Below are 54811 nucleotides of genomic sequence, written 5' to 3'. Positions count from 1 at the left end.
AAGCTGGACCCATCCAAGGATGCCCTGGTGATCGAAGGCAGCGATTCGCCTTACGTGAACATCCTGGTGACCCGCGAAGACAACAAGGATGCGGACGCGGTGAAGAAGCTGGTTGCAGCTCTGCACACGCCTGAAGTGAAGAAGTTCATCGAAGAGAAGTACAAAGGCGCGATCAAGCCGGCGTTCTGATTTCTCCTGATCTGATCGTTCCCACGCTCCGCGTGGGAACGCCTCTCGTGACGCTCTGCGTCACGCTTGGGGACGCAGAGCGTCCCTAACTGCATTCCCACGCAGAGCGTGGGAACGATCATCAGGTGCTCACTTGCGCTGTAGCAACCCCGGCAACTGCGCCACCAGCTTCTGGTTGTTCAACGGCGCACGAATAAACCCACGCTGCGTCCCATCCGGGCCAATCAGTGCCAGGTTGCCGCTGTGGTCGACGGTGTAGTTCGGCTTAGTGGTATCCGCCGGAATGAAGGGAATGCTCACCGCATTCGAAACCTTCTGCACATCCTCCACATTCGCGCCAGTCAGGCCTTGGAACTGCGGATCAAAGTAACCCAGGTACTGCTTGAGCTGCGCCGGAGTATCGCGGTGCGGATCGACGCTGACCAGGATCACCTGCAACTTATCCACAGCCTCTTGGGGCAGCTCGCTCTTGATCTGGCGAAGCTGGGCGAGGGTGGTTGGGCAGATATCCGGGCAGAAGGTGTAGCCAAAAAACAGCAGGCTCCACTTGCCCTTCAACTCGTTGACCACCACCGGCTGGCCTTCCTGATTGGTCATGGTCACCGCTGGCAACTGGCGGCTTTGCGGCAACAGAATGATGCCCGCGTCGATCAGCGCGGTAGGGTCGCCCTGGCCTTTGCCCGAGAGCACTTTGTTGACGGTCAGGCCCATGATCAACGCCACCAGGGCCACGAGGATGAAGACGGTTTTTTGAGTTCGAGTCATAGGTTCAACAATAAGTAGTGGTCTACGAGCAGGGCGATAAACAGCAGCAGCAAGTACCAGATAGAGTACTTGAACGTGTTGATCGCCGCGTGCGGCTGGCTGCCACGGTACAACACCCAGGCCCATTGCAGAAAGCGCGCACCCAACACCAGCGCACAGGCCAGGTAGAGCAGCCCGCTCATGTGGATAACGTAGGGCATCAGGCTCACCGCCAGCAGGGCGAAGGTGTACAGCAGGATATGCACCTTGGTGTAGTGCTCGCCATGGGTGACCGGCAGCATCGGGATGTCGGCCTTGGCGTATTCCTCTTTGCGGTGAATGGCCAGGGCCCAGAAGTGTGGCGGGGTCCAGGCGAAGATGATCAGCACTAGCAGCAAGGGTTCGGCACCCACATGCCCGGTGACAGCCACCCAGCCCAGCAGCGGCGGCGCCGCACCGGCCAGACCGCCGATGACGATATTCTGCGGAGTCGCCCGCTTGAGAAAGCCGGTGTAGATCACCGCATAACCCAGCAGCGAAGCCAAGGTCAGCCAGGCCGCCAGCGGGTTGGTGAACGCCAGCAGCAGGGCCAACCCTGCAATCGCCAGGAACAACGCAAACGCTAACGCCGCCATCGGCGAGACACGCCCCTCAGCCATCGGCCGCTTGTGAGTGCGCGCCATCACGGCATCAATCCGTCGATCCACCACATGATTGACCGCCGCCGCGCCGCCGGCACACAGGGCAATGCCGAGGTTGCCGAACACCAGCACGGTCCAGGGCACCCCGGCGCGGGTGGCGAGGAACATGCCCACCAGCGAGGTGATCAGCATCAGCACCACCACTTTGGGCTTGGTCAGCTCCAGATAGTCACGCCAGATCGCCCGGTCGCGACGTGCGCCGATCACGGTCGCCATGGCAGTTCTCCTTTAAGGGTGATCAGGCCCGACACCTGTTTGCGCGGGATAAAACGCCAACCGAACAGACGCGGGTGACGCACCCGAACCAGGCTGGTGCGCGCGTGGTAATTGACCAGCACCAGCGTCAACAACAACGTTGCCCCGCCAGCGTTGTGCGCGACTGCCACCGGTAACGGCAGGCCGAACACCACATTGCTCAGCCCCAGGCAGATCTGCGCGGCCAGGGCGATCAACAGCAGGCCGGCCAGGCGCGTCATCCCCACTGCCCGCAGTTGCCAGGCCAAACCGAGCAGCACCAGCGTGACCAGCACGGCGCCGACGCGATGCGTCAGGTGAATAGCAGTGCGCGCTTCGCTGTCGAGCTGCCCGCCCAGGTAATTGGGGCCGATGTGCTGGGTCAGGTGAAAGCCATTGGCAAAGTCCGCTGCCGGCCACCATTGGCCATGGCAGGTGGGCAAATCGACACAGGCCACCGCCGCGTAGTTGGAACTGACCCAGCCGCCCAGGGCGATCTGCCCGATCACCAGCACCAGGCCCGCCGTCGCCCAATATTGCAGGCGCTTGGGCACGACCAGCGCCGGCAGTACGCCGGACAGCCGCAGGGTCAGCAGAAACAGCAGGCTCAAGGTCGCAAAGCCGCCCAACAGGTGCCCGGTGACCACTTGCGGCCAGAGCTTCAAGGTCACGGTCCACATGCCAAACGCCGCCTGGGCCAACACCACCGCCAGCAGGAACAGCGGCAGCTTCACTGGCTGGCCCGGATCACGCCGATGACGCCACGAACGCGCCGCCAGCAGCGCGATCAAGAGGCCCAGGCTGCCAGCGAAGTAGCGATGGGTCATCTCGGCCCAGCCTTTGTCGGCCTCCACCGGCGTGTCGGGAAAGTGCAACTCGGCATGGGCCAGTTGGGCTTCGCTTTGGGGCACGCTGATAAAGCCGTAGCAACCCGGCCAGTCCGGGCAGCCGAGGCCGGCGTGGGTCAGGCGGGTATAGGCGCCGAGCAGCACGACAAGCAACGCCAGTAAGGTGGCAAACAGCGCGAGGCGAAATCCAGGCTTGGCCATGACGGTGCCCTTATCCGATGTTCGACAGTTTCAGCAGCAAGCGCAGGTCGTTGAGCAAGTCCTTGCCCTTGACCTTGGCGTCATAGCGCAGCACCAGATTGCCGTGGGGGTCGACGATCCACAGTTGTGCCTCACCAGGCGCGGCAGCGTTCCTGGCAAAGGTCGACACATCCAGCGGGTAGCGCTGCAGCTGTGGATATTCAGCCTTGAGCTTGGCCTCGTATTCGCGGCTCAAAGGTTGCGCGCCGGCCAGGGCATGGCTGGCACGAGACGCATCACGGCCAAGGCTGATCTGCAGCTGGCGCGCCAGGTACACCAGTTGCTGGCAATCGGCAGCGCAGGCGGCGGGGGCGGTGACCAGCAGTTGCCAACGCTGTTCATCGGCCTGCACACCAATGTCGGCGCGGGTCTGGCCGTTGCCGATCAGTTCGCCGTGGTAGCTGCGGCTGTCCGGCACCCAGAACTGCAATTTGTACATAAAGGTGGCCAGCGCCATCGGGCCGATCACCATCATCAGGATCAAAATCAGCTGCCAGCGACCCTTGCGCCGATCAAGCGTGTCAGATGTGCTGGGTGGATTCATGGCCGCTCCCATGGGGCTTCTCCTTTTTGTTATGCCATCCGAGGTAGAGGTAAAGCGCCAGCAACGCCACGGCCATGGCGAACCATTGCACGGCGTAGGCCAGGTGTTTTTCCGGGCCCATGGCGACCACGGGCCAGCTGGTTTCGTAGGTATCGGGGCCCGCTTCGGCACGCAGTTCATAGGCAAAACCGCTGCGCCCCAGTTCGTCCCACAGCGCGGCGGGGTGCAGTGCGGTAAGCAGGCGCGGCCATTGCGTGCTGGCCGGGTCGGCATGCAGTTGGAAGGTCTCGCCGGGGGCGACGTACACCCAGGCGTCGAGGTTCAGCGTCTGTTCAGGGGTAGTAAAGGCGGGCGCGATACGCCGGTCTGGCCAAGGCAGCCAGCCACGATTGAGCAACAGCCATAGGCCGCTGGCCTGATCATGAAAAGGCTGCAGCAGCTCGACACCGGCCTTGCCGTCACGCATGCGGTTATCCAGCAATACGCTGTGTTCACCATCCAGTTGCCCGCGAAGATGGACGCGACGGAAGGCCGGATCAGCCATGTCATTGAGTTGCGCACTGCTGACCGGCTCGGCCGCGCGGCGCTCGGCATAACGGTCTACCAGCAGTTGCTTTTCGTGCCCACGGGCCAGTTGCCAGAACCCCAGGCCGACCATCAATGGCAGCAACACCAGCACCACCAGCGTCGGCGCGATGCCCGGACGAAAGCGCTGCAGGGCACTGGCTATACTCGATCTCATCGCCCCTCTCCCAATAAGCCCGGAGCCAGACCATGCTCAAAGCCGCCATTGCCCTGATGCTGATCGCGACCGTCGTGAGCCTGTTCAGTGGCTTGTTCTTCCTGGTCAAGGACGAGGGCAACTCCAACCGCCTCGTCACTGCCTTGACTGTGCGTGTCACGCTGGCCGTGATCACCGTGGGCTTGATCGCCTGGGGCTTTTTCAGCGGCCAACTGGTCTCTCATGCGCCGTGGTAAGCGGCGTCACAGCACATAGACAAAGAAAAACAGCCCGATCCACACCACGTCCACAAAGTGCCAATACCAACTGGCCGCCTCGAAACCGAACTGGTGCTCGGCATTGAAATGCCCACGCAGGATGCGCATCAGCATCACAAACAAAATAATGGTGCCGATGGTCACGTGGGCGCCGTGAAAGCCCGTGAGCATGAAGAACGTCGCGCCGTACACGCCTGAGCCCAGGGTAAGGCCCAACTCTTTATAGGCGTGGATGTATTCCTCAGCCTGGAACCCAAGAAACGCCAGGCCCAGCAGCACGGTGATCGCCAGCCAGAGTTTCAGCGCGCCGCGATGGCCTTTGCGCAGGGCATGGTGGGCGATGGTGATGGTCACGCTGGAGCTCACCAGCAGGATGGTGTTGACCAACGGCAGGCCCCAGGGGCTGATGGTGCCTTTGGGCGCTGGGTAGAGCTTGGGGTCGGGGTTGTTCAGCAGGGGCCAGGCAAACTCAAAGTTCGGCCACAGCATATGGGCAATGCCCTTGGGGCCCTCGCCCGCCAACCAAGGCCCGGCCCAGACACGCACGTAGAACAGCGCACCAAAAAAGGCGATGAAGAACATCACCTCCGAAAAGATGAACCAGGTCATGCCCCAGCGGAACGAGCGGTCCATCTGCGCGCTGTACAGCCCGGCACGACTTTCCTTGATCACCGCGCCAAACCAGCCAAACAGCATGTAGGCCAGCAGCAAACCGCCGACGAAAAAGATCCACGGCCCGTGGGATTCGGCCCGCGCGGCCTTCAAGTCGTTGAACCACACGGCCAGGCCATACACGGTGACCAGCAGGCCAATCGTGGCAATTATCGGCCATTTGCTTTGCGCCGGTACGTAGTACGTATCATGAGTCGACATGTATTCGCTCTCCTGATTGAGGGGGCAAACAGTAGCTAGCCCCCGGTCCTGACGGCCACGGGCGGCTGGCGCGCAGTGATATCGAACAGCGTGTACGCCAGGGTCAAATGCTTCACATCCTTGGGCATCGCGCGATCGACGATGAAACGTACGGGCATCTCAATGCGCTCACCGGGCTGCAACACTTGCTGGGTGAAGCAAAAGCATTCGGTCTTGTGGAAGTACATCGCCGCCTCGGCCGGGGAAATGCTGGGTATCGCCTGGGCGGTCATCGGCTTATCGGTGGGGTTGTAGGCCACGAACAGCATCTCGTTGACTGCTCCGGGGTTGACCACAATCTCATCGGCCTTGGAATGAAATTCCCAGACCATGTCGATGGCGTTGGTGGACAGAAACTGCACGCGCACCTGGCGCGAGGGGTCGACCATTTGCTCGCCCTCGTACTGGCCGGCGGTCTTGCCGTTGATGCCGAACGCCTTGCACATCACGTCGTAGATCGGCACCAGGGCGAAGCCAAAGGCGAACATCGCCAACACCAAAATCAGCAGACGGGTGACCAGGCGCTTGAGCGGTACGGAGTCAGCCATGGCGCCCACCTGGCTTTGGACTTTCTGTGGGAGCTGGCTTGCCTGCGATGAGGACCTCAAAGTCGGGAGATTCAGCGCCTGACATACCGCCATCGCGGGCAAGCCCGCTCCCACAGGAGGAGTATAGGGAGGGCTTCATTTGACCTCCGGCGGCGTGGTGAAGGTGTGATACGGCGCGGGCGAGGGCACGCTCCATTCCAGGCCTTCGGCGCCATCCCAGGGCTTGGCCGGCGCAGGCGGGCCGCCACGGATGCACTTGATGACAATGAACAGGAAGAAGATCTGCGTGGCGCCGAACATGAAGGCACCGATGGACGAGACCATGTTGAAGTCAGCGAACTGCAGGTTGTAGTCCGGCACCCGACGCGGCATACCGGCCAGCCCCACGAAGTGCATGGGGAAGAACGCCATGTTCATGCCCACGAAAGACAACCAGAAATGCAGTTTGCCCAGGGTTTCGTCGTACATGTGGCCGGTCCATTTCGGCAGCCAGTAGTAGGCCGAGGCGAAGATCCCGAAGATCGCGCCGGGCACCAGTACGTAATGGAAATGCGCCACCACAAAGTAGGTGTCGTGGTACTGAAAGTCCGCCGGGGCAATCGCCAGCATCAGCCCGGAGAAGCCGCCGATGGTGAACAGGATCACAAAGGCCACCGCAAACAACATCGGCGTCTCGAACGTCAGTGAGCCTTGCCACATGGTGCTGACCCAGTTGAATACCTTCACCCCCGTGGGTACGGCGATCAGCAGGGTGGCGTACATGAAGAACAGCTCACCCACCAGCGGAATGCCCACCACGAACATATGGTGTGCCCACACGATGAATGACAGGAACGCGATGCTCGCGGTGGCGTAGACCATCGAGGTGTAACCGAACAGCGGCTTGCGCGAGAAGGTCGGGATGATCGAGCTGACCGCGCCAAAGGCCGGCAGGATCATGATGTACACCTCGGGATGCCCGAAGAACCAGAACACATGCTGGAACAGCACCGGATCGCCACCACCGGCCGCGCTGAAGAAGCTGGTGCCGAAGTGGATATCCATCAGCATCATGGTCACGCAGCCCGCCAGTACCGGCATCACCGCGATCAGCAGGAACGCGGTGATCAGCCAGGTCCACACGAACAGCGGCATTTTCATCAGGGTCATGCCCGGCGCGCGCAGGTTGAGGATGGTGGCGACCACGTTGATCGCGCCCATGATCGAACTGATGCCCATCAGGTGGATGGCAAAGATAAAGAACGTCACGCTTTCCGGCGCATAGGTGGTGGAGAGCGGGGCGTAAAAGGTCCAGCCGAAGTTCGGCCCACCGCCGGGCGTGAACAAGGTAGACACCAACAGCAGAAACGCCGCCGGCAGCAGCCAGAAACTGAAATTGTTCATGCGCGGCAGGGCCATGTCCGGCGCGCCGATCATCAGCGGGATCATCCAGTTGGCCAGGCCGACGAACGCCGGCATCACTGCGCCGAACACCATGATCAGGCCGTGCATGGTGGTCATCTGGTTGAAGAACGCCGGCTGCACAATCTGCAGGCCCGGCTGGAACAGCTCGGCGCGGATCACCATGGCGAACGAGCCACCGAGCAGGAACATGGTGAAGGCGAACCACAGGTACATGGTGCCGATGTCTTTGTGGTTGGTGGTCAGCACCCAGCGCATCAGACCCTTGGCGGGGCCGTGGGCATGGTCGGCATGACCATGGTCGATCACAGTGCTCATGGCCGTTCTCCTGCAAGCGAGTGAGCGGGGCGATTCAGGGCATTGGCAATGAAAGTAGTCATTTGCTTTGGGCCTGTTTCAGAGCCAGCACGTCTTTGGGCGTGACCATGTCGCCTTTGTTATTACCCCAGGCGTTACGCTCATAGGTCACCACAGCGGCGATATCCACTTCCGAGAGCTGCTTGCCGAAAGCTGCCATCGCGGTGCCGGGCTTGCCGTGATACACGATGCTCAGATGGTCTTTGGCCGGCCCCGTGGCGATTTTCGAGCCCTTGAGCGCCGGGAACATCGGTGGCAAGCCTTGGCCCTCGGCTTGGTGACAGGCCACGCAGGTGGTGTGATAGACCTTGTCGCCACGAGCCACCAGTTCGTCCAGTGTCCACTCCTTGGAGGTCAGTTCCTTGAGCTTGGCCGCCTCCTCCTTGCGCTCGCCCAGCCAGGTGTCGTAGTCAGCCTTGGACTTGACCTCAACCACGATGGGCATGAAGCCATGGTCCTTGCCACACAGTTCGGCGCACTGGCCACGATAGATGCCGGGCTTCTCGACGCGGGTCCAGGCCTCGTTGACGAAGCCGGGGATGGCGTCGCGCTTGACCGCGAAGGCCGGTACCCACCATGAGTGGATCACATCGGCGGCGGTCACCAGAAAGCGCACCTTGGCACCCACCGGCAATACCAGCGGCTGGTCGACTTCCAACAGGTAGTGTTCACCCTTGGTAGCCTGGTTATGGATCTGCTCGGCGGGCGTGGCCAGGTTGCTGAAGAACTCCACATCCTGCCCCAGGTATTTGTAATGCCACTTCCACTGATAGCCGGTGACCTGGATATCGATATCCGATTCACTGCTGTCGTAAATGTTGATCAGGGTCTTGGTGGCCGGAATGGCCATGGCCACCAGAATCAGCAAGGGCACCACGGTCCAGAGGATTTCCACGGTGGTGCTTTCGTGGAACTTGGCCGCTACCTGGCCCGTGGACCGGCGGTGCAGGATCATCGACCAGAACATCGCGCCAAACACGACGATGCCGATCACCACACAAATCCAGAAAATGGTCATGTGCAGGTCAAACACAGCGTGGCTGACTTCAGTAGCCCCTGGCGCCATATTCGTGGTCCAGGCGGCGTGCGCCTGGCCGAATACCGACCACACCAGGAGGCCCATCCAAACGTGTGGATGTCGCGTCATTGCGGGTTCCCCTTTATGTTTCTTGTTATCCCGCCGGTTTGCACCTGCGGCGAAGGGAGCGGCTTCCATACTGCTTACAACCGCCAAGCCTTGCCTGCGTCATGCAGTTGGGCGTCATCAGCTAATTGCGTACAAAATCGAGTATAGACAGCCGTAGCAACCCCGCAATGTGTGGGGGCAAATGAATAGAAACAGACAGACGGAGCCCGTAAAATGGGCGGCGGAATCGTTTATCCGACGAACGATGGCATTTCGATATAACCCCTGCCTATAACCATGAAATAATTATGACAAATGCGTCTTAGGCGCTCGTATAAACGAACTACCTTGTCTTTTCCCTTTTCCTACGCCTGCTTCACTGGAGCCCTCATGAACACCGCCGCATTGCGCGAGCAGATTTCCCGTGCCCATCAACACGAAGCCACCACCGGCCAACTTGCCATTCAGTTGGAACAACAATTGCCGCACCTGCACTCGGCCATTTCTCTGGCAGACGGTGATCGCAACATCGTCATGACGCGCTTTGTGACTGCCTACATCGACCTGGTTCCTGATTTGCTCGACGCTGCCAATGACGTGGCCCGTGAGGCCGGGATTGAAAGCCAGATCAAACCAGTACTGAAAATCGCTGAACATTTCTTCCTGCAGCCGCCAGCGATTCTGGCCGGCCACGACGGCCTTGATGGCCTGCTGGATGAGGCCTACCTGGCGCATCGCCTGGTCGAAGAAGTGAACGACCTGTACATCAAGCATTTCGGCCAGCCGTTGATTCCAGCGGATACCACCGTGGCCAACGTGATCGCCCATCAACTGATCGGCGAAGACTTCGCCAACCAGTTGGATGAAGCCGTGCACCTGGCGGTGGATGAGATGCTTAACGAGGAAAGCTTTGCGCTGGAGTCGGTCGAGGCCTATCGCGAGCAGCTCAAGAGCCCGCAGACCGAAGCGTCCTGGAAGCGCTGGCCGTGCCTGTCGCGCCAGCTTGGGGTTGAGCTGTCGCTGGATCAACCTGCGTAAATCGTCCGGCTCCCACAGTTTTTTGAGGGGTCAGGCAGGCGCTGAGCCGATCCCCACTGTCGTTCTCACCCGACCTTCCAGCCGACGCTTCAACCCACGCGCCTCGATCACCAACGTCGAGCCCTTGGCTGCATTGGCCCGGCCCCATTCTTCCAGCAACTCCAGGCAAGAGTGGTCGATGTAACTCAAGTTACTCAGCGGCACATGCAAGGTGGTCCCCGCAGGCACCGCCGACAGCACCTGAGTCAACGCCGGCACCTTCAGAAAGGTCGCCGCCCCCGTCAAACGCAGCTCCATTTCACCTTCCTGAGGCAGGTCAACAAGGCTGACTTTAAGACGCGACGCCTTGAACGCCAACTTCACCAGCGTCAGCCCAAAGCCCACCAGCACGCCGGTCAGCAAATCGGTAAAGATGATTGCCAGCGCGGTGGCCGCATAGGTGAACATCGGCATCCGACCATAGCGCCCCAGCGCCTTGAACGCCTTGACGTCTACCAGCTTGATGCCGGTGTACACCAGCACACCCGCCAGGCTCGCGACCGGAATGCTCTGCAGCACGCTCGACAGCAAGAGCACGAAACCCAGCAGCCACAGGCCATGGAACATCGCCGACAGACGCGTGGTTGCCCCGGCCTGGACGTTAGCCGAGCTGCGCACGATCACGCCGGTCATGGGCAATGCTCCCACTAGGCCGCAGAGCATGTTGCCCACACCTTGGGCCGACAATTCCTTATCGAAGTCGGAACGTTGACCACTGTGCATGCGGTCCACCGCTGCGGCAGACAGCAGGGTTTCGGCACTGGCAATAAACGCTACGGCGAACGCCGCGATCAACAGCTGTGGGTCAGCCAGGTTCAGCAGGTCGCTGGGGCGCAGCCAGTCGATAGCGTCCGCAAGGTTTTCCGGGACCTCCACGCGCTTGACCTGCAGCGCCAGGACCAGGCTGGCGACGGTCGCCAGGCCCACGCCAAGCAACGCGCCAGGCACAAACCGTAGTGGTTGCGGGCGGAATTTGTCCCACAGGTACATCACCAACATCGTCGACAGGCCGAGCACGCCAGCCTGCCAACCGAGCCCGCCGCCGAAGGTCGGAATTGCTTCAGCCAACGCTGCCGGGAAGCCTGCCAGGTTATCCAGCCCGGACGGCTTGGGCGCGCCGTCGAGCATCACATGAATCTGCGACAACACGATCAACACGCCAATCCCGGCCAACATGCCATAGACTACCGCCGGCGCGGTGACGCGAAACCAGCAGCCCAGGCGCAAACGCCCGGCCACCAATTGCAGGAAGCCGGCCAGCAGCAGGATCGGCCCCAGCATCAGCATGCCGTGCTGGCGCACCAACTCGAACACCAACACCGCCAGACCCGCCGCCGGGCCGCTGACTTGCAGCGGCGAGCCGGCCAGCCAGCCCACCACCAGGCCACCGATGATGCCCGTGATCAGGCCCTTGGCCGGCGGCATGCCGGACGCAATCGCGATGCCCATGCACAGTGGCAAGGCGACCAGAAAAACAACCACCGAGGCGAGCAGCTCCCGTGGCAATACAGCTTTCAATTGAGCAGCACGCATGATGACTCTCCCGAGGCATTCGCCGGGCGCGGTAAAGCCTGGCTGCATCCATGGCAGCCACCGCATTACCCGGCAGGGAAGTGTTTTAGAAGCGCGCTTTAGGCGTCGCTGAAGGGATCGGCTCGGTGCCGTTCAGCGGTCGGAACGCCGCCTTGTCCGCATCGTAGGCCCGAATTTCGCTGGTCTCGATGTTGTAGATCCAACCATGGATAAACAAATGACCATTGGCCATGCGCGAAGCCACGGAAGGGTGGGTGCGCAAGTGTTGCAGTTGGGCGATGACGTTTTCTTCGGTCAGCACCGCCATGCTCTCGCCTTCGTTGGCGCAGTCGCAGTTGTCATGGACCATGGTCTTGGCGACCTCGGCGTGACGCAGCCAGGCTTTGACCGTCGGCATCTTTTCCAGGCTGTCGGGGTTGAGCACGGCACGCATGGCGCCGCAGTCCGAATGCCCGCACACGATGATGTGCTGTACGCCAAGGGCGAGCACCGCGTACTCGATAGCGGTGGAAACACCGCCGTTCATCTGGCCGTAGGGCGGCACCACGTTACCGACGTTACGGGTCACGAACAGGTCGCCTGGGGAGCTTTGAGTGATCAGCTCGGGCACGATGCGCGAGTCGGCGCAGGTGATGAACATTGCCCGTGGGCTCTGGGCAGTGGCGAGTTTCTTGAAGAGTTCTTCCTGCTGGGGGAAGACGTCGTGATGGAAATGCAAAAAGCCGTCAACGATATGCTGCAGCGCTGCATCGGCGGATTCCGCCACCTGAGGGGCTGAAGCCGACGCAGCCAACGGCTGTTTATCCTTGTCACTCATGATTCATCCTCTTGATCAATGCAGGGGAGGGTTCAGGTCAGTTCGACGCCATGGCGGTGAAATAGTTGTAAAACAAGCACCGGCCAGGCCGCCGACTCATCAGTCACTCGCTGAACAAGGTAACCGCCGAAACTTAACTCAAACTGAATGAACCGCTCTAGAACGCGGGTTTCAGTGATGTCAAAACGCGACTATTGCTATAGCAAAGGTGCACGTCTTTCCCTCAGTCTACAACAAAGCCATCTGCCTGCCCGGTGGGCAAAACGCCGTGCAATCGAGGTTGAACCCTTCCCGCCGATTCAGCCCCAGGCGTTTGATTGCCTTGGTGAACCGCTGCGCCAGCAAATCGGCAAACGGCCCCTCACCGCGCATGCGCACGCCAAACCGGCTGTCATACACCTCACCCCCGCGTACCTGGCGCACCAGGCTCATCACATGGGCCGCTCGCTGGGGGTAATGGGCCACCAGCCACTCCTCGAACAACGGCGCCACCTCCAACGGCAGGCGCAGCATCATATACGCCGCGCTTTGTGCGCCGGCCGCGTGAGCTTCGGTAAGCAGGCTCTCCAGCTCGCTGTCGTTGATCATCGGGATCATTGGCGAGCACAGCACGCCCACCGGGATACCCGCGTCGCGCATTACCCGAATCGCCCGCAGCCGCGCCTTGGGCGCTGCCGTGCGCGGTTCCAGGATGCGCTTGAGCTCGTCGTCCAGGCTGGTGAGGCTGATCATCACCGCCACCAGGCGCTGGCGGGCCAACTCGGTCAGCAAGTCGAGGTCACGCAGGATCAACGAACCCTTGGTGATGATGGTCACCGGGTGCCGGTAGCGCAGCAGTACCTCAAGGGTTTGCCGGGTAATCCGGTATTCACGCTCGATTGGCTGGTACGGATCGGTATTGGAGCCCAGGTTGATCGGTGCGCACACGTAGCCCGGCTTGGACAACTGCTGCTCCAGCACATCAGCCGCGTTGCTCTTGGCAATCAATTTGGTTTCAAAGTCCAGCCCGGGCGACATGTCCCAATAGGCATGGCTGGGCCGCGCATAGCAGTAGATGCAACCATGCTCACAACCGCGATACGGGTTGATGGACCGATCAAACGGCAAGTCCGGCGAGTTGTTGCGGGTGATGATGGTCTTGGCCGTTTCGATACGCACTTCGGTGCCTTGGGTCGGCGGCACTTCCTGGTACCAACCGTCGTCCTCGGCCACGCTGACGGTGGGTGCAAACCGATTGTGCAGGTTGGTGGCCGTACCCCGGCCACGGGGCGGCAGCGCAGTAGACATGAAAACGCCTCGATACTGTTTTTATATACAGTATCGAGGCGCGAGGTTTCTGACCAGTGCCGTTGGGCGGCCAGCGAACTTATCAGTGCTTTTGCGTCACCTGGCCCAAGTCATCGCCCGAGGTGGTGTGCAGATCGTTTTTGCGCAGATCCGCCACATCGCTGGCCTTGACCGGCGCGCCCTGGTTGCCCCAGCTGCCACGGATAAAACTCACCACATCCGCCACTTCCTGGTCCGACAGACGCCAGGCGAACGCCGGCATGGTGAAGGTTGACGGCGCCGCATGGGTGGCCGGCAAGGTGCCGCCGTTCAACACAATGTTGATCAACGACGTGGCATCTGCCGTCTGCAACACCGGGTTGCCCGCCAGCGCCGGGAATACCCGCGTATAGCCATGGCCATCGGTACGGTGGCAAGCCGCGCAGTTGTCGATATACACCGACGCACCGGGCTTGCTGTCATCGCCCTTCCACAGCGCTTGTGCTACCTGCTTGTCGTACTGGTGCGGCTGGTCCTTGGGATCGACCGCCGGCAGGCTCTTGAGGTAGCGGGCGATAGCGGTCAGGTCCTCTTGGGACATGTACTGCATGCTGTGCACAACCACATCACTCATGCCGCCGAATACCGCGCTACGGTCGCTGCGACCGGTCTTGAGGAACTGCACCAGTTGCTCCTCGCTCCAGCTGCCGAGGCCGTCCTTGTGGTCGCCGCGCAGGCTTTTGGCAATCCAGCCTTCCAACGGCGCACTGCCAGACAGGAAGGCGCTGCCGTCCGTGGCACTCAGGGCTTTTTCCTGCATGGTCAGGGCGCGCGGCGTATGGCAGGCGCCGCAATGCCCGAGACCTTCCACCAGGTAGGCGCCGCGATCGATCATCGGGTCGGCGGCGGCTTGCGGCTGATGCGCCTCGACCGCCGGGGCAAACATCCAGCGCCAGGCCGCCAGCGGCCAACGCATGCTCAGGGGCCAGGGAATATCGCTGTCCTTGTTTTCTTGGGCGACCGGTTCGACGCCCTTCATGAAGTACGCGTACAACGCTTGCATATCGCTGTCGCTGACACGTGCGTAAGACGGGTAGGGCATCGCCGGGTAAAGCGTACTACCGTTCTTGGCGACGCCATGGCGCACGGCCTTGTCGAAATCCTCAAAGCTGTAGTCGCCCAGGCCGGTCTTGTCCGGGGTGATGTTGGTGGAATAGATCACGCCAATCGGTGTTTCCATCGGCAGGCCGCCAGCGAAGGGCTTGCCCCCCTTGGCGGTATGGCAGGCGACACAGTCGCCGGCGCGCGCCAGGTATTCACCCTGCTTGATCAGATCGGTTTCGGCGGCGCTGATCGAGCAGCTGCTGAACAGCGCCAGGGAGGCGATAACGAGTGCTTTCATGGTCATCGCTCCTTATGCCTGAACCAGTGGGCCGGGGTTTTTGAGGTACTGCTCGCGAATCGCTCGCGCCGACCAATAGGTCAACGCTGCCACCAGGCCGGTAGGGTTGTAGCCCAGCCCTTGTGGGAAAGCGGAAGCACCGGGGACAAATACGTTGTGCACATCCCAGCTCTGCAAGTAGCGGTTCAACGCACTGGTTTTCGGGTCGGTGCCCATGATCGCGCCACCGTTGAGGTGGGTGGTCTGGTAGGCGGCGGTATTGAAATGCTCACCGACCTTTTTACCCAGCACGGCGATGGCCTTGGGGTTCATGGCCTGGGCCACTTTGCCCATTTTCTCCATCATGAAGCGGTTCATCTTGATGTCGTTTTCTTGCCAGTCGAAGGTCATGCGCAGCAGCGGCAGACCGTAGGCATCGCGGTAAACCGGGTCCAGATCCAGGTAGTTGCTGCGGTAGGACTGATGGGCACCGTGGGAGTCCATAGAGACCTGATGGGTGTAGTAATCGGCGGTGGCGCGCTTCCAGGCGCTGCCCCAGGCCGGCGTGCCCGGAGGGTTGGACGTACCGGCAATCGGCCGGCTGCCCGCCTGGTTGACCCACATCGGCGAACCACCCACGAAGCCGTGGGGGCCATGGTCAAAGTTGTCGGCGTTGAAGTCGTCGATGGCCACGCCATTGCCGCCCGCACCGATAAAGTTGTTGGTGTGGGTGTCCTTGTCGAAGAACGCCTTGATGGTGCCCATGTTCTGGTAGGCGAAGTTCCTGCCTACCACGCCTTCATTGGTAATCGGGTCGTAGGGTTTGCCGATGCCGGACAGCAGCATCAGGCGCACGTTATGGAACTGGAAGGCGCCAAGAATCACCAGGTCCGCCGGCTGTTCGCATTCGCGGCCCTGGGCGTCGATGTAGGTCACGCCGGTAGCTTTCTTCTTGGTGCTGTCGAGGTTGACCTTGAGCACGTGGGAATTGGGCCGCAGCTCGAAGTTGGGCACTTGGCGCAAGGCCGGCAAGATGTTCACGTTCGGCGAGGCCTTGGAGTACATGTAGCACACGTAGCCACTGCAAAAGCCGCAGAAGTTGCACGGGCCCATCTGCGCACCGTAGGGGTTGGTGTACGGCCCCGACGTGTTGGCCGACGGCAGGTTGTAAGGTTTGTAACCTACGTCGGTCGCCGCTTTCTGAAACAGCTGGGCGGAGACGGCATTTTTCTGCGCCTCCAATGGGAACGGGTTGGAGCGATCCGGCGCGTAGGGGTTGCCGCCACGGCCTTCTCCGACCAACTGGCCTTTGACTGTCCAGGCTTGGCCGGAGGTGCCAAAGACTTTTTCCGCATAGTCGAAAAACGGCTCCAGCTCTTCATAGCTGACGCCGAAGTCCTGGATGGTCATGTCCTTGGGAATGAAGTTCTTCCCGTAGCGCTCTTCGTAATGGCTGCGCATGCGCAGCTCAATCGGGTCGACGCGAAAATGCACGCCCGACCAGTGCAGCCCCGCACCACCCACGCCATTACCCGGCAAGAAAGCGCCCAACTGACGATTGGGCAGGGCGACGTCATTTACGCTGTGGCGAATGGTCACCGTTTCTTTGGAGATGTCCTGGAACAGCTTCTTACGCACGCTGTAGGTCAATTCGTCGATGACCTGGGGATAGTTGCCGTCTGGGTAAGTGTCCTGCATCGGGCCGCGCTCCAGCGCTACCACGTTGAGGCCCGCTTCCGTCAGCTCTTTGGCCATGATCGCGCCCGTCCAGCCGAACCCCACAATCACTGCATCCACTTTCTTCATGATGGTCGCCACGTTTACGCCCTCTCTCCGCGAATGGAAACAGCCGGGAAGGGGTATTGCTCGTTGCGTTCCACCCAATCCATGAAATCGGCGCGGGCGCCGGGGAAGCCGATCATGGTCCAGCCGACCATGCCTTTATTGCCACCGTGGATAGGGTCGCAGAAGAAGCCTTCCTTGGTGTTTTGCAGCAAAAGGTTGAAGAACATCTTGGGCGGCACGGCATCGAAATGCGCCGCCACTTCGCTGCCGCCAGCTTCCAGACGTCTAAGCATATCGTCTCGGGTAGCGCTGTCTTGCGCAGCAAAAGCTTTACCGTTGAACGCTTTCGACCACGCATCCGTGGCAGCAATGCCCAGGCGATAGATCTCCTTGGGCACCAATTTGCTCTGCCAGCCCATCTCCGGCGCCGCATCGGCGTTGAACGGGCCTTGCATGAACCACAGGGCGCCACTGGCGTAAGGAGTGTTCATCTGGCGGTCGATGTATTCCGGCGCGCCAGCCTCCAAGGCACCTGGGCCCTGGGCGTCAGCGGGAATCAAGCGCTCGACGGCAGCGTTGATAAACGCCCACTCCTCGGCTGTGAAATAGCTCGGCTCGTAGGCTTTATCGCTGACCGCAGGCTTGGCCGGTTCGGCCTGGGCCGGTTCCGGCGTGGCCATCAGCATCGAACCGCCAAGGCCGGTGCTGGCAACCGTGACCACCGGGATCAAGGTCAAGGATTTGCGTAAAAAGTCACGCCGGGGGTTGTCTTGATCTTGATCAGACATGGGTACACCTCATCATGTGGTCACGGGTTTATCCGCCGCTTCTGGGAGCAGCGTGAAGGCTTGCGGCTAATTGGATCCAAGCAGATACAGCACAATGGCAAACATTAGTTACAAATGATAGCAGGCTAAGAATTCAGAGGCGTCAATTCGACGACAAAAACACCGGATCAGATCGCAAGCATCACGATTCTTTGACACGGACCTCACGCCGTATTGACCCGCCTTGAGTGAGTCTGTGGCCCATCAGCCACTTCCTCGCTCGGTCACAACGTTCATGTTCAACACACGCATACTGCTCGCTTTCGGCCTGGGGCTCATGAGCCTGCTCAACACCGTACAAGCCGATGAGGCTGCGTCGATCCGCTCGCCGGAATGGGCCCAGCCGGTGGGTAACCAATACAACCTGCATCAAATGACACCCACGCTCTATCGCAGTGCATTGCCGGACGAGCGTGCGCTGCCCCTGTTGCAAACGCTCAAGATCGCTACGGTCATCAACTTCCTGCCGGAATCTGATGCGCAGTGGCTCCAATCATCTGATATCAAACAGGTGCAGTTGAGCTATCGCACCAACCACGTCGACGATTCCGACGTGCTGGCGGCGATCAGGGCGATTCAGGCAGCAGAGGCCGATGGCCCGGTGTTGATGCACTGCAAGCACGGCGCCGACCGCACCGGCCTGATGGCAGCGATGTATCGGGTGGTGGTGCAGGGGTGGAGCAAGGAGGATGCGCTGAACGAGATGACCTTGGGCGGCTTTGGCAGCAGCAACGGTTTCAAGGATGGCGTTCGCTACATGATGAAAGCCGATGTCGACAAGTTGCGCACAGCTTTAGCAAATGGGGATTGCAGCACCAGCGCGTTTGCGTTGTGCTCAATGAAAGACTGGATCACCACAACGGGCCAGGCAGAGAAACAACTGTAGGAGCGAGCTTGCTCGCGAAAAACTCAACAGCGACGCGCTTATCCAGGATAGCGCGCGTTATCGTTAACGTTTTTCGCGAGCAAGCTCGCTCCTACAGGGGGTGCGGGGTTAGTCTTTTTTCAGCTTCGGGTTCGGGAAGAACTGCACTGCCTGCACTTTAGGATCCGCCGGCGCTTTCAGCGCGGTGGTATTGACCCTAGTGCCCAATTCCTTGGGCACCGACAGGCCTTGATCATTCAGCGTATCGGTATACCCGCAGGCCACGCACTCGCGGTGCGGCACGTTGTCTTCGGTCCACATCTTCAACTTGTCCGGCTCGCTGCACGCCGGGCAGACAGCCCCAGCGATAAATTGCTTTTTGGTGATCACAGGCCCTTCACTCATGCTGCCGCGTCCTCACTCAGGCCGCTGTGGCGCAAGAGTGCGTCAATCGACGGCGCGCGTCCGCGGAAGTCGACGAACAGCACCATCGGCGCCTGGGAACCGCCACGGGCCAGGATGGCTTCACGGAAGGCACGCCCGGTCTGGGCGTTGAGCACGCCGTCTTCCTCAAACTTGGAGAACGCATCCGCCGACAGCACTTCGGCCCACTTGTAGCTGTAGTAGCCCGCCGCATAACCGCCGGCGAAGATGTGAGCGAAGCTGTTGGGGAAGCGGTTGTAGGCCGGTGGGCGCATGACCGAGACTTCATCGCGCACGCCTTCAAGTACCTTGGCCACGCTGCGACCATCGCCATGGGTGGCGTGCAGTTCAAAGTCGAACAGCGAGAACTCCAGCTGACGCACCATCATCAGGCCGGACTGGAAGTTTTTCGCCGCGAGCATTTTCTCCAGCAAGTCCTGGGGCAGGGGCTCGCCGGTTTCGTAGTGGCCGGAGATCAGCGCCAGGCCTTCAGGCTCCCAGCACCAGTTCTCCATGAATTGGCTCGGCAGTTCCACCGCGTCCCACGCCACACCGTTGATACCGGATACGCCGGCATGTTCCACGCGGGTGAGCAGGTGATGCAGGCCATGGCCGAATTCGTGGAACAGGGTGGTGACTTCATCGTGGGTCAGCAGGGCAGGCTTGCCGCTGTCGGCCGGAGTGAAGTTGCATACCAGGTTGGCGACGGGGCTTTGCAGCACGCCATCAACGGTACGGCGGCGGTCACGGGCGCCATCCATCCAGGCACCGCCACGCTTGTTGGCGCGGGCGTACAGGTCGAAGAAGAAACGTCCGACCTGCTCGCCGTTCTCCTTGATCTCGAACAGGCGCACATCCGGGTGCCAGGTGTCGAAGCCTTTAAGCTCGGCGATCTCGATGCCGTACAGGCGCTGCACAATGGCAAACAGGCCGCCCAGCACTTTGTCGATGGGGAAGTAGGCGCGTAGCGCTTCCTGGGACACGCTGTAGCGCTGCTCACGCAGTTTTTCGCCGTAGAAACCGCTGTCCCAGCTTTGCAGATCGGCGCAGCCTTGCTCGGCGGCATAGGCCTTGAGTTGCTGCAGGTCCTGGGCGGCAAACGGCTTGCTGCGCTTGGCCAGGTCACGCAGAAAGCTCAGCACCTGGTCGCTGGACTCGGCCATCTTGGTGGCCAGGCTCAGCTCGGAGAAGGACGCATAACCCAACAATTGGGCCAGTTCCTGACGCAGGTCGAGGATCTGTTCCATCACCGGGCCGTTATCGTTCTGACCGGCATTCGGGCCTTGGTCCGACGCACGGGTGCAGTAGGCGGCGTACACCTCTTCACGCAGGGCACGGTCCTGGGCGTAGGTCATGACGGCGTAGTAGCTGGGGAATTCCAAGGTGATCAGCCAGCCGTCGAGGCCCTTGGCCTGGGCGGCGGCGGCCATTTGTGCCTTGGCCGAGTCGGTCAGACCGGCAAGGGTGGCTTCATCGGTGACGTGCTTGGTCCAGGCCTGGGTGGCGTCCAGCAACTGGTTTGAGAACTTGCTGCCCAGCTCGGACAGCTTGCTCTGCACCTCGGCGTAGCGCTTTTGCTGCTCCGGCGGCAAGTCGATACCCGACAGGCGGAAGTCACGCAGGGAGTGTTCCAGAATGGTTTTTTGCGCCACATCGAAACCGGCAGCTTCCGGGCTGTTGGCCAGGGCTTCGAAGGCCTGGAACAGCTCACGGTTCTGGCCCATTTCGGTAGAGTAAGCGCTCAAGGCCGGCAGGCACGCCTCATAGGCTTCGCGCAGTTCGGCGCTGTTGCACACGGCATTGAGGTGGCTGACCGGGCTCCAGGCCGCACCCAGGCGATCATTGAGTTCGTCCATGGCCAGGACCAGGCCGGCCCACGTCGGATTTTTACCCTGGCTCTGCAGGATCTCTGCGATTGCCACGCGGTTGTCGGCGAGGATCTGTTCGATGGCCGGCTGCACGTGCTCGGCACGGATCGCCGAGAACGGCGGCAGGTCGTAGGACTGCAAAAGAGGGTTGTTCGCGCTCACGGTGGGCACCTTGGCTGAAGAAACATGTAGAACAAAGATGGGGCCATCTTAATTACAATCAACACCCACCGCAGCTATCAGCACAACAGAGAGAGGCTATCGTGACCCTTCGCACCTATCAGAACCACACGCCAACCCTCGGCGCCGGGGCGTTTGTCGATATTTCGGCGGTGGTGATCGGCGATGTCGAAATCGGCACTGACAGCTCGGTTTGGCCGCTGACAGTGATTCGCGGCGACATGCACCGCATCCGCATCGGTGCCCGCACCAGCGTGCAAGATGGCTGCGTGCTGCACATTACCCATGCCGGGCCGTTCAATCCGCAGGGTTACCCATTGCTGATCGGCGACGACGTGACCATCGCTCATAAGGTCATGCTGCATGGCTGCACCGTGGGTAGCCGCGTCCTGATCGGCATGGGCAGTATTGTGATGGATGGCGCCGTGGTCGAAGACGACGTGATCATCGGCGCCGGCAGCCTGGTGCCGCCAGGCAAGAAACTCGACAGCGGTTTTTTGTATGTGGGCAGCCCGGTGAAGCAGGTTCGCGCATTGACTGACAAAGAGCGCGCCTTTTTCACCTACAGCGCGGCGAACTACGTGAAACTCAAAGACCTGCACCTGGCCGAAGGATTCGATCAATGACCCTGCATCACCCCACCGTCCTGTTCGACCTGGACGGTACCCTCACCGACCCGCGTGAGGGCATTACCCGTTCGATCCAGTACGCCCTGGCCAAACTGGGCATTGATGAGCCCGACCTGGCGAAGCTCGAACATTTCATCGGCCCGCCTTTGCTGCAGGCGTTCATGCAGTTTTACGCCTTCGACGAGGCCAAGGCGTGGGAAGCGGTGAATTTCTACCGTGAGCGCTTCAAGGTTACCGGCCTGTACGAAAACCGCGTGTTCGACGGGGTCATGCCGTTATTGGAAGAGCTGAACAGCCAAGGGCGCCAGCTGTACGTCGCCACCTCCAAACCGTGGGAGTTTGCCCGCGAGATTGCGCGGCATTTCGACTTTGCCAAGCACTTCAAGGTGATCTACGGCAGCGAGTTGGACGGTACGCGTACCAACAAGGTCGAGTTGATCGCGCATTTGATGCGTGAGGAACGGCTGGACCCGGCCACCACTTTGATGATCGGTGATCGCAAGCATGACCTGATCGGGGCACGCAGTAATGGGCTGGATTCGGTCGCCGTGGGGTATGGGTTTGGTAGTTTTGAAGAGCTGAATGCCGAGGCGCCGACCTGGCATTTCGAGACGTTGGACCAGATGCATCAGGCGTTTTTGCAGCGGCCTTGAGACTGCTTTCGCAGGCAAGCCAGCTCCCACAGTTGACCGCATTCTCATGTTGAAAATCGATGAACTGTGGGAGCTGGCTTGCCTGCGATAAGGCCCTAACGGCCAACCCTCTCCAACTGCCTCAACGCCGCTTTACGCTGCTCCACCGGCAACCCACCCAACCGCTCCACCGCAGTATAAAACTTCACCCAATCCCCACCTTCCTGCGCAAACAACGCCGCAAACGCCGGCACCCATTGGTCATACAACCCAAACGGCAACAGTCGGGCATTGTTCATCGGCTGGTTGATCCAGGCGTCATAACGCTTGTCACCACCCCATTGGCTATCACGCAGGTGCCGGTATTCGCGGCGCAACTGTTCGAATTGCGCCGCTTTGGCCCGGCGCATCGCGTCCGCTGCCAACGGCTGTGCGTACAACGCCTCCAGACGTTTGCGGGTATCGAGAATCAGCCGGATAAATTGATCGCGTTGCTTCAACGCCGCATCGCCGACAGGCGCCAGGCCCCGCGCCACACGCCATTGCCGGGTGCCTTCCTGCTCGACAAAACTGGCATAGGACTCGTTGAACTCGGTGTCATCCTTCACGTAAAAGCGCTGGTGGGCCAGCTCATGGAAGATCAGCGTGGCGAGGCGCTCATCGCCCCAGCTCATCATCGAACTCATGATCGGATCGTTGAACCAGCCCAGCGTGGAGTAGGCCTCCACTCCACCGATCGACACGTCCATGCCCTGTTGCCGCAACAGTGCCGCCTCGCCCCGCGCCGCGCCTTGGTTGTAGTAGCCGCGATAGGCGACGCAACCGGCGATGGGAAAGCAATGGTTCTGTGGTGACAGAGAGAATTCCGGTGTGGCAAAGACATTCCAGACCACATAGGGTCGGCCAATATCGGCATACAGCCGATAACTTTGGTTGTCAGGCAGATGCAGCTGTTCACTGGCAAAGATTCGGGCTTTCTGCGATTGAGCCAGATGCTCGCGCAGCACTGGCGGGCGAGCAGGGTCGGCGATGACCTCGGCAACCGGCTCCCGGGCCCGCAACAGCTGCCACTGGCCGCTCGCCAACTGGCTGTAATAACTGACACTGGAGCAGCCGCTGAGCAGCACAACCATCAGCCCTGGAAGAAAACGCCTGATCATGCACTGACTGCTCCTGGGAGATTGGTTCGCCAGACTATCGCGCTTGCAGGGGATTTTTCCACGGCATGGCGTGTTTATACTCAAGCCTCTCTTCGTGTTGAGTACCTGCCATGCGCCAGCTTTTGCTTCCCGTCGCCGCTGTGTTCCTCAGCGCTTGCGCCTCTACCCCCATCCCCCCTGTGGACCCGCAGCAGGCCTGGGTCGATTTCACTACACCGACGCCGGGCTCCAAGTTGGTGATGGCTCAGCGCCTGGACGGGAAAAACCTCGACGACGGGCGCTTTTTTCAAATGCCTCCCGGCCCTCACGAGCTGATGGTGCGCTTTGACTTTGAAGTGCCCGCCGGCGGCGGTTTGGGTGGCCTCAGCCAGATGATGTATCGAACCTGCTTCATGACACTGCAGTACGACCACTTTCAGGCCGGCCAGCGCTATGTGCTGGAAGGGCGCTCACTGGCGTTCACGCCCAACATCCGGCTGTACGACTCAACCCGCCAGTTATTGGCCGAAGAGCGCAGCGTGAACTGCATCTGAGTCAGTCGTTGTTCTTTTGGTAGATGATGCGCTTGGTGCCGTTTTCGCACGAACCAACAATCATGGCTTCATCATGGTTCTTGGCTTCTTCGGCGGTGATGATTTCCAGGGTGTAGGACGGAATCGCCTTGGCCTGGATCTTCACTTCGATTTCTTTCCTGAGCTCTTCACAATCTTTTGGCGCGGCCACGGCCGAAGTGGCCAATACACCGCAGATGATTGCCAAGGCAAAACGTTTCATGTGTGGAGCTCCCTGAATGCGCTGCGCACGAGTGTGCGCCTAGGCTGCATGGGCTATTCGACCACATTTTGCAAACACGAGTTCTGATTTTACGCAGAACTAAAAATGAGGGAGCGGGCTTGCTCTCGAATACGGAGTATCAGTCACCGAAGATATCGGCTGATCCACCGCATTCGCGAGCAAGCCCGCTCCCACATAAGATGACTGCCGTGTCAGTTGACCAGCGTGGCATCCAAGGTGATGGTTGCATTCAGTACCTTGGAGACCGGGCACCCTTCCTTGGCCTTTTTGCTCAGTTCATCGAACTGCGCCTGGCTCGCGCCTGGGATTTTGGCCTTCAGGATCAGGTGCACTGCTGTAATCGCAAAGCCGCCCTCGACCTGGTCCAGGGTCACTTCGGCCTGGGTGTCGATGCTGTCAGCCTTGAGCCCAGCGTCGCCGAGAATCATGGAAAACGCCATGGAGAAACAGCCGGCGTGAGCTGCGCCGATCAGTTCTTCAGGGTTGGTACCCTTGCCGCCCTCGAAACGGGCCTTGAAGCCGTAGGGCGCTTCGCGCAGCACGCCGGTTTCCGTGGAAATGGAGCCCAGGCCAGTCTTCAGGTCGCCTTCCCAATGCGCGGATGCCTTTTTAACGATACTCATAGCTTTCTCCTCGAACGGTGGTGTTGCGTCAGTAAGGTTCTGAGGATAGACGTCAAAGCAAAGTTCACTTGTAAGAGAAACCTAGCAATCCAGTAGGAAATTTCAGAGCCCCCTATTGAATCTCGGGTATATGCCCTCATTGCATAGGGTATGCACATGCAGCGGCAGGTTTTGGCTCGTTTAAAAAAGCCTGTGCGCCCAATTGGAGAAGCAGGCTTATGAAATCGCTGTCCGACGTAAAATTCTCGACCCTTGACCTGGTGCCCGTGCGCGCCGACGGCAACCCGGCGCAGTCCCTGCGTAATTCCCTGGACTTGGCCCAGCATGTGGAGAAGTTCGGCTACCACCGTTTCTGGGTAGCCGAGCACCACAATATGGACGGTATCGCCAGTTCGGCCACCTCGGTACTGCTCGGTTACCTGGCAGGCGGCACCTCGACCATTCGCGTGGGTTCCGGCGGCGTGATGCTGCCTAACCACGCGCCACTGGTGATCGCCGAGCAGTTCGGCACCTTGGAAAGCCTTTACCCTGGCCGTATTGACCTGGGCCTGGGGCGCGCGCCCGGCTCCGACCAGATGACCGCCCGCGCCCTACGCCGTGAACGCTCCGGCAGTGCCGATGACTTCCCCGAAGATGTGGCCGAGTTGATGGCCTACCTGGGCCCGCGTACGCCCGACCAACGGGTTATCGCGGTACCGGGCACCGGCACCAATGTGCCGGTGTGGCTGCTGGGTTCAAGCCTGTTCAGTGCGCAATTGGCTGGCGAGCGGGGCTTGCCCTACGCATTCGCCTCCCATTTCGCGCCGCGCTTGATGCATGAGGCGATTCGCGTGTATCGCAATCACTTCAAGCCTTCAGCCGTGCTGGATAAGCCCTACGTGATGCTCGGCATTCCGCTGGTGGCAGCCGACACCGATGAGCAGGCCGATTACCTGGCCACCTCGGTGTACCAGCGTATTCTCGCGTTGATGCGCGGCCAGAGCCTGGTGCAGCGCCCTCCAGTAAAAACCATGGACGGCCTGTGGTTGCCCCATGAAAAAGACGCGGTCGGTAGCTTTCTTGGTTTGGCCATGGTGGGCAGCCCGGCGAAGATTCGCGGCAAGCTGGAGGTGTTGATCGAGCAGACCGGCGCCGATGAGCTGATTTTTACCAGTGACCTGTATGAGCACGCCGATCGGATTCATTCCTACGAGCTGCTTGCACAAGTGATGAAGGGCTGAAATCCAGGCGAAAAAAACCGACGCACTTGCGTCGGTTTTTTATGTCCACAACACGAGATTAACCGCGCTTGTAGGCAATTTCCTTGGTGCCACCTTCGCAGGTGCCAACTACTTTGTGGTCACTTGGCGTAGCACCTTTGTCCACCACTTCCAGCGAATACCCCGAAGCACCCTTGGCGTCGATTTGCGCGGCAATTTCGCTTTTCAGCTCCTCACAAGGCTTGCCCGCCGCCATAGCGGTACCCGCAATGCTCAACAACCCTACCGCCAACAGAAACGTCTTCATCCGTTACTTTCCTTGCGCTGATCAAAAAGAGCGTGCCGACGCTCATCGCGTCGGCACCCGTTGTTTGTAGCGCAGGTTATGGCAATCGGCCAGCGGGCAAAGTTCAACTCTGCCGATCAACTACTGGCAATGCGGAATCCCACTTTGAGCGTGACCTGGAAGTGTGCAGCCTTGCCATCCTTGATGTGACCACGGGTTTCGGTCACCTCAAACCATTCCAGATGCTTGATGCTCTTGTTGGCTTCGGCCAGGGCATTGTTGATCGCGTCTTCGATGCTGGTGGTGGAAGAGCCTACCAGTTCGACTTTCTTGTACGTGTGATGATCACTCATGGCGTTTCTCCTTTAGGTCGTCAATCAAGACTAGCAGCGAATGTGCGTACTGCTTCAGGCGACCGTTGGGAGGCGAAAGTTCAGAATTACTGCACTTTCTGAAACCGGCGCAGTCGGTATCTACACACGCCACTCAATCACTTCAGGAGATGTCCACATGGCCAACACTTCTTTACGCAAAGCGTCGCTGGAAAGCATGGAAGCCGAGATTTCGAGCCTGCTCAAATCTCTGGAGAGCCTCAAGGACGACGCGTCCGATGAGTCGCGCAAAACGCTGAAGGCCTTGAAGAGCAATGCTGAGAACGCACTTAAGCACTCTCGCCATCTGATCAGCGACGCCTACGAAGAAAGCAAAGTCAAAATCCGTGAAACCAGCGCTGCCACCCGTGACTACGCTCAAGAGCATCCATGGACGACCGCTGGCGTCGCCGTGGGCGCACTGGGCCTGCTGGCGGCTTACCTGCTGTGCAAACGCGGTGACTGATTGACCGGTTAAACCGGTTGGCGCAACAGCTCAGCCTTGAGCCATTGCGCCAACTGCCCGGCGCGCCCATCCGCGGCGCGCTTGGGTAGCCACAACGCCAGGTGCGCCGGGGTTTCGCTGAAGCCCCACGGCGCCACCAGACGACCCGCTCGCAGGTCTTCTGCCACCAGCGGTTCTGGCGCAATTGCCACGCCCAACCCGGCAACCGCCGCTTCCAGCAAATAATACAAATGCTCAAACCCCTGGCCGAGCCTCAGCGCGCCGGGCTCGATGCCGTGTTGCCGTGCCCAACTGGGCCAGGCTTGCGGCCTTGAGGTGGTGTGCAGCAAGGCTTGCTCGGCCAGTGCCGACGCCGGAGCCTGGCGCAGCTGTTCAAAATCGGCGAAGCGTGGGCTCATAACCGGGCCGATACGCTCGCTGGCCAGCTCATACACCTGCATATCCGCTGGCCACGGCGGCTCAGCGAACACCAGCAAGGCATCCAGCCCAGGGCGGCGCGGGTCCAGATCGCCTTCGCCCGCCGACAGGTGTAGGCGCAAATCCGGCAAGTCGGCATTCAACCGCCCCAGCCGAGGGATAAACCAACGCGCCAGCAAACTGCCGGAACAGCCAAGTACGAAAGGTGCATCGGCGCCGCGCTGGGTCAGCTCGGCGCACACGTCGCGTAAACGCTCGAAAGCTTCCGCGCTCGCGTCGCGAAGCCTTACCCCCGCATCTGTGAGTTTAAGGCCGCGTCCGTCCTTGACGAACAGGCTCACGCCCAAGTGCTCCTCAAGTACTTTCAACTGGCGACTGACGGCGCCGTGAGTCACGTGCAATAGCTCTGCTGCCTGGCTGACGCTGTTCAGGCGGGCGGTGGCTTCAAAAGCGCGCAGGGCGTTGAGGGGAGGGAGGTCGCGGCTCATCTGTGAGTTTTCCTGACAGGTTGCGGCGATCTTATCGGTTTTCAGGCCAAGGCGTCACGCGTAGAGTGACCGTCATTGCCTTTAAACACATTCTTTCCTGGAGCGTCCCATGACTCAGTCCCAGACCGATCTACGCAACGGCCCTGACGCCAACGGCCTGTTTGGTGCGTTCGGCGGCCGCTACGTCGCTGAAACCCTGATGCCGTTGATCCTCGACCTGGCCCGCGAATACGAAGCGGCCAAGGTAGATCCGGCGTTTAACGAAGAATTGGCCTACTTCCAGCGCGACTATGTCGGGCGCCCAAGCCCGCTGTATTTTGCCGAACGCCTGACCGAGTTCTGCGGCGGCGCCAAGATCTACCTCAAGCGCGAAGAGCTCAACCACACCGGCGCGCACAAGATCAACAACTGCATCGGCCAGATCCTGCTGGCCCGGCGCATGGGTAAAAAGCGCATCATCGCCGAGACCGGCGCCGGCATGCACGGCGTGGCCACCGCAACCGTGGCGGCGCGCTTTGGCCTGCAATGCGTGATCTATATGGGCACCACCGACATTGAGCGCCAGCAGGCCAACGTGTTTCGCATGAAGCTGCTGGGCGCCGAAGTCATCCCCGTGGTCGCCGGCACCGGCACCCTCAAAGACGCCATGAACGAAGCCCTGCGCGACTGGGTCACCAACGTCGACAGCACCTTCTACCTGATCGGTACCGTGGCCGGCCCGCACCCGTACCCGGCGATGGTGCGTGACTTCCAAGCCGTGATCGGCAAGGAAACCCGTACCCAACTGCAAGCCCAGGAAGGCCGCCTGCCGGACAGCCTGGTGGCGTGCATCGGCGGCGGCTCCAACGCCATGGGCCTGTTCCACCCGTTCCTGGATGACACCAGCGTCGAAATCATCGGTGTTGAAGCCGCGGGCCATGGCATTGAAACCGGCAAGCATGCCGCCAGCCTCAACGGCGGCGTACCCGGCGTGCTGCACGGCAACCGCACCTTCCTGCTACAGGACGACGACGGCCAGATCATCGACGCCCACTCGATTTCCGCAGGCCTGGACTACCCCGGCATCGGCCCGGAACACGCCTGGTTGCACGACATCGGCCGCGTCCAGTACACCTCGGTGACGGACGACGAAGCCCTGCAAGCCTTCCACAAATGCTGCCGCCTGGAAGGGATCATTCCTGCCCTGGAAAGCGCCCACGCCCTGGCTGAAGTATTCAAGCGCGCGCCAAACCTGCCCAAGGATCACCTGATGGTGGTCAACCTCTCGGGCCGTGGCGACAAAGACATGCAGACCGTGATGCACCATATGGAACAGTCCAAGCAGGAGAAACACTGATGAGCCGCCTGCAAACCCGCTTTGCGCAACTCAAAGAACAGAACCGCGCCGCCCTGGTGACCTTCGTCACCGCTGGCGACCCCGGCTATGACACTTCGCTGGCGATCCTCAAGGGCTTGCCGGCCGCCGGCGCCGACGTGATCGAACTGGGCATGCCCTTCACCGACCCGATGGCCGACGGCCCGGCCATTCAACTGGCCAATATCCGCGCTCTGGGCGCCAAGCAGAACCTGTTGAAAACCCTGCAGATGGTTCGCGAGTTCCGCCAGGACAACAACGACACCCCGCTGGTGTTGATGGGTTATTTCAACCCGATCCACAAATATGGCGTGTCGCAGTTCATTGCCGATGCCAAGGCAGCTGGTGTCGACGGCCTGATCGTGGTGGACATGCCGCCTGAGCACAATGGCGAGCTGTGCGACCCGGCCCAGGCTGCAGGCATCGACTTTATCCGCCTGACCACGCCAACCACCGATGACGTGCGCCTGCCCACTGTGCTCAATGGCAGCTCCGGGTTTGTGTATTACGTGTCGGTCGCCGGTGTAACCGGGGCCGGTGCCGCCACCCTGGAACACGTCGAAGAAGCCGTGACCCGCCTGCGCCGCCATACCGACCTGCCGATCAGCATCGGCTTTGGTATCCGCACGCCGGACCAAGCCGCGGCCATCGCACGCCTGGCAGACGGGGTGGTAGTGGGTTCGGCGCTGATCGATCACATCGCCACGGCCAAGAACGACCAGCAAGCCATTGATGGCGTGCTGACCCTGTGCGCGGCGCTGTCGGAAGGTGTGCGCAACGCACGCAAGTAAGCTGCACGTCGCAACGACCGCAGCTTATACGCTAGGCTTCAAAGGAGGTGGGCATATCGTCCACCTTCTTTTTTAACGCACTTCGTGCCCTTTGCCGTCTAACCACCTTCGCAAGCCCCGCAGTCCTTGCCCCTCGGTCGTTAAGTTAGCCGCATCAGAAGTCATTCTTGGCTCTTAGGAGTACATCATGGCATTTGATCTCATTACTGTTTCAGACCGTCGCCACTCAACCTTGCAAAAGGGCTTCAACCTGCGCTGGCCCCTGGGCAACGTGCAGGGCCAGTCCTCGCCCAATGGCGCCAACCTGATTTACCTGTGCCGCAGCGCCCAAGACATCCTGGACGCCGCCGCCCAGGCATTGGCCCTGCCCAATGGACGCATCACCGTACGCAGCGGCGGTCATTGCTACGAAGGGTTTGTCGCCAACAAGATGCCCGACAGCCCGGATGAGGTGCTGTCGATTCTGGAAATCAGCGCGCTGAACCGAGTGGTGTACGACGCCAGCGGGCAGATCGGTTCCGAACTGAGCCCGACGCAGCCCTTTCGCTACCGATTTCGCCTGGAGGCCGGCAGCCAGATCTGGGACAGCTATGGCGCGTTGTACAAGCAGGCCAATAAGACCTTGCCCGGCGGCTCATGTTATAGCGTAGGTCTGGGCGGGCACATTTGCGGCGGTGGCTACGGGCTGCTGTCGCGCAAGTATGGATTGGTGTGTGACTGGCTCAGTGGGGTCGATATCCTGGTGCCCGACAGCCAGGGCAGAGGGCTAGAACCGCGACACGTCAGCAGGGACAGCACCCAACAGGACGAATTGGACCTGTTCGCCGCGTGCTGCGGTGCTGGGGGTGGGCAATTCGGCATTATCACCAGCTATTATTTCAAGGACTTGCCACCGGCCCCCAAAGAGGTGCTGTGGTTGGTGTTGGAGTGGGATTGGTCAGTACTGACCCAGGATGCACTAAACAATCTGCTGGTGGCTTACCAGCTATGGTTTGCCAGCCATCAGAACAACCCGGACACCTGGGGCCTGGCGACCAAACTGGAAATGCGCCACGAGCACACAGGCAATATCACCCTGGGCATCCATTATGTGGATAAGGACGGCGAGCTGAACGACCGCGCGCCGTTTGATGATTTTGTCGACAAGATGCTCACGGCCATCGGCTTGCCCGCTACCGAGTCGCTGGTGCCGTTTCATGTGGTTCATTTACCCCCCGGCACAGCCCGCGGGCGCCCCATCGACTCAGTCTCATCTGCCCAGGCTGCGACCCGGCGCCTGGATTGGCTGGTGTGCCAGCAAACCTTGAATGGCGCGGGAGACAACCAGCGCGGGCGCTATAAGTCGGCCTACCAGAAAGGGGAATTCAGCCCTCAAGTGCTACAGGCCATCTGGACTACCCTGACATGGCCAGACCCTGACAACCACCTGACACAAAGCCTGATCCAGATTCAGTCCTTCGGCGGCCAGATCAACGCCGCCAGTGCGCCAGTGCGCAAGGAATCGTCGGCCGCCCAGCGTTCGTCCTACCTCAAGTGGCAACCGCAATGTTACTGGCGCGGTGACAGCGCCGCCGAGGATCAAGCCCATGCCGACTGGATCCGAGGGCTGTACTTCAACGCATTTGCCGATGCCCAGGGCGTACCGCTCAACAATGCATTCGAAGGCTGCTACATCAATTATCCCGACCTCGACATGACCTACGTAGGCGGCAATCCGGCCAACGGCAAAAACTCCAAATGGTACAAGATCTTCTTCCCCGACCCGATAATCGAAAGCCGCTTGCGGGGTACGAAGCAACGCTGGGATCCGTATTATATTTTCCGCAACGAGATGTCGGTGCCTTAGAACGAAAAAGGGCGACCCGAAGGTCGCCCCTTTTACAGCTCGATCCGCTCGACTTTACCGACCAGCAAGATGTAGGACAGCGCGCCCAGCAACGCCAAGACCGCAATGTAGGTAATGGCCGGCGCAAATGACGAACCACTGGCCAGGAAGCCAATCACGATAGGCGTGGCAATCGCCGCCAGGTTGCCGATGAAGTTGAACACCCCGCCGGTCAGTCCCAGCAGACGGGCAGGCGCCAAGGTCGAGACCAGCGACCAAGTGATCGACGCCAAACCATTGCCGAAAAACGCCACCGCCAGAAACGCGATGACCCATCCCGTGGAGTCCACATAGTTGGCCCCGATGATCGCCGTGGAAATCAGCAGCCCGCTGATGATCGGCAACTTGCGCGCAAAGCCCACCGACGCCCCACGGCGAATCAGCCAATCGGAAAACACCCCCGAACACAGCACGCCCACAAACGCGGCCAGGAACGGCAACGAGGCCAGCAAGCCAGACTGGATAAAGTCCATGCCACGATATTTCACCAGGTACGTCGGGAACCAGGTCAGGAAGAACCACAGCGTGGAGTTCAGGCAAAACTGGCCCAGGTAGATGCCCCACAGCTTGCGCTTGCTCAGCACGATGCCCAGGTCCGTCCAACTGAAGGGTGCCTTGATGGTTTTAGCCTGCATGTCCACCAGCCCGCCACCGTCGCGGATCAGTTGGATTTCGGCTTCGTTGGCGCCTTTGAAATCTTTGGGCTCGCGGTACACCGCGTACCAGATAGCGGCCCATAGGATGCCGACGCCACCGGTTACCACAAACACCATGTGCCAGCCGTACTGATGTTGCAGCCACGCCAGTACCGGGGTGAGGAACGCCAGGCCGACGAATTGCCCAGAAGTGTAGACGCCGATAGCCGTGGCGCGCTCGCGCTCGGGAAACCAGGTGGTGACCACGCGGCTGTTGATGGGATAGGCCGGTGCCTCCAACGCGCCAACGGCCATGCGCAGCACGAACAGCGCGATAAAGCTGGCGGCGAAACCGAGCATTACGGTGGCAATCGACCACAGCAGCAGGGCCGCCGTGTAGAGAATGCGCGGCGGCACCCGGTCTACCAACCAGCCACCCGGGATTTGCATGGCGGCGTAGGTCCAGCCGAAGGCAGAGAAAATCAGCCCGACTTGCACCGGGTCGATCCCCAGCTCGCTGGTCAGCGCCGGAGCGGCAATCGACAGGTTGCTGCGGTCGAGGTAGTTGATAACCACGGTGATGAACAGCAGCACCATGATGAAAAAGCGCTTTCTGCTAGGCGTGACTAAAGAAGCCTGCCCGGTGAGGGATTCAGGGTGCATGGGGGTGCCTCTTTTTATATTTGTTGAGGAAGGAACGCGCTCAATGTGGGAGCTGGCTGGCCTGCGATGGCGGCATGACTGGCACCGCTGCGGTGACTGGCCCACCGCCATCGCAGGCAAGCCAGCTCCCACCTTTTTTAGCGCGTTTCAATCAGGTAAAAATCACCACTCGGCAAAGCTGCCATCGGCATGGCGCCAGATCGGGTTGCGCCAGCGATGGCCGATGGCCGCGCGCTCAACCACATACTCCTCGTTGATCTCAATGCCCAACCCCGGGCCGTTGGGGATCTTCACAAAGCCCTGGTCATAGTCGAACACGCCCGGGTCTCGCACATAGTCGAGCAGATCGTTGCTTTCATTGTAGTGAATGCCCAGACTCTGCTCCTGGATAAACGCGTTGTAGCAAACCGCATCCAGTTGCAGGCACGCCGCCAAGGCAATCGGGCCCAGCGGGCAGTGCAAGGCGAGGGCCACGTCGTAGGCTTCGGCCATGTTGGCGATCTTGCGGGTTTCGGTGATACCGCCCGCGTGGGAGGCGTCCGGCTGGATGATGTCGACGTAGCCTTCGCTGAGCACGCGCTTGAAATCCCAGCGCGAGAACAGGCGCTCGCCCAGGGCGATCGGCGTACTGGTCAACGGTGCCAGTTCTTTGAGCGCTTCGTAGTTTTCGCTGAGCACCGGCTCTTCAATGAACATCAGTTTGTACGGGTCGAGCTCTTTCATCAGCACCTTGGCCATCGGCTTGTGCACCCGGCCATGGAAGTCGACGCCGATCCCCACGTTAGGGCCGACCGCATCGCGCACGGCAGCGACGTTGGCCAGGGCCAGGTCGACTTTTTCGAAGCTGTCGACAAACTGCAATTCTTCGGTGCCGTTCATTTTTACCGCCGTGAAGCCACGGGCCACCGCCTCTTTGGCAGCACGGGCGGTGTCGGCAGGGCGGTCACCGCCGATCCATGAATACACGCGGATTTTGTCGCGCACCTGGCCGCCCAGCAGATCGCTGACCGACACACCGAGGGCCTTGCCCTTGATGTCCCACAACGCCTGGTCGATGCCGGCGAGGGCGCTCATGTGCACCGCGCCGCCTCGGTAGAAGCCGCCGCGATAGAGCACGGTCCAGATATCTTCGATGTTGCGTGGGTCTTTGCCGATCAGGTAGTCGGACAGTTCTTCGACGGCAGCGGCCACCGTGTGAGCGCGGCCCTCGACCACAGGCTCACCCCAGCCGGTCACACCCTGGTCGGTTTCGACCTTGAGGAAGCACCAGCGCGGCGGAACGATAAAGGTCGTCAGTTTGGTGATTTTCATCTCTTGTCTCTCTTATAGATGCAGCGCCTGTGGGCGCGGAATGTGCTCTCAGCCGAGGGCTTTCCAGGCGGCGACATACGCCTGGGCACGGCTCGCAACCTGATCCACTGTCATGCCCGGCTTGAACAGCCCGGAACCCAATCCGAAGCCCTTGGCGCCGGCGTCGGTAAACACCTGCATGTTGTCCGGGGTGATGCCGCCCACCGGCAGCAGCAACGTGCCCGCCGGCAATACCGCCAGCCATGCCTTGATCACTGAAGGGCCCATTTGCTCGGCCGGGAACAGCTTCAACACATCGGCGCCTTCGGCCAGTGCGGCAAAGGCTTCGGTGGGCGTGGCTACCCCAGGGGACAAATACAGGCCCGCCGCTTTGGCCGCACGCAACACCTTGGCATCGCTGTGGGGCATGACGATCACCTGGCCTCCGGACGCCTTGACCTGCTCGACCTGCTCAGGCGTCAACACCGTGCCAGCACCGATCAGGCAATCGGCGGGCAAGCTGTCGCGCAGGGTGCGGATGCTGGTGTAAGGGTCTGGCGAGTTGAGCGGCACTTCGATCACGCGAAAACCCGCGTCGTACAGCACTTGGCCGACCGCCTGGGCTTCGTCGGGGCGTAGGCCGCGCAGGATGGCGATCAAACCGTTTTGTGCGAGTGCTTGCTTGAGCATGTCAGGCCTCCAGTAAAGGTCGAGTAAGCCCGGCGGCTTGCGCCAGTTGCCACAGGCCACGCTCGGTGGCTTCTTGCGCCAGGCTGACGTGGGCAAAGCCGCAAAGGGCGAGGGCGCGTTGATAGCGGGCGCAGAGTGGAGCAGCGCCGACCAGGATGATCGGCTGGTGTTTGGCGGAATCTGGCAGGCCGACGAGTTCATGGCCGATGAGCAAGCCGGACAGGTAATCGGGTTGCTGGTCGGGCGCCAGCTGCGCAGTGAGCCCAAGGGTACGGGCACTGAACAGGGTTGAGAGCACGCCACGCTGGCCGTCGTTGGACAGCGCCACGTGCACGCCTCGATCAAACGCCTCGGCCTGGAACTGTTCGCTGGCCTGTTGGGTGCGCCCCAGAATGCTGTGCTTGCTCAACACCGCAAACACTTCGCCGGTCATGAAGGTATCGAAATGGGTAATGCGGCCTTCCACCACCTCGACCCATTTGGAATGGCTGCCGGGCAGGCCGATCAGCACCTTGGGCCCAAGCCCTTGCAGTACGCCGAGCACTTGGGTTTCTTCGCCGCGCATCACATTGGGCAGCCCCACTTGCTCGATCACCCCCGGCACGATGTGCACCTGCACCCCGCGCAGGCTGCGTATGCCATGCAACGCCTGGCCAAGGCTGGCGACATCCACAGGCGTGCTGCGATAGGCCGCCTCGCTCCAACCCTGTGCGCTGCCGACCATGCCGCACGCGATCACTGGCAGCCTGGGCTGGGCGTCGAGCCAATCGCCGCAGGCGCTATCGAACGCCAGTTCAAAGCCGTCGGTGCACAGCACACCGGCAATTTCCCGAGGCTCTGTGGGCAAGTGCATGATGCCGGTAGCCAGCGAGCGCTGTTCCAGCACAACGCCCGCGGGGCCGAGTTTGTAAGCACGAAGGGAGCTGGTCCCCCAATCGAGCGCGATCAATTGCGCCTGCATCGCTTCACCTGAAATGAGTGGGTGCTGAAAAAAGCAGATGGGCGAATATAAACCTACGGCGCAGAACATCTCAATATATAAATATCAATCCCATATAATGAGATAAGGCAAGATAAATCCTACAACTCTTCCTGTTTTTACTTAGGGAAAGACGCGGGTTTACCGGGTAAGAACGCTTAAAAAATCGACAGGTCCAGCTCGCGCATCGCACCCATCCAAATGGCGTAATCGGTGTGGTCCTTGAGGTCATCACCGGTTTCCGGGTGCAGGAACACCACCAAACCATTGCGATGCAGCGCCAGCCACGGCAATACCACGCCGATATATTCCGGCTCGAACGCCAGTTGGCAACTCCAATCCGGGTGCGGGCCCACCGGCCGCTCATGCACGCGGCCCATGCGCAACGGGAACAGCCTGGCGGCGTCTTCACAGAGCGTGCGCGCCTGCTCGATCGTACTGGCGTCGAAGTAGATATGGGCGTGGTAGCCCTTGATACGTTGCATGACTGACTCCGGTTCCACTGTGCGCCGATCCTAGACCGCAATCGACGGCAGGGCCAGCCCGGTCAACGACTGCGCACTGCTGGCCTGTTCCGCCACCAGCCACTCGACAAAGCGGTCCACCAACTGACCACGGCGTTTGCGCTGGGGCTGCACCACGTAATAGCCAAATCGCGACGTCACCGTGGGGCTGATCGGTCGGCACAACCAATTCTGCTCCAGCAGGTTATCCACCAGGTGGCGCCAGCCGATGGCGACACCCTGGCCGGCAATCGCGGCCTGGATCAGCAAGGTGTAGTTGTCGAAGCGCAATTGCCCAGGGGTCGGCGCAGCGGTGATACCCAGTTCGCGGAATACGCCGTTCCAGTCGAACCACTGGCTGTTGTTTTCCTGGCGCAGGTGCAGCAACGGGCAGCCTTGCAAGGTCTGCACCGTCAGGGGCGCAGCTTGCTCCTTGAGCCACTGCGGGCTGCACACCGGAAACACCTCCTCATTGAACAACCACAGGCTCTCGCCCTGCTTGAAACGGCCATCGCCGAACAACACCGCCACATCAATATCGCTGCGCAGAGTGGCGTGGTTGCGCTCACTGGTGACCAGGCTGACATCCACCTGCGGGTTGGCCTGGTGGAAGCGATGCAGGCGCGGCATCAGCCAGTAGGCAGCGAAGGCGAAGTCAGTGGCGACTTGCAGCACTTCATGCTGGCTTTGTTGAGTAATGGCGCCGAGGCCCTGGTTGATGTTCTGCAGGCCGCCTTGCACATGCTCGAACAGCAGGGCGCCAGCGTCGGTCAGTTCAATGCCGCGATAAATGCGGTCAAACAGGCGGATCGCCAGTTGCTCTTCGAGGCGTTTGATCTGCTGGCTGACCGCCGGTTGGGTGGTGCCCAGTTCCATCGCGGCAGCGGTGAAACTGCGATGGCGTGCCGCTGCCTCAAAGGCGCGCAGCAAATCGAGAGAGAGGTCACCCAGCGCTTCATACATAAGCTCAACTTATCCTAGTCATTGCCGCGCATGGGCTTTACCCATGTATTGATGGACCGCATGCTCATTCGCATAAACACCGCCTATGGAATGCCGAGAAACCATGAAGCGCAAGAACATTCTTTTCATCATGGCCGATCAGATGGCCGCGCCGATGCTGCCGTTCTACGGGCCTTCCCCGATCAAGCTGCCCAACCTCAGCCGCCTGGCGGCACAAGGTGTGGTGTTCGACGCCGCCTATTGCAACAGCCCATTGTGCGCACCGTCGCGCTTCACCTTGGTAAGTGGCCAATTGCCGAGCAAGATCGGCGCCTACGACAACGCCGCCGATTTCCCCGCCGATGTACCGACCTATGCCCACTACCTGCGTCGCCTCGGCTACCGCACTGCGCTGTCGGGCAAGATGCACTTCTGCGGCCCCGACCAGTTGCACGGCTATGAGGAACGCCTGACCAGCGACATCTACCCCGCCGACTATGGCTGGGCGGTGAACTGGGACGAACCAGACGTACGCCCTACCTGGTATCACAACATGTCCTCGGTACTGCAAGCCGGCCCGTGCGTGCGCACCAACCAGCTGGATTTCGACGAAGAGGTGGTGTTCAAGGCTCAGCAATATCTGTTTGATCACATCCGCGAGGAGGGCGACCAGCCGTTCTGCCTGACCGTGTCGATGACCCATCCCCACGACCCGTACACCATTCCCAAGCCGTTCTGGGACCTGTACGCCGACACCGAGATTCCAATGCCCGCGACGCCGCCCCAGGCCGACCTTGACCCGCATTCCCAGCGGCTGCTCAAGGTCTATGACTTGTGGGACAAACCGCTGCCGGTGGATAAGATCCGCGACGCCCGCCGCGCCTACTTCGGCGCCTGCAGCTACATCGACGGCAACGTCGGCAAGCTGCTGCAGACCCTGGAAGACACCGGCCTGGCCGCCGACACCCTGATCATTTTCTCCGGCGACCACGGCGACATGCTTGGCGAGCGCGGCCTCTGGTACAAAATGCACTGGTTTGAAATGGCCGCCCGCGTGCCGCTGCTGGTCAGTGCGCCGGGGCAGTTCGCCGCTGGCCGCGTCACCCAGGCCGTGTCGACCGCCGACTTGTTGCCGACCCTGGTGGAATTGGCCGGTGGCGAACTGGACCCGCACTTGCCGCTGGACGGCCGCTCACTGGTCCCGCACTTGCAAGGGCAGGGCGGGCATGACGAAGTGTTTGGCGAATACATGGCCGAAGGCACCATAAGCCCGTTGATGATGATTCGCCGGGGCGCCTACAAATTCATCTACAGCGAAGACGACCCTTGCTTGTTGTTCGATGTGCACAACGACCCGCGCGAGCAGGAAAACCTCAGCCAGTGCGCCGAACATCGTCCGTTGTTCGAGGCGTTCTTGCGTGAAGCGCGGGCTAAATGGGACATCCCGGCGATCCATCAACAGGTGCTCGCCAGCCAACGCCGTCGCCGCCTGGTGTTTGAAGCGCTGACCCAAGGCAAACTCAAGAGCTGGGATCACCAGCCACTGGTAGACGCCAGTCAGCAGTACATGCGCAACCATATCGACCTTGATGACCTGGAGCGCAAGGCACGTTTTCCACAACCCTGCCAAAACCAATAAGTAGACAGAGGGAAGGCCATGCAAAAGTTGACCGTGGTACTGAGTTTGGTGGTGCTCAGCAGCGCCCAGGTGTACGCAGACACTCGCTGCGAAACGGTGAAGATGGCCGATCCAGGCTGGAGCGACATTGCCGCCACCAACGCCATCACCAGTTTCTTGCTGACGGGCATGGGCTACCAACCCAAGGTCGACACCTTGGCGGTGCCGATCACCTTCGGCGGGCTGAAAGACGGCCAGGTGGATGTCTTCCTCGGCAACTGGATGCCGGCGCAGCAAGGCTTCTACGACAAGTTCGTGGCCAACGGCGATGTGGTGCAACTGGCGAAGAACCTGGAGGGCACCGAGTTCACCCTCGCGGTGCCGGACTATGTGTGGGAAGCCGGGGTGCATGACTTCGCCGACCTGAACAAGTTTGCCGACAAGTTCGACAAGAAGATCTACGGCATTGGCTCCGGCGCGCCGGCCAATATCTCCTTGCAGGAGATCATCAAGAAAAATGACTTCGACCTGGGGCAATGGAAGCTGATCGAGTCCAGCGAACAAGCGATGCTCGCAGAGGTCTCGCGAGCGGTGAAGAAACAGCGTTTCATCACCTTCCTCGGCTGGACCCCACACCCGATGAACGTGCAACTGAAAATGCGTTACCTCAAAGGCGGCGAGCAGTACTTTGGCGCTACCGGCAGCGTGTATACCCTGACCCGCAAGGGTTACGCACAAGCCTGCCCCAATGTCGGGAAACTGCTGACCAACCTGAGTTTCACCCAGGCCATGGAGAACAGCATCATGGCCGACGTGGCCAACAACAAGGTCAGCAATGCGCAGGCGGCGAAGGCGTGGATCAAGGCCAACCCGGCGGTGCTGGACCAGTGGCTGGAGGGCGTGAAAACCCTGGATGGCCAGGAGGCGTTGCCGGCGGTAAAGGCCAAACTCTGACGCTTGCCGCTGCCCCCTGTGGGAGCTGGCTTGCCTGCGATAGCATCACCCCGGTATGCCTGTCGCACCGAGGCGCCAGCATCGCAGGCAACCCAGCTCCCACACGTACCCATGCATATTGATACTCTTGCCAAAACCCTTTACCCGAGCCTGCGATGCCCCGGCCCACCCGCCATACACTCTTGCCCTTCCTGCGCTGGCTGCCGCGCCAAACCCGCGCCAGCGTCGGCCGGGATGCCATCGTCGGCCTCAGCGGCGCGGTGCTTGCGCTGCCGCAGTCAATTGCCTACGCATTGATCGCAGGTCTCCCACCCGAATACGGGCTCTACGCCGCCATCATTCCGGTATTGATCGCTTGCCTGTGGGGCTCGTCCTGGCACCTGATCTGCGGGCCCACGGCCGCCATCTCCATCGTGCTTTACGCCAGCGTCAGCCCATTGGCCGTGCCCGGCTCCCAGGACTACATCACCCTTATTCTGTTGCTGACCCTCCTCGCGGGCGTATTCCAGTGGTTGCTCGGCCTGCTGCGCTTCGGCGCCCTGGTGAACTTTGTCTCCCATTCGGTGGTGCTGGGTTTCACCCTGGGCGCCGCTGTGGTGATTGCCCTGGGGCAACTGCCCAACCTGCTCGGGTTGGATTTGCCCAGCCAGGCCACGGCCATCAACGGTCTACTGGCGCTGATCGATCATCGTGGCGAGTGGGATCAGGCATCCCTGGCCCTGGGGCTGGGGACGTTGCTGGCAGGCATGTTGCTCAAGTACCTGGTGCCACGCTGGCCCACACTGTTGATAGCCTTGGTGCTGGGCAGCCTGGTGGCATGGTTGTGGCCGGCGATGTTCGGGCATGTGGCACGGGTCAGTTCGTTCATCGGCAAACTGCCGCCGTTCAGCCCGTTGCCGATGGACCTGGACCTGGTGCTGCGCCTGCTGCCCAGTGCCGTGGCTGTGGGCATGCTGGGGTTGGTGACCAGCCTGTCGATTGCCCGCTCGCTGTCGGCCCGCTCGCAACAACTGCTCGACGCCAACCAGGAAGTTCGCGCCCAGGGTTTATCCAACATCGTCGGCGGATTTTTTTCCGGCTACCTGTCAGCCGGATCATTCACCCGCTCGGGCCTCAGTTACGAGGCGGGCGCCTGTTCGCCGCTGGCGGGGGTGTTTTCGGCCCTGTGGGTGGCGTTATTCGCGTTATTTGGCGCAGCGTTGATCGCGCATATTCCGATCCCGAGCATGGCGGCGAGCATCCTGCTGATTTGCTGGGGGCTGGTGGACCACCGCGGCATTCGCGCGCTGTTCCGGGTCAGCCGTGCCGAATTCGTGGTGATGAGCCTGACCTGCGTCGCCACCTTATTGTTGGAGCTGCAAACGGCCATCTATGCCGGGGTGCTGGCGTCGCTGTTTTTCTACCTCAAGCGCACGTCGCAGCCACGGGTTCAACACTGGCGCGACGGTGAGGCGGATGTGTTGCGGGTGGGCGGCTCGATCTTTTTTGGCGCCAGCCATTACCTGCAAGTGCGCCTGCAGCGCTTGCAGGGCGAGCGGGTGGTGATCGAGGCGCAGCAGATCAACTTTATCGACTATTCCGGGGTGGAGATGCTGCATCAGGAGGCGCGCCGATTGGCGGGGTTGGGGCGTAGCTTGACGTTGCGTGGGGCCAGGCCGCAGGTGGTTGATGAGCTGAAAAAGCTCGACGGGCCAGATAACTGCCCCATCGACTTTGAAGACTGAACCCGATCAAAACTGTGGGAGCTGGCTTGCCTGCGATAGCGGTGGGTCAGCCAGCACATGGGTAACTGACCTATTGCTGTCGCAGGCAAGCCAGCTCCCACATTAACGGTGCCCACATCAGAGTGTGGAATCAGGCCAATTGCCGGCGCAGTTCGGCCAGTACCGGCGCCGAATCCGGCCGCACACCACGCCACAGCAAGAAGGCTTCCGCCGCTTGTTCCACCAGCATGCCCAGGCCATCCATCGCCACCGCCGCGCCTTGCTCGCTCGCCCAGCGGCAGAATGCAGTGGGTTGCTTGGCGTACATCATGTCGTAGCAGAAGGTCTTGCCCGACTCGATCAGGCTGCCGGCAATCGGCGGTACATCGCCTGACAGGCTGGCCGACGTGGCATTGATGATCACGTCCACCGGCTCACGCAACCAGTCGAAGCCACTGGCAGACACCGGGCCCAGGTCATCGAACAGCTCAGCCAGTAACTCGGCTTTTTCCACGGTGCGGTTGGCGATGATCAACGACGAGGGTTGCTGCGCCAGCAACGGCTCCAGCGCACCGCGTACCGCGCCACCGGCGCCCAATAACAGAATGCGTTTGCCTTGCAGGGCCAGCCCGGCATTGACCGTCAAATCGCGCACCAGGCCCGCGCCGTCGGTGTTGTCGCCCAACAAGGTGCCGTCAGCCAGTTTGCTCAAGGTGTTCACGGCACCGGCGCGCTGGGCTCGTTCGGTCAGGGTATTGGCCAGGCGATAGGCCTCTTCCTTGAACGGCACGGTCACGTTGGCGCCCCGGCCCTGTTGGAAAAACTCTCGGGCACAGGCGGTGAAGTCCTCCAACGGCGCGAGCATCGTGCTGTAGTCCAGTTGTTCGCCGGTCTGGGCGGCAAACAGACGGTGAATCAACGGCGACTTGCTGTGGCCGATGGGGTTACCGAACACGACATAACGGTCCATCACACCGCCGCCTTGGGCGCGGCAACGCCGAGCCAGTCACGGTCTTGCAGGAAGTAGTCGGTGAGGCGCGCCTCTTCGCTGCCGGCTTCGGCCTTCCAGTCGTAGCTCCAGCGTACCTGGGGTGGCAGCGACATCAGGATCGACTCCGTACGCCCGCCCGATTGCAGGCCGAACAGCGTGCCACGGTCATAGACCAGGTTGAACTCAACGTAGCGGCCCCGGCGGAACTCCTGGAACTGGCGCTGTTGCTCGGTGTACGCCATGGCCTTGCGACGCTGCACAATCGGCAGGTAGGCGTCGATGTAGGCATCGCCGATGGCGCGGATGAAGGCGAAGCAGGTGTCGAAGCCCCACTCGTTCAAGTCATCGAAGAACAACCCACCGATGCCACGGGGCTCGTTGCGATGTTTGATGTGGAAGTAGGTGTCACACCAGGCCTTGTAGCGGGAGTACACGTCCGGGCCAAACGGTGCACAGGCCTGCTCGGCCACGCGGTGCCAGTGAATGCAGTCTTCTTCATTGCCGTAATACGGGGTGAGATCGAAGCCACCCCCGAACCACCACACCGGCTCTTCGCCTTCTTTTTCAGCGATGAAAAACCGCACATTGGCGTGGGAAGTCGGTACATGCGGGTTATGCGGATGGATCACCAGTGACACGCCAAGCGCTTCAAACCCACGGCCGGCCAGCTCGGGGCGATGGGCACTGGCAGACGGTGGTAAACCGCTGCCGAACACGTGGGAAAAGTTGACGCCGCCTTTTTCGATCACCGAACCGTTTTCCATCACACGGGTGCGACCGCCACCGCCGGCTGGCCGGGTCCAGGCGTCTTCGATAAAGCGAGTGTCCGTCTCGAAGGTTTCCAGGGCGCTGCAAATGCGGTCTTGCAGGTCAAGCAGGTAGGCTTTAACGGCCTCGGTGCGGGTAGTCATGGCATCACCTTGAATCGGGCAAAGCTACGCGAGGCCCATGGGGCGTCGGCGGCAAATGGGCGCACAGGATACCACTGCGCTTAGATGCCACTGCACTTAGGTGCGCGGCAGTTGACGAAGATCAAGCTTAGGAGTCCGATAGGGGGCTACGCAGATTCGAACCCAAGGAGAAGTGCAGATGGCCAAACGTATCCAGTTCAGCGCCCATGGCGGCCCCGACGTACTTGAATATGTGGACTACACGCCAGCGGAACCTGGCCCACAGCAGGTTCGGGTGCGCAACGAGGCGATCGGCCTGAACTTCATCGACACCTACTTCCGCAGTGGCCTCTATGCGCCGCCGGCCCTGCCATCGGGTCTGGGTGCGGAAGGTGCTGGCGTAGTCGATGCCGTTGGCAGTGAAGTCAGCCAATTCAAAGTCGGCGACCGTGTGGCCTACGGCAGCGGCCCGCTGGGTGCCTACAGCGAGTCGCACGTGTTGCCCGCCGCCAACCTGGTGCACCTGCCGGATGAGATCAGCTTTGAACAGGCCGCCGGTGCCATGCTCAAAGGCCTGACCGTGCAGTACCTGCTGCGCCAGACCTATGAGCTCAAAGGCGGTGAAACCATTTTGTTCCACGCCGCCGCCGGTGGCGTGGGTTCCCTGGCCTGCCAATGGGCCAAGGCTCTGGGGGTGAAGTTGATCGGCACGGTCAGTTCGCCGGAAAAAGCCGCCCTGGCCAAATCCCTCGGCGCCTGGGAAACCATCGACTACAGCAAGGAAGATGTCGCACAACGCGTACTGGAATTAACTGACGGCAAGAAATGCCCGGTGGTGTACGACGGCGTCGGCAAGGACACCTGGCTGACCTCACTCGACAGCGTGGCGCCACGGGGTCTGGTGGTGAGCTTCGGCAACGCGTCGGGTGCGGTGGATGGGGTGAACCTGGGGATTCTGTCGGCGAAGGGTTCGCTGTACGTCACCCGGCCGACTTTGGCGACCTATGCAAACAATCCGGCGAACCTGCAGGCGATGGCGGACGATCTGTTTTCGATGATCAAGAGTGGCAAGGTACGCATTGATATCAACCAGCGCTACTCGCTGGCAGAGGCGGCCAAAGCGCAGACGGAGTTGTCGGGGCGGCGCACGACTGGATCGACCATCCTGCTGCCTTAAGATCGTACCCACGCTCTGCGTGGGAATGCATACCGTGACGCTCTGCGTCACAAGCGGACCCAGAGCGTCCAATGCGGCGTTCCCACGCAGAGCGTGGGAACGAGCTGCACCTACGAGGGGCGCACCACATCACCCGTCACCAGATCCCGAATCAGGCTCGGGTTCTTGCGCCCACCCAAGGCGCCGCCCAACACCAGGTCCACTTGCCCGCGAAAATACTGCTCCACGCGAATGCGCGTGCGGGCTGCCGGGCGGCCCTGAGGGTTGGCCGAGGTGGAAATCAACGGGCCGACCTCGGCGCACAAATCTCTCACCAACGGATGATCACTGACCCGCAGCGCTACGGTGTCGTGCACACCCGTGACCCATTCGGGCAGCAAGTCTTGATGGGGCACCAGCCAGGTATTCGGCCCTGGCCAGGTGCTGGCCATGCGTTCGACCCACGTGTCCGGGAAATCCTCAAACAGAAAGTCGAACTGACGAATATTGTCCGCCACCAGGATCAGGCCTTTGTCGACCGAGCGGTTCTTGATCGCCAACAGCCGATCCACTGCTTCTTCGTTCCACGGGTCGCAGCCCAGGCCCCAGACCGCTTCGGTCGGATAGGCGATCACTGCGCCTGCGCGAATTTCCCGTGCGGCTTCCAGCACACGCCACCTGTTGACCATTGTTAACTCTCCGGACTAAAGCTCTGGGCAGTTTACCGATCTTCGTTACAAAACCTAGCGCCAAAAACGGGCCACTACCAAAGCGGACACCGCGCCAGCCAGCGCCCGCTTTCGCAAATCACCTGGCCCTCCAACTCCAGCTCCGTCAGGGTGGCCAGTACTTGTGACAACGGCCGACCGCTGGCAATCGCCAAGGCTTCGCTGCTATGCGGTGCCGCGTGCAGTAGCGCCACCAGCGGATGGGTTACGGGCACCGGTGCCGCATGGGACAACCGCTGCCAACCACGCAAGCCTTCAAGTATGTGCTCGATGGTTTCCACCAACACCGCGCCATCACGGATCAGTTGATGACAGCCTTTGGCGGCGGGGTGGTGAATGGAACCCGGAATCGCGTACACCTCGCGCCCTTGCTCCGCCGCCAGGCGTGCGGTGATCAGCGAGCCGCTGGCGATACTGGCCTCCACCACCAGTACGCCTAACGACAACCCGCTGATGATCCGGTTGCGCCGTGGGAAATTACCGGCCTGGGGCGCGGTATCCAGCGGAAACTCGGAAACCACGGCGCTGCCTTGGGCGATCATCGCCGCAGCAAGCTTGCGATGGCGCTGTGGATAAAAATTTTCCAGGCCAGTGCCAAGCACGCCGATGGTATGGCCGCCCACGTCCAATGCCGCCTGGTGCGCCGCGCCATCAATGCCCACCGCCAGCCCACTGGTGATGACAAAACCGGCGCTCGCCAGGCTGCGGGAAAAGGCCGCTGCCGTGTCCATGCCCGGGCGCGAGGCACGCCGGCTACCGACCATGGCCAACTGTGGTTTTTCCAGAATATCGGGGTCGCCCGCAACGAATAACAACGGCGGCGCATCGTCGATCTGCGCGAGCAACGCCGGGTAATCCGGGTGGTCCCACATCAGCAAATGCTGGGCCGGGCGAGCCAGCCAGGCCAACGCCTCACTGGCACCGTCACGGACTTTGGGGCTACGTCGGGCCTCTGCGCTGATGGCGGGCAAACCGAGGGAACGCCAGGCACTGGCGGGAGCACTCAGGGCCTTGGAAGCGCAACCAAAGGCATCGATCAACACGTGAAAACGCTTGGGCCCCAGTTCTGGCAGCCTGTGCAAGCGTAGCCGGGCTTCCAGCTCTGCCGGGGAAATATCGCTACTGTTTATCGGATTCATATGATCATCCTTGACCGGAACAAGCTGTGGATAACTCTGTTGGTAACTTATTTAGCAGGCTATTTATTGCGCTTGATCAGCCGTCTCGAAACGGTCTTGCACGGCCAACGACCGTGAAGCACTGAGCACCAGGGCATAGCTGAGCTTTTCATAGGTGCGAAACACCAGCAGGGTGCCGGCTCGCTCATCCGGGAGGGGAGTGGGCGTGCCGGTGAGGGTGTCTCGCACGATGGCGCCAGCCTTGATCACTGTGAGCAGTTGGCCTTCCACCAAGCCATCGCGGCGGCCCTTGTTGAGGGTCACAGCGTCGAGCACGCCAATCTGCGTGACGCCCTTGGGGATGTCGATGATATGCCCTGTAATCAAGGGTGCAGGTTTGCAGGGTTCCAGGCTGGCCAAAGCAACGGGAGGCTCGGCGCGCAACAAACGGTCGCCTGGGCGAATTTCCTGGGTCACCCGTTGCACTGCCAGGGTGGTGAGGCTGTCGGCAAGCACAAAGCGCGCAGTGCCGATGTCGTCGGCATTGATGCCCAACAGCTCTTGGGTATGGGGGTCGGTGTAGGCCTTGCCCCGCCGAAATATCCCGTAGCTTGGCTGGGCCGGGTCCAGATGCCCGCGCGCATGCACACGCTCGTCGTTGGCACCCAGAACGCGCCCGCCTTGCGCCGCAATAATGTAAGGCGCGTTGTCCAGGTCCTGGGGGGAGTCAAAAATACGGTTGTGCAGTAAAAAATGCTGGATGGCCTGTTGCGCGGCCTGATCCAGACGCTCAGTGGGTTGCACAATCAATGCCGTGGCGAACGGAGCCCACAGCAGCAAGACGAGTAGCGATTTCCTCATGGGGTGAATCTCCTTTATTATGTGCGTTCGCGTGAAATGCCATGGCCTTCGCGGCTTCCGAGCGTTTCACACCGGCCGTATGGGTCCATCCCACCGCCGATTTGTCTCTTCCTCACATGTGCAGCAATTACGCTTATGGCTATTTTGAACATCCTCGAATTTCCCGACTCGCGCCTGCGCACGATCGCCAAGCCGGTGGCCGTAGTGGACGACAAGGTTCGTCAGTTGGTCGATGACATGTTTGAAACAATGTATGAAGCCCCGGGCATCGGCCTCGCCGCGACCCAGGTCAACGTGCATCTGCGCGTCGTGGTCATGGACCTGTCGGAAGACCGCAGCGAACCTCGGGTGTACATCAACCCTGAGTTCGAACCGCTGACCGAAGAGATGGGCGAATACCAGGAAGGCTGCCTGTCGGTGCCGGAGTTCTACGAGAATGTGGAACGCCCGCTACGCGTGAAGATCAAGGCGCTGGACCGTGACGGCAAGCCTTTCGAGCTGATTGCCGAAGGCCTGCTGGCGGTGTGCATCCAGCATGAATGCGACCACCTCAACGGCAAGCTGTTCGTCGATTACCTGTCCACGCTCAAGCGTGACCGCATCAAGAAGAAGCTGGAAAAAAAGCATCGCCAGCAAGCCTGATGCCCTTCTTCCAAAGGCTTGCTGCGGCAAGCCTTTTTCTTTTGTGACTGTTTTTAACCGAGAACTCCCATGACCGAGCCATTGCGCATTGTTTTTGCCGGCACTCCTGAATTTGCCGCCGAACACCTCAAGGCGCTGCTTGCCAGCCCTTATGACCTCGTCGCGGTGTACACCCAGCCGGATCGCCCGGCCGGTCGCGGGCAAAAACTGATGCCGAGTGCGGTCAAGCAGTTGGCGCTGGAGCACAACATTCCTGTGCTGCAGCCGCCGACCCTGCGTAACGCCGAGGCCCAGGCCGAACTGGCCGCGCTGAAGCCGGACCTGCTGGTGGTGGTGGCCTACGGCTTGATCCTGCCCCAGGCTGTGCTGGATATCCCGCGCCTGGGTTGCATCAACAGCCACGCTTCACTGCTGCCACGCTGGCGCGGTGCGGCGCCGATTCAACGCGCCGTTGAAGCAGGCGACAGCGAGAGCGGCGTGACCGTGATGCGCATGGAAGCCGGCCTGGATACTGGGCCGATGCTGCTCAAGGTCACCACGCCGATCACCGCCCAAGACACCGGCGGCAGCCTGCACGACCGCCTCGCTGAGCTAGGCCCGCCCGCTGTGATCCAGGCCATCGCCGGCCTCGCTGCCGGCACCCTGCAAGGCGAAATCCAAGACGACAGCCTGGCCACCTACGCCCACAAGCTGAACAAGGACGAAGCGCGCATTGACTGGAGCCGCCCAGCCCTGGAGCTGGAGCGCCTGGTACGTGCCTTCAACCCATGGCCGATCTGTCACAGCACCCTCAACGGCGAAGCCTTGAAAGTGTTGGCCGCGACCCTGGCCGATGGCACAGGCGCTCCCGGCGAGATCATCGGCGCCAGCAAAGACGGTCTGTTGGTGGCTTGCGGTGAACAGGCGCTGTGCCTGACGCGTCTGCAATTGCCCGGCGGCAAGGCGCTGAACTTCAGCGATTTGTTCAATAGCCGTCGTGAGAAATTCGCCTTGGGCACCACGCTTGGGGTGGTCACTCAATGAACCCACGTCTGGCCGCCGCCAAGGCTCTTGCCGCCGTCCTCAACGGCAAGGCTTCGCTGAACAGTTCGCTGCCGACGCAGTTGGATAAAGTTGAAGACCGCGACCGGGGGTTTACCCAGGACCTGGCCTTTGGCACCGCCCGTTGGCAGCCACGGTTGTCTGCGCTGGCCGCCAAGCTGCTGCAAAAACCGTTCAAAGCGGCGGACGCGGATGTCGAGGCGCTGTTGCTAGTGGGTCTCTACCAATTGCTCTACACCCGCGTGCCCGCCCACGCGGCCATCGGTGAAACCGTCGGTTGCGCCGACAAGTTGAAAAAGCCCTGGGCCAAGGCCCTGCTCAATGCCGTGCTGCGCCGCGCCCAGCGCGAAAGCGAAGCCCTGCTGGCCGAGCTGGAACATGATCCGGTGGTGCGCACCGCCCACCCGCGTTGGCTGCAAAAATCCCTGAAGGCCTTTTGGCCTGAGCAATGGGAAGCCATCTGCGCAGCCAACAACGCGCACCCGCCGATGATCCTACGGGTCAACCGTCGTCACCACAGCCGTGACGCGTATTTGCAGTTACTGGCGGACGCTGGCATCAACGCCACGCCCTGTATATACAGCACGGACGGCATCGTGCTCGAAGCGGCTGCCGATGTGCGTAGCCTGCCGGGCTTTGCCGAAGGTTGGATCAGTGTGCAGGACGAAGCCGCGCAGTTGGCCGCCGACTTGCTCGACCTCGCCCCCGGCCAGCGCGTACTCGATGCCTGCTGCGCGCCCGGCGGTAAGACCTGCCACATCCTCGAAGTGGAAAAAGACCTGGCTGGTGTAGTCGCGGTGGACCTTGAAGCCAAGCGCCTGGTGCGCGTGCGGGAAAACCTCACGCGCCTGGGCTTGAGCGCCGAGCTGATCGCCGCGGATGGCCGCGACACCGCCGCCTGGTGGGACGGCAAGCCCTTCCAGCGCATCCTGCTGGACGCCCCTTGCTCGGCCACCGGCGTGATCCGCCGTCATCCGGACATCAAGCTGACCCGCCAGCCCGACGACATCGCCGCCTTGGCGGTGCTGCAAGGCGAACTGCTCGACGCGCTTTGGCCCACCTTGGAAGTCGGCGGCATCCTGCTTTACGCCACCTGCTCCACCTTGCCCACCGAAAATACCGAGGTCATCCAAGCCTTCCTCGCCCGCACCAGCGGCGCGCGTGAGCTGGACCTCGCTACCACGGCCGGCATCAAGCAGCCCCACGGTCGCCAACTGCTTGCCCAAGAAGGCGGGCACGATGGCTTCTACTACGCCAAACTGATCAAGATCGCCGCCGCGCGCGGCTGAATGGTTTTAAGGGAGTGACCGGATGAAAATCATCATCCTTGGAGCAGGGCAGGTCGGTGGCACGCTGGCCGAACATTTGGCCGGTGAAGCCAACGACATCACCGTGGTCGACACCGATTCCGAGCGTTTGCGCGACCTGGGCGACCGTCTGGACATCCGTACGGTGCAAGGCCGCGCGTCGTTTCCGACGGTGCTGCGCCAGGCCGGTGCCGACGATGCCGACATGCTGGTGGCCGTGACCAACAGCGACGAGACCAACATGGTCGCCTGCCAGGTCGCCCACACCCTGTTCCACACCCCGACCAAGATCGCTCGGGTACGCGAAGCGGCGTACCTGACCCGCGCCGGTCTGTTCGATAACGACGCCATTCCGGTGGACGTACTGATCAGCCCAGAACAGGTGGTGACCCACTACATCAAGCGCCTGATCGAAATTCCAGGTGCGCTTCAGGTGATCGACTTCGCCGAAGGCAAAGCACAACTGGTGGCCGTGAAGGCTTATTACGGCGGGCCGCTGGTGGGCCAGCAACTGCGCCAGCTGCGCGAGCACATGCCGAACGTGGAAACCCGCGTGGCCGCGATTTTCCGCCGTGACCGGCCGATCCTGCCCCAGGGCGATACGGTGATCGAGGCTGACGATGAAGTGTTTTTTATCGCCGCCAAGGCGAACATTCGCGCGGTCATGAGCGAAATGCGCAGGCTCGACGAAAGCTACAAACGTATCGTCATCGCCGGCGGTGGGCAGATCGGCGAGCGTTTGGCCGAAGCCATCGAAAGCCGCTACCAGGTGAAGATCATCGAGATGAGCCCGACGCGTTGCCGGCATTTGTCCGACACCCTCGACAGCACTGTTGTACTGCAAGGCAGCGCCTCGGACCGTGACCTGCTGATGGAAGAGAACATCGCCGACGCCGACATCTTCCTGGCCCTGACCAACGATGACGAAGCCAATATCATGTCGTCCTTGCTGGCCAAGCGGTTGGGAGCAAAGAAGGTGATGACCATCATCAACAACCCGGCCTATGTGGACCTGATCCAGGGCGGCGATATCGACATTGCCATCAGCCCGCAGTTGGCGACCATTGGCACCTTGCTTGCCCACGTACGCCGTGGCGACATTGTCAGTGTGCACTCGTTGCGCCGGGGTGCTGCGGAGGCCATCGAGGCGATTGCCCACGGTGACTCGAAGTCCAGCAAAGTGATTGGCAAGGCCATCCGCGATATCGGCCTGCCGCCGGGCACCACCATTGGCGCGATCATTCGCGATGAAGAAGTGATCATTGCCCACGACGACACGGTGATCGCCACCGGAGACCATGTGATTTTGTTCCTTGTGGATAAAAAACATATCCGCGATGTGGAGAAGCTGTTCCACGTGGGGTTGAGCTTTTTCTGATCAAGGAGTGAACCGATGCTGGAGTCCCTGGAAAAAATGCTCGCCAAGGGCGCGGACAATTCGCTGCTGCGCTTTGGCCTGGGCAAGGGTTATCTGGACCTGAAGGACAACGCCAAGGCGGCCGAGCATTTGCAGCGATGCGTCGAGTTCGATCCTAAGTATTCGGCGGCGTGGAAGTTGTTGGGTAAGGCGCAATTGGGGCAGGGTGATAACGCTGGGGCACGACACGCTTGGGAAAAAGGCATAGAAGCGGCGTTGGCCCATGGCGACAAACAGGCCGAAAAAGAAATGGCAGTGTTCCTGAAGAAACTCGATCGCCAGGCTTGATACAGAACTCAAATGTGGGAGGGGGCTTGCCTGCTGCCTGTAGGAGCGAGCTTGCTCGCGAAAAACTTCAGCGATAACGCGTGCTTCCTGAATAAACGCGGCGCCTATTGGTTTTTCGCGAGCAAGCTCGCTCCTACAGGTATTAGGCCTGTCCCCTCCCACATTGGTTTTGCAGCGAATTTAAGTCAGTAGTGAATCAATACCACCGCGCCTCACCCGGTGGGCGTTTCTTGAAGCGTTTCATGCTCCACATGTACTGGCTTGGGTAAGCGCCGACATAACGCTCTACTACCTTGCTCATCGCCGCACAGGACGTCGCGGTGTCGGTGCTGTACATGTCCTCCGGCGCCGCTTCCAGGATCACCTTGTAGCCCGAGCCGTCCGGCAGCCGCAGGGCATGCAGGAACACACCCACCGCCTTGTGGCCCGCCAGCATGTTCGGCACGAACTTGCTGGTAAGCGCCTGGGTGGCAAAAAACGGTACGAAGATCCCGGCAGACTCAGCCGGCTCCGGGTCGGCAGGAATGCCCACCTGGCCGCCTTTGCGCACTTCCTTGATCACACTGAGAATGCCTTCCTTGGTGGAGGCCGCCACGCGGTTGCCCAACTGCACGCGCTGTTTGCGCAGCAATTCGTCCACGGCCTTGAGCTTGGGCGGGCGATAGAAAATGATCGGTTTGCACTGGCTGCAATAGAAGTGGTTCAACACTTCCCAGTTGCCTAGGTGGCTGGTGATGCCTACCACGCCTTTGCCAGAAGCCAGGGCCTCGTGCAGCACTTCCAGGCCTTCGACTTCGCGGACCAGGTCGATGGAGCGCTGCGCCGGCCAGATCCACGCGCAGGCGCTTTCGGTGAGGGACTTGCCGATGTCCATCAGGCTGCGGCCCACCAGGCGCTCGCGCTCTGCCGGGTCCATGTCCGGGAAGCATTTGGAGAGGTTGATCCGCACCGTATCGCGGGAACGGTTGGGGGTTTTCCACATGATCCAGCCGATCCCTGTGCCGACGGCTTGTACGGCGCGCCAGGGCAGCAGGGCAAATAACCGAAGAGCGCCTACCAGCAAGGCGCCTTTAAACTTTTCCACAGGTCACTCCTGATCGTGTGTGGTGCGCAAAGCCGGCATTCTAACCGGCGTTGACCAAGTCCGCGTAACGGTCGCAGTCTTGGGTGTGGTCCATGACCATGCCCGAGGCCTGCATGAAGGCGTAGCAAATGGTCGGCCCGACGAAGGTGAAGCCGGCCTTTTTCAAGGCTTTGCTCATGGCTTCGGCTTCGGGCGTAATCGCCGGGACGTCGCTGCGATCCTTGAAGTGATTGACCTTGGGTTTGCCGCCGACAAACGACCACAGCAACCCCACCGGATCCTCCAGCGCCAGCCAGGCCGCGGCGTTGCGCCGAGTAGCGTTGAGCTTCAAGCGATTGCGCACGATGCCCGGGTCCTGCATCAGCACCTCGATTTCTTCATCGCTCAATTGCGCCAGGCGCTGCGCGTCAAAGCCGAACAACACCTTTCGATAATGCTCGCGTTTGCGTAAAACGGTGATCCAGGACAGGCCTGCCTGGAACCCTTCGAGCAAAAGCAACTCGAACAAACCCTGCGCATCGCGCAGCGGCGTTCCCCACTCTTGATCGTGATAAGCCATGTACAGCGGATCTTCAGAACACCAAAAGCAGCGTGGCATAAGGCTCCAGGGAGTGGTGGCGGGGCCGAATCGGGTATACTCCCGCTCTTTAAATCGCAGCCCAAGTAACAGGTGAATTTCGTGAGCCAGCCTACGCCAGCCGTGCGTACCTTCCAAGACTTGATCCTCGCCCTCCAGCAATACTGGGCCGAGCAAGGTTGTGTGGTACTTCAGCCCTACGATATGGAAGTAGGCGCCGGCACTTTCCACACCGCTACATTCCTGCGGGCCATCGGCCCGGAAACCTGGAACGCCGCTTATGTGCAGCCCAGTCGCCGCCCGACTGACGGCCGCTACGGCGAAAACCCGAACCGTCTGCAGCACTACTACCAGTTCCAGGTGGTATTGAAGCCCAACCCGGACAACTTCCAGGAGCTGTACCTGGGCTCGCTGAAACATGTGGGCCTGGACCCACTGGTGCACGACATCCGTTTCGTCGAAGACAACTGGGAATCGCCAACCCTGGGCGCCTGGGGCCTGGGCTGGGAAGTCTGGCTCAATGGCATGGAAGTGACGCAGTTCACTTACTTCCAGCAAGCCGGCGGCATCGAGTGCTACCCGGTCACCGGCGAAATCACCTATGGCCTGGAGCGCCTGGCCATGTACCTGCAAGGCGTGGACTCGGTCTACGACCTGGTGTGGGCTGACGGCCCGTTCGGCAAGGTGACCTACGGCGATGTGTTCCACCAGAACGAGGTGGAGCAGTCCACCTACAACTTCGAACACGCCAACGTCGACAAACTGTTCGAACT

Annotated in this window: 58 protein-coding genes (2 of these 58 cut by a window edge); 22 read left to right on the top strand and 36 right to left on the bottom strand. The window is 60.9% G+C overall.

Translation table 11 applies throughout. From position 1 onward, the window contains the following. Nucleotides 1-189 carry the end of a MetQ/NlpA family ABC transporter substrate-binding protein gene (locus tag TX24_RS15875; RefSeq protein WP_034134153.1) on the top strand. It extends 582 nt beyond the left edge of the window, so the window shows 189 of its 771 coding nt (coding positions 583-771); its start codon lies off the left edge, out of view; its stop codon occupies nucleotides 187-189. A gap of 129 nt (nucleotides 190-318) precedes the next feature. Here the strand turns inward: TX24_RS15875 and TX24_RS15870 are convergent, their stop codons facing one another. From TX24_RS15870 to TX24_RS15850, 5 genes are read right to left on the bottom strand one after another with little or no spacing between them, the layout of a single operon-like run. Continuing rightward, on the bottom strand, nucleotides 319-954 hold the full coding sequence (locus TX24_RS15870; protein ID WP_003187352.1) for an SCO family protein: 636 nt from the start codon (nucleotides 952-954) through the stop codon (nucleotides 319-321). Further along, nucleotides 951-1850 carry a heme o synthase gene (cyoE, locus tag TX24_RS15865; RefSeq protein ID WP_057710650.1) on the bottom strand — a complete coding sequence of 300 codons (900 nt, stop codon included), beginning with the start codon at nucleotides 1848-1850 and terminating at the stop codon, nucleotides 951-953. Before cyoE ends, TX24_RS15870 begins: the two co-directional genes overlap by 4 nt. Beyond that, nucleotides 1838-2917, bottom strand: a complete 1080-nt coding sequence (locus TX24_RS15860) for a COX15/CtaA family protein (protein WP_057710649.1) — start codon at nucleotides 2915-2917, stop codon at nucleotides 1838-1840. Before TX24_RS15860 ends, cyoE begins: the two co-directional genes overlap by 13 nt. A 10-nt stretch (nucleotides 2918-2927) precedes the next feature. Beyond that, complete coding sequence (locus TX24_RS15855; protein WP_034134150.1) at nucleotides 2928-3512, bottom strand: hypothetical protein; 585 nt, start codon at nucleotides 3510-3512, stop codon at nucleotides 2928-2930. After that, nucleotides 3478-4242: an SURF1 family protein gene (locus TX24_RS15850; protein ID WP_034134149.1), complete on the bottom strand. Its 765-nt coding sequence runs from the start codon at nucleotides 4240-4242 to the stop codon at nucleotides 3478-3480. Before TX24_RS15850 ends, TX24_RS15855 begins: the two co-directional genes overlap by 35 nt. 32 nt (nucleotides 4243-4274) lie before the next feature. Here TX24_RS15850 and TX24_RS15845 point away from each other — a divergent pair, with 32 nt between their 5' ends. Beyond that, nucleotides 4275-4478, top strand: coding sequence for a twin transmembrane helix small protein (locus TX24_RS15845; protein ID WP_003187345.1), 204 nt, complete (start codon nucleotides 4275-4277; stop codon nucleotides 4476-4478). 6 nt (nucleotides 4479-4484) lie between these two features. Here TX24_RS15845 and TX24_RS15840 read toward each other — a convergent pair whose 3' ends face one another. The 4 genes from TX24_RS15840 to coxB form a co-directional block, all read right to left on the bottom strand. Further along, nucleotides 4485-5372: a cytochrome c oxidase subunit 3 gene (locus tag TX24_RS15840; RefSeq protein WP_034134148.1), complete on the bottom strand. Its 888-nt coding sequence runs from the start codon at nucleotides 5370-5372 to the stop codon at nucleotides 4485-4487. A 35-nt stretch (nucleotides 5373-5407) separates the two neighbouring features. Continuing rightward, nucleotides 5408-5959 carry a cytochrome c oxidase assembly protein gene (locus tag TX24_RS15835; RefSeq protein WP_003187340.1) on the bottom strand — a complete coding sequence of 184 codons (552 nt, stop codon included), beginning with the start codon at nucleotides 5957-5959 and terminating at the stop codon, nucleotides 5408-5410. Between the two features lie 135 nt (nucleotides 5960-6094). Continuing rightward, nucleotides 6095-7678, bottom strand: a complete 1584-nt coding sequence (gene ctaD, locus TX24_RS15830; protein WP_003187339.1) for a cytochrome c oxidase subunit I — start codon at nucleotides 7676-7678, stop codon at nucleotides 6095-6097. Between the two features lie 58 nt (nucleotides 7679-7736). Then, nucleotides 7737-8864, bottom strand: coding sequence for a cytochrome c oxidase subunit II (coxB, locus tag TX24_RS15825; RefSeq protein WP_003187336.1), 1128 nt, complete (start codon nucleotides 8862-8864; stop codon nucleotides 7737-7739). Nucleotides 8865-9233: 369 nt separating this feature from the next. Between coxB and TX24_RS15820 the strand changes: the two genes are divergently transcribed. Further along, nucleotides 9234-9881: a hypothetical protein gene (locus TX24_RS15820; RefSeq protein WP_034134146.1), complete on the top strand. Its 648-nt coding sequence runs from the start codon at nucleotides 9234-9236 to the stop codon at nucleotides 9879-9881. A 30-nt stretch (nucleotides 9882-9911) separates the two neighbouring features. On the opposite strand, the gene TX24_RS15815 is transcribed toward TX24_RS15820, so the two are convergent. The 6 genes from TX24_RS15815 to TX24_RS15790 form a co-directional block, all read right to left on the bottom strand. Then, nucleotides 9912-11453, bottom strand: coding sequence for a SulP family inorganic anion transporter (locus tag TX24_RS15815; RefSeq protein ID WP_003187333.1), 1542 nt, complete (start codon nucleotides 11451-11453; stop codon nucleotides 9912-9914). Between the two features lie 85 nt (nucleotides 11454-11538). Next, the gene (locus TX24_RS15810; protein WP_003187331.1) at nucleotides 11539-12270 is read right to left on the bottom strand and encodes a carbonic anhydrase; all 732 of its coding nucleotides are present in this window, start codon (nucleotides 12268-12270) and stop codon (nucleotides 11539-11541) included. 228 nt (nucleotides 12271-12498) lie between these two features. Then, complete coding sequence (locus tag TX24_RS15805; RefSeq protein ID WP_003187330.1) at nucleotides 12499-13557, bottom strand: PA0069 family radical SAM protein; 1059 nt, start codon at nucleotides 13555-13557, stop codon at nucleotides 12499-12501. 82 nt (nucleotides 13558-13639) lie between these two features. Further along, the gene (locus tag TX24_RS15800) at nucleotides 13640-14938 is read right to left on the bottom strand and encodes a cytochrome c (RefSeq protein ID WP_057710648.1); all 1299 of its coding nucleotides are present in this window, start codon (nucleotides 14936-14938) and stop codon (nucleotides 13640-13642) included. Nucleotides 14939-14950: 12 nt separating this feature from the next. Then, nucleotides 14951-16735, bottom strand: coding sequence for a GMC family oxidoreductase (locus TX24_RS15795; protein ID WP_057710647.1), 1785 nt, complete (start codon nucleotides 16733-16735; stop codon nucleotides 14951-14953). 2 nt (nucleotides 16736-16737) lie between these two features. Next, nucleotides 16738-17490 (bottom strand): gluconate 2-dehydrogenase subunit 3 family protein, encoded by a 753-nt coding sequence (locus tag TX24_RS15790; protein WP_003187325.1) that lies wholly within the window; start codon nucleotides 17488-17490, stop codon nucleotides 16738-16740. Nucleotides 17491-17764: 274 nt separating this feature from the next. On the opposite strand from TX24_RS15790, the gene TX24_RS15785 reads away from it, so the two are divergent. Then, complete coding sequence (locus tag TX24_RS15785) at nucleotides 17765-18415, top strand: dual specificity protein phosphatase family protein (RefSeq protein ID WP_057710666.1); 651 nt, start codon at nucleotides 17765-17767, stop codon at nucleotides 18413-18415. A 108-nt stretch (nucleotides 18416-18523) separates the two neighbouring features. Here TX24_RS15785 and TX24_RS15780 read toward each other — a convergent pair whose 3' ends face one another. Beyond that, a complete protein-coding gene (locus tag TX24_RS15780; protein WP_003187322.1) occupies nucleotides 18524-18799 on the bottom strand; it encodes a YheV family putative zinc ribbon protein in 276 nt (91 codons plus the stop codon). Further along, nucleotides 18796-20847 carry an oligopeptidase A gene (prlC, locus tag TX24_RS15775; RefSeq protein ID WP_057710646.1) on the bottom strand — a complete coding sequence of 684 codons (2052 nt, stop codon included), beginning with the start codon at nucleotides 20845-20847 and terminating at the stop codon, nucleotides 18796-18798. The genes TX24_RS15780 and prlC overlap by 4 nt, the downstream gene beginning before the upstream one ends. A gap of 101 nt (nucleotides 20848-20948) precedes the next feature. Here prlC and TX24_RS15770 point away from each other — a divergent pair, with 101 nt between their 5' ends. Together TX24_RS15770 and TX24_RS15765 are read left to right on the top strand one after the other, a co-directional pair. Continuing rightward, a complete protein-coding gene (locus tag TX24_RS15770; protein ID WP_003187318.1) occupies nucleotides 20949-21491 on the top strand; it encodes a gamma carbonic anhydrase family protein in 543 nt (180 codons plus the stop codon). Then, nucleotides 21488-22147: an HAD family hydrolase gene (locus TX24_RS15765; protein WP_057710645.1), complete on the top strand. Its 660-nt coding sequence runs from the start codon at nucleotides 21488-21490 to the stop codon at nucleotides 22145-22147. The genes TX24_RS15770 and TX24_RS15765 overlap by 4 nt, the downstream gene beginning before the upstream one ends. Nucleotides 22148-22242: 95 nt before the next feature. Here TX24_RS15765 and TX24_RS15760 read toward each other — a convergent pair whose 3' ends face one another. Then, on the bottom strand, nucleotides 22243-23286 hold the full coding sequence (locus TX24_RS15760) for an aminopeptidase (protein WP_057710644.1): 1044 nt from the start codon (nucleotides 23284-23286) through the stop codon (nucleotides 22243-22245). Between the two features lie 110 nt (nucleotides 23287-23396). Here TX24_RS15760 and TX24_RS15755 point away from each other — a divergent pair, with 110 nt between their 5' ends. Beyond that, nucleotides 23397-23819, top strand: coding sequence for a PA0061/PA0062 family lipoprotein (locus TX24_RS15755; protein ID WP_034134140.1), 423 nt, complete (start codon nucleotides 23397-23399; stop codon nucleotides 23817-23819). A 1-nt stretch (nucleotide 23820) separates the two neighbouring features. On the opposite strand, the gene TX24_RS15750 is transcribed toward TX24_RS15755, so the two are convergent. Both TX24_RS15750 and TX24_RS15745 read right to left on the bottom strand, forming a co-directional pair. After that, entirely contained in the window at nucleotides 23821-24060 is a 240-nt protein-coding gene (locus TX24_RS15750) for a DUF1161 domain-containing protein (protein ID WP_003187312.1), read from the bottom strand. A gap of 212 nt (nucleotides 24061-24272) precedes the next feature. Beyond that, entirely contained in the window at nucleotides 24273-24704 is a 432-nt protein-coding gene (locus TX24_RS15745; RefSeq protein ID WP_003187311.1) for an OsmC family protein, read from the bottom strand. A gap of 218 nt (nucleotides 24705-24922) precedes the next feature. On the opposite strand from TX24_RS15745, the gene TX24_RS15740 reads away from it, so the two are divergent. Further along, the gene (locus tag TX24_RS15740) at nucleotides 24923-25924 is read left to right on the top strand and encodes an LLM class flavin-dependent oxidoreductase (protein ID WP_014716309.1); all 1002 of its coding nucleotides are present in this window, start codon (nucleotides 24923-24925) and stop codon (nucleotides 25922-25924) included. A gap of 58 nt (nucleotides 25925-25982) precedes the next feature. Here the strand turns inward: TX24_RS15740 and TX24_RS15735 are convergent, their stop codons facing one another. Continuing rightward, a complete protein-coding gene (locus TX24_RS15735; RefSeq protein ID WP_034134138.1) occupies nucleotides 25983-26210 on the bottom strand; it encodes a DUF1161 domain-containing protein in 228 nt (75 codons plus the stop codon). A 116-nt stretch (nucleotides 26211-26326) separates the two neighbouring features. Beyond that, nucleotides 26327-26542, bottom strand: a complete 216-nt coding sequence (locus tag TX24_RS15730) for a dodecin (protein ID WP_005783406.1) — start codon at nucleotides 26540-26542, stop codon at nucleotides 26327-26329. 157 nt (nucleotides 26543-26699) lie between these two features. On the opposite strand from TX24_RS15730, the gene TX24_RS15725 reads away from it, so the two are divergent. Continuing rightward, on the top strand, nucleotides 26700-27026 hold the full coding sequence (locus TX24_RS15725) for an ElaB/YgaM/YqjD family protein (RefSeq protein WP_003187304.1): 327 nt from the start codon (nucleotides 26700-26702) through the stop codon (nucleotides 27024-27026). 8 nt (nucleotides 27027-27034) lie between these two features. On the opposite strand, the gene TX24_RS15720 is transcribed toward TX24_RS15725, so the two are convergent. Next, nucleotides 27035-27931: a LysR family transcriptional regulator gene (locus TX24_RS15720; RefSeq protein ID WP_034134137.1), complete on the bottom strand. Its 897-nt coding sequence runs from the start codon at nucleotides 27929-27931 to the stop codon at nucleotides 27035-27037. Between the two features lie 109 nt (nucleotides 27932-28040). On the opposite strand from TX24_RS15720, the gene trpB reads away from it, so the two are divergent. The 3 genes from trpB (at nucleotide 28041) to TX24_RS15705 (ending at nucleotide 31922) form a co-directional block, all read left to right on the top strand. Beyond that, entirely contained in the window at nucleotides 28041-29267 is a 1227-nt protein-coding gene (gene trpB, locus TX24_RS15715; protein ID WP_003187301.1) for a tryptophan synthase subunit beta, read from the top strand. Continuing rightward, nucleotides 29267-30076 (top strand): tryptophan synthase subunit alpha, encoded by an 810-nt coding sequence (gene trpA, locus TX24_RS15710; RefSeq protein WP_003187300.1) that lies wholly within the window; start codon nucleotides 29267-29269, stop codon nucleotides 30074-30076. Before trpB ends, trpA begins: the two co-directional genes overlap by 1 nt. A gap of 187 nt (nucleotides 30077-30263) precedes the next feature. Then, complete coding sequence (locus TX24_RS15705) at nucleotides 30264-31922, top strand: FAD-binding protein (RefSeq protein WP_057710643.1); 1659 nt, start codon at nucleotides 30264-30266, stop codon at nucleotides 31920-31922. A gap of 32 nt (nucleotides 31923-31954) precedes the next feature. Here TX24_RS15705 and TX24_RS15700 read toward each other — a convergent pair whose 3' ends face one another. The 6 genes from TX24_RS15700 to TX24_RS15675 form a co-directional block, all read right to left on the bottom strand. After that, a complete protein-coding gene (locus TX24_RS15700; protein ID WP_003187298.1) occupies nucleotides 31955-33259 on the bottom strand; it encodes an MFS transporter in 1305 nt (434 codons plus the stop codon). A 162-nt stretch (nucleotides 33260-33421) separates the two neighbouring features. Continuing rightward, a complete protein-coding gene (gene dgoD / locus TX24_RS15695) occupies nucleotides 33422-34570 on the bottom strand; it encodes a galactonate dehydratase (protein WP_003187297.1) in 1149 nt (382 codons plus the stop codon). A gap of 48 nt (nucleotides 34571-34618) precedes the next feature. Continuing rightward, nucleotides 34619-35239 carry a 2-dehydro-3-deoxy-6-phosphogalactonate aldolase gene (locus TX24_RS15690; RefSeq protein WP_057710642.1) on the bottom strand — a complete coding sequence of 207 codons (621 nt, stop codon included), beginning with the start codon at nucleotides 35237-35239 and terminating at the stop codon, nucleotides 34619-34621. Between the two features lies 1 nt (nucleotide 35240). Beyond that, nucleotides 35241-36200, bottom strand: a complete 960-nt coding sequence (locus tag TX24_RS15685) for a 2-dehydro-3-deoxygalactonokinase (RefSeq protein ID WP_003187294.1) — start codon at nucleotides 36198-36200, stop codon at nucleotides 35241-35243. 176 nt (nucleotides 36201-36376) lie between these two features. Beyond that, nucleotides 36377-36703 (bottom strand): DOPA 4,5-dioxygenase family protein, encoded by a 327-nt coding sequence (locus tag TX24_RS15680; RefSeq protein ID WP_003187292.1) that lies wholly within the window; start codon nucleotides 36701-36703, stop codon nucleotides 36377-36379. Nucleotides 36704-36733: 30 nt separating this feature from the next. Beyond that, complete coding sequence (locus TX24_RS15675) at nucleotides 36734-37684, bottom strand: choline sulfate utilization transcriptional regulator (protein WP_003187289.1); 951 nt, start codon at nucleotides 37682-37684, stop codon at nucleotides 36734-36736. A 103-nt stretch (nucleotides 37685-37787) separates the two neighbouring features. On the opposite strand from TX24_RS15675, the gene betC reads away from it, so the two are divergent. From betC to TX24_RS15660, 3 genes are all read left to right on the top strand, one after another. Then, nucleotides 37788-39302, top strand: a complete 1515-nt coding sequence (betC, locus tag TX24_RS15670) for a choline-sulfatase (protein ID WP_003187287.1) — start codon at nucleotides 37788-37790, stop codon at nucleotides 39300-39302. Between the two features lie 18 nt (nucleotides 39303-39320). Continuing rightward, a complete protein-coding gene (gene choX / locus TX24_RS15665; RefSeq protein ID WP_003187286.1) occupies nucleotides 39321-40235 on the top strand; it encodes a choline ABC transporter substrate-binding protein in 915 nt (304 codons plus the stop codon). A 155-nt stretch (nucleotides 40236-40390) separates the two neighbouring features. Continuing rightward, complete coding sequence (locus TX24_RS15660) at nucleotides 40391-41959, top strand: SulP family inorganic anion transporter (RefSeq protein ID WP_034134134.1); 1569 nt, start codon at nucleotides 40391-40393, stop codon at nucleotides 41957-41959. A gap of 130 nt (nucleotides 41960-42089) precedes the next feature. On the opposite strand, the gene aroE is transcribed toward TX24_RS15660, so the two are convergent. Together aroE and hemF are read right to left on the bottom strand one after the other, a co-directional pair. Continuing rightward, entirely contained in the window at nucleotides 42090-42908 is an 819-nt protein-coding gene (gene aroE, locus TX24_RS15655; RefSeq protein ID WP_057710641.1) for a shikimate dehydrogenase, read from the bottom strand. Beyond that, entirely contained in the window at nucleotides 42908-43840 is a 933-nt protein-coding gene (gene hemF / locus TX24_RS15650) for an oxygen-dependent coproporphyrinogen oxidase (protein WP_014716294.1), read from the bottom strand. Before hemF ends, aroE begins: the two co-directional genes overlap by 1 nt. A gap of 178 nt (nucleotides 43841-44018) precedes the next feature. Between hemF and TX24_RS15645 the strand changes: the two genes are divergently transcribed. Continuing rightward, a complete protein-coding gene (locus TX24_RS15645; RefSeq protein WP_034134131.1) occupies nucleotides 44019-44996 on the top strand; it encodes a quinone oxidoreductase family protein in 978 nt (325 codons plus the stop codon). A 110-nt stretch (nucleotides 44997-45106) separates the two neighbouring features. Here TX24_RS15645 and tsaC read toward each other — a convergent pair whose 3' ends face one another. The 3 genes from tsaC to TX24_RS15630 form a co-directional block, all read right to left on the bottom strand. Next, on the bottom strand, nucleotides 45107-45664 hold the full coding sequence (gene tsaC / locus TX24_RS15640; RefSeq protein WP_003187278.1) for an L-threonylcarbamoyladenylate synthase type 1 TsaC: 558 nt from the start codon (nucleotides 45662-45664) through the stop codon (nucleotides 45107-45109). Nucleotides 45665-45738: 74 nt separating this feature from the next. After that, nucleotides 45739-46842 (bottom strand): DNA-processing protein DprA, encoded by a 1104-nt coding sequence (gene dprA / locus TX24_RS15635; RefSeq protein WP_003187277.1) that lies wholly within the window; start codon nucleotides 46840-46842, stop codon nucleotides 45739-45741. A 63-nt stretch (nucleotides 46843-46905) separates the two neighbouring features. Beyond that, nucleotides 46906-47682: a hypothetical protein gene (locus tag TX24_RS15630; protein WP_034134129.1), complete on the bottom strand. Its 777-nt coding sequence runs from the start codon at nucleotides 47680-47682 to the stop codon at nucleotides 46906-46908. A 135-nt stretch (nucleotides 47683-47817) separates the two neighbouring features. Between TX24_RS15630 and def the strand changes: the two genes are divergently transcribed. The 5 genes from def to TX24_RS15605 all read left to right on the top strand — a co-directional run bounded on the left by def (nucleotide 47818) and on the right by TX24_RS15605 (nucleotide 52377). Next, nucleotides 47818-48324 (top strand): peptide deformylase, encoded by a 507-nt coding sequence (gene def, locus TX24_RS15625; RefSeq protein ID WP_003187273.1) that lies wholly within the window; start codon nucleotides 47818-47820, stop codon nucleotides 48322-48324. 69 nt (nucleotides 48325-48393) lie between these two features. After that, nucleotides 48394-49347 (top strand): methionyl-tRNA formyltransferase, encoded by a 954-nt coding sequence (gene fmt, locus TX24_RS15620; RefSeq protein ID WP_003187272.1) that lies wholly within the window; start codon nucleotides 48394-48396, stop codon nucleotides 49345-49347. Next, the gene (gene rsmB, locus TX24_RS15615; protein ID WP_057710640.1) at nucleotides 49344-50654 is read left to right on the top strand and encodes a 16S rRNA (cytosine(967)-C(5))-methyltransferase RsmB; all 1311 of its coding nucleotides are present in this window, start codon (nucleotides 49344-49346) and stop codon (nucleotides 50652-50654) included. The genes fmt and rsmB overlap by 4 nt, the downstream gene beginning before the upstream one ends. A 22-nt stretch (nucleotides 50655-50676) precedes the next feature. After that, nucleotides 50677-52050, top strand: coding sequence for a Trk system potassium transporter TrkA (gene trkA / locus TX24_RS15610; RefSeq protein WP_003187270.1), 1374 nt, complete (start codon nucleotides 50677-50679; stop codon nucleotides 52048-52050). A gap of 15 nt (nucleotides 52051-52065) precedes the next feature. Further along, a complete protein-coding gene (locus TX24_RS15605; RefSeq protein WP_057710639.1) occupies nucleotides 52066-52377 on the top strand; it encodes a tetratricopeptide repeat protein in 312 nt (103 codons plus the stop codon). 196 nt (nucleotides 52378-52573) lie between these two features. Here TX24_RS15605 and TX24_RS15600 read toward each other — a convergent pair whose 3' ends face one another. Then, complete coding sequence (locus TX24_RS15600; protein ID WP_014716285.1) at nucleotides 52574-53461, bottom strand: lysophospholipid acyltransferase; 888 nt, start codon at nucleotides 53459-53461, stop codon at nucleotides 52574-52576. Nucleotides 53462-53501: 40 nt separating this feature from the next. Beyond that, nucleotides 53502-54059 (bottom strand): DNA-3-methyladenine glycosylase I, encoded by a 558-nt coding sequence (locus tag TX24_RS15595; RefSeq protein WP_003187266.1) that lies wholly within the window; start codon nucleotides 54057-54059, stop codon nucleotides 53502-53504. 81 nt (nucleotides 54060-54140) lie between these two features. On the opposite strand from TX24_RS15595, the gene glyQ reads away from it, so the two are divergent. Then, on the top strand, nucleotides 54141-54811 hold the 5' portion of the coding sequence (glyQ, locus tag TX24_RS15590; protein ID WP_003187265.1) for a glycine--tRNA ligase subunit alpha. Its footprint extends 283 nt past the window's final position; 671 of the gene's 954 nt are visible here — the first part of the coding sequence; it begins with the start codon at nucleotides 54141-54143; the stop codon falls past the right edge of the window.

Origin of the sequence: Pseudomonas lactis, from assembly GCF_001439845.1 — a bacterium.
In the GTDB taxonomy this organism is placed as follows: Bacteria; Pseudomonadota; Gammaproteobacteria; order Pseudomonadales; family Pseudomonadaceae; genus Aquipseudomonas; species Aquipseudomonas lactis.
The sequence above is the reverse complement of the archived record's forward strand: the minus strand, read 5'-3'. Positions and strand labels throughout refer to the sequence as shown.

What these genes read in the sequence shown, in the direction of transcription:
- TX24_RS15870 (WP_003187352.1), bottom strand. Translation starts at nt 954, where the DNA reads ATGACTCGAACTCAAAAAACCGTCTTCATCCTCGTGGCCCTGGTGGCG.
- cyoE (WP_057710650.1), bottom strand. Translation starts at nt 1,850, where the DNA reads ATGGCGACCGTGATCGGCGCACGTCGCGACCGGGCGATCTGGCGTGAC.
- TX24_RS15860 (WP_057710649.1), bottom strand. Translation starts at nt 2,917, where the DNA reads ATGGCCAAGCCTGGATTTCGCCTCGCGCTGTTTGCCACCTTACTGGCG.
- TX24_RS15855 (WP_034134150.1), bottom strand. Translation starts at nt 3,512, where the DNA reads ATGGGAGCGGCCATGAATCCACCCAGCACATCTGACACGCTTGATCGG.
- TX24_RS15850 (WP_034134149.1), bottom strand. Translation starts at nt 4,242, where the DNA reads ATGAGATCGAGTATAGCCAGTGCCCTGCAGCGCTTTCGTCCGGGCATC.
- TX24_RS15845 (WP_003187345.1), top strand. Translation starts at nt 4,275, where the DNA reads ATGCTCAAAGCCGCCATTGCCCTGATGCTGATCGCGACCGTCGTGAGC.
- TX24_RS15840 (WP_034134148.1), bottom strand. Translation starts at nt 5,372, where the DNA reads ATGTCGACTCATGATACGTACTACGTACCGGCGCAAAGCAAATGGCCG.
- TX24_RS15835 (WP_003187340.1), bottom strand. Translation starts at nt 5,959, where the DNA reads ATGGCTGACTCCGTACCGCTCAAGCGCCTGGTCACCCGTCTGCTGATT.
- ctaD (WP_003187339.1), bottom strand. Translation starts at nt 7,678, where the DNA reads ATGAGCACTGTGATCGACCATGGTCATGCCGACCATGCCCACGGCCCC.
- coxB (WP_003187336.1), bottom strand. Translation starts at nt 8,864, where the DNA reads ATGACGCGACATCCACACGTTTGGATGGGCCTCCTGGTGTGGTCGGTA.
- TX24_RS15820 (WP_034134146.1), top strand. Translation starts at nt 9,234, where the DNA reads ATGAACACCGCCGCATTGCGCGAGCAGATTTCCCGTGCCCATCAACAC.
- TX24_RS15815 (WP_003187333.1), bottom strand. Translation starts at nt 11,453, where the DNA reads ATGCGTGCTGCTCAATTGAAAGCTGTATTGCCACGGGAGCTGCTCGCC.
- TX24_RS15810 (WP_003187331.1), bottom strand. Translation starts at nt 12,270, where the DNA reads ATGAGTGACAAGGATAAACAGCCGTTGGCTGCGTCGGCTTCAGCCCCT.
- TX24_RS15805 (WP_003187330.1), bottom strand. Translation starts at nt 13,557, where the DNA reads ATGTCTACTGCGCTGCCGCCCCGTGGCCGGGGTACGGCCACCAACCTG.
- TX24_RS15800 (WP_057710648.1), bottom strand. Translation starts at nt 14,938, where the DNA reads ATGAAAGCACTCGTTATCGCCTCCCTGGCGCTGTTCAGCAGCTGCTCG.
- TX24_RS15790 (WP_003187325.1), bottom strand. Translation starts at nt 17,490, where the DNA reads ATGTCTGATCAAGATCAAGACAACCCCCGGCGTGACTTTTTACGCAAA.
- TX24_RS15785 (WP_057710666.1), top strand. Translation starts at nt 17,765, where the DNA reads ATGTTCAACACACGCATACTGCTCGCTTTCGGCCTGGGGCTCATGAGC.
- TX24_RS15780 (WP_003187322.1), bottom strand. Translation starts at nt 18,799, where the DNA reads ATGAGTGAAGGGCCTGTGATCACCAAAAAGCAATTTATCGCTGGGGCT.
- TX24_RS15765 (WP_057710645.1), top strand. Translation starts at nt 21,488, where the DNA reads ATGACCCTGCATCACCCCACCGTCCTGTTCGACCTGGACGGTACCCTC.
- TX24_RS15760 (WP_057710644.1), bottom strand. Translation starts at nt 23,286, where the DNA reads ATGATCAGGCGTTTTCTTCCAGGGCTGATGGTTGTGCTGCTCAGCGGC.
- TX24_RS15755 (WP_034134140.1), top strand. Translation starts at nt 23,397, where the DNA reads ATGCGCCAGCTTTTGCTTCCCGTCGCCGCTGTGTTCCTCAGCGCTTGC.
- TX24_RS15750 (WP_003187312.1), bottom strand. Translation starts at nt 24,060, where the DNA reads ATGAAACGTTTTGCCTTGGCAATCATCTGCGGTGTATTGGCCACTTCG.
- TX24_RS15745 (WP_003187311.1), bottom strand. Translation starts at nt 24,704, where the DNA reads ATGAGTATCGTTAAAAAGGCATCCGCGCATTGGGAAGGCGACCTGAAG.
- TX24_RS15740 (WP_014716309.1), top strand. Translation starts at nt 24,923, where the DNA reads ATGAAATCGCTGTCCGACGTAAAATTCTCGACCCTTGACCTGGTGCCC.
- TX24_RS15735 (WP_034134138.1), bottom strand. Translation starts at nt 26,210, where the DNA reads ATGAAGACGTTTCTGTTGGCGGTAGGGTTGTTGAGCATTGCGGGTACC.
- TX24_RS15730 (WP_005783406.1), bottom strand. Translation starts at nt 26,542, where the DNA reads ATGAGTGATCATCACACGTACAAGAAAGTCGAACTGGTAGGCTCTTCC.
- TX24_RS15725 (WP_003187304.1), top strand. Translation starts at nt 26,700, where the DNA reads ATGGCCAACACTTCTTTACGCAAAGCGTCGCTGGAAAGCATGGAAGCC.
- TX24_RS15720 (WP_034134137.1), bottom strand. Translation starts at nt 27,931, where the DNA reads ATGAGCCGCGACCTCCCTCCCCTCAACGCCCTGCGCGCTTTTGAAGCC.
- trpB (WP_003187301.1), top strand. Translation starts at nt 28,041, where the DNA reads ATGACTCAGTCCCAGACCGATCTACGCAACGGCCCTGACGCCAACGGC.
- trpA (WP_003187300.1), top strand. Translation starts at nt 29,267, where the DNA reads ATGAGCCGCCTGCAAACCCGCTTTGCGCAACTCAAAGAACAGAACCGC.
- TX24_RS15705 (WP_057710643.1), top strand. Translation starts at nt 30,264, where the DNA reads ATGGCATTTGATCTCATTACTGTTTCAGACCGTCGCCACTCAACCTTG.
- TX24_RS15700 (WP_003187298.1), bottom strand. Translation starts at nt 33,259, where the DNA reads ATGCACCCTGAATCCCTCACCGGGCAGGCTTCTTTAGTCACGCCTAGC.
- dgoD (WP_003187297.1), bottom strand. Translation starts at nt 34,570, where the DNA reads ATGAAAATCACCAAACTGACGACCTTTATCGTTCCGCCGCGCTGGTGC.
- TX24_RS15690 (WP_057710642.1), bottom strand. Translation starts at nt 35,239, where the DNA reads ATGCTCAAGCAAGCACTCGCACAAAACGGTTTGATCGCCATCCTGCGC.
- TX24_RS15685 (WP_003187294.1), bottom strand. Translation starts at nt 36,200, where the DNA reads ATGCAGGCGCAATTGATCGCGCTCGATTGGGGGACCAGCTCCCTTCGT.
- TX24_RS15680 (WP_003187292.1), bottom strand. Translation starts at nt 36,703, where the DNA reads ATGCAACGTATCAAGGGCTACCACGCCCATATCTACTTCGACGCCAGT.
- TX24_RS15675 (WP_003187289.1), bottom strand. Translation starts at nt 37,684, where the DNA reads ATGTATGAAGCGCTGGGTGACCTCTCTCTCGATTTGCTGCGCGCCTTT.
- betC (WP_003187287.1), top strand. Translation starts at nt 37,788, where the DNA reads ATGAAGCGCAAGAACATTCTTTTCATCATGGCCGATCAGATGGCCGCG.
- choX (WP_003187286.1), top strand. Translation starts at nt 39,321, where the DNA reads ATGCAAAAGTTGACCGTGGTACTGAGTTTGGTGGTGCTCAGCAGCGCC.
- TX24_RS15660 (WP_034134134.1), top strand. Translation starts at nt 40,391, where the DNA reads ATGCCCCGGCCCACCCGCCATACACTCTTGCCCTTCCTGCGCTGGCTG.
- aroE (WP_057710641.1), bottom strand. Translation starts at nt 42,908, where the DNA reads ATGGACCGTTATGTCGTGTTCGGTAACCCCATCGGCCACAGCAAGTCG.
- hemF (WP_014716294.1), bottom strand. Translation starts at nt 43,840, where the DNA reads ATGACTACCCGCACCGAGGCCGTTAAAGCCTACCTGCTTGACCTGCAA.
- TX24_RS15645 (WP_034134131.1), top strand. Translation starts at nt 44,019, where the DNA reads ATGGCCAAACGTATCCAGTTCAGCGCCCATGGCGGCCCCGACGTACTT.
- tsaC (WP_003187278.1), bottom strand. Translation starts at nt 45,664, where the DNA reads ATGGTCAACAGGTGGCGTGTGCTGGAAGCCGCACGGGAAATTCGCGCA.
- dprA (WP_003187277.1), bottom strand. Translation starts at nt 46,842, where the DNA reads ATGAATCCGATAAACAGTAGCGATATTTCCCCGGCAGAGCTGGAAGCC.
- TX24_RS15630 (WP_034134129.1), bottom strand. Translation starts at nt 47,682, where the DNA reads ATGAGGAAATCGCTACTCGTCTTGCTGCTGTGGGCTCCGTTCGCCACG.
- def (WP_003187273.1), top strand. Translation starts at nt 47,818, where the DNA reads ATGGCTATTTTGAACATCCTCGAATTTCCCGACTCGCGCCTGCGCACG.
- fmt (WP_003187272.1), top strand. Translation starts at nt 48,394, where the DNA reads ATGACCGAGCCATTGCGCATTGTTTTTGCCGGCACTCCTGAATTTGCC.
- rsmB (WP_057710640.1), top strand. Translation starts at nt 49,344, where the DNA reads ATGAACCCACGTCTGGCCGCCGCCAAGGCTCTTGCCGCCGTCCTCAAC.
- trkA (WP_003187270.1), top strand. Translation starts at nt 50,677, where the DNA reads ATGAAAATCATCATCCTTGGAGCAGGGCAGGTCGGTGGCACGCTGGCC.
- TX24_RS15605 (WP_057710639.1), top strand. Translation starts at nt 52,066, where the DNA reads ATGCTGGAGTCCCTGGAAAAAATGCTCGCCAAGGGCGCGGACAATTCG.
- TX24_RS15595 (WP_003187266.1), bottom strand. Translation starts at nt 54,059, where the DNA reads ATGCCACGCTGCTTTTGGTGTTCTGAAGATCCGCTGTACATGGCTTAT.